We start from the raw sequence: 57,671 nt of genomic DNA, 5'->3' as shown, positions 1-57,671 counted from the left end.
CATATTGTGTATTTACTGTGGGCTTACTTTGTACTTACTATGCATTCCAGTACTCAATGTCCTATGTACTCCTATATACTCATATCCCCTGAGTACACTAACGAGCTTTGGGCCAGTTACCATGAGAATATTACAGCTGTCTGACCAACACATTCCCGTCTCATCAATATCCGTATTACGCCTGCATCCTTTAACAACATCAGCCTATCGACCACGTAACTATAGACAATACCCCCGTAGCCTTCTCAGGTCTACAGGGGCATGATCTGCTAGGTACCGCCTTTGATGCTACATGGTAGTTCCTGGGTCACGATTCGCAGGTTCCTTAGTTACGAATAGAATAAGCAAAATGATACAAGCTACTGATATTAGCGTTCACATTCACGCCGCCGCTCTCAAAGCGGATCGGTATAATATCGTAGTAGTGCGTGCTGAGGCTGCCATTATAGTACACGGAATATCCAGCCGCAGCAGGAATTCTCATAGTAGCCTGGAAATTCCCCAGACTGTCTGTATTCGCCGTTGTAGACACTACAGTATTATTGATTCTTACAGTCACCTTCACCGTAACCTGGGCGTTGGCTACTGGATTACCACTAGCATCAAAGGCTTTTCCTGTAAAGGTAGTGTTGCCTTTAACACGGTACATATTGCCTGAGCCATAGTTAATAAAGCCACTCTCTTCACTGCTGACGCCAGTAATATTCACACGATACACATCAGCACTTTGGTAGCTAACGCTAAGTGTGTATGGTGTTGTGGAATCAAATTTTTGCGGTGCAGTTACCATAATGTAGTAATCACCTGCTGGCAGTGTCCCCGTAATGTTCGAGTTCTGATCAAAGACACCCAGATTGGCCAGGTTGCTTCCATAGAGATAAAGTTTGTAGTCCCCGTATGGAGAGGTATTCCCGAATTTAATCATGATTGGGCTTCCGGCGCCTGTGATCGTTATTTTGCTCCAATCCTCATCCAAAAAGTTATCAATCGTTTGACTGCTGGTAAACGGCGCGGATCCACGATCCTTGGCGAACCATGGATTGTCATCCGGCTCACTGCTGTCATAGCTATCAGAAGCTATTACTGACAGGGTAAAAGGATTCGTCGCATCAAAGCCTACATTGGATTGTACAAGAATGACATAATACCCTGGTGTAGCTACATAGCTCAGTTGTTCATAAATTCCGGCGTCCTTCAAAGAATAAGCTACGAAGGAGAGTTCACCTGTAGCAGGATCTTCTTTGTACAGGGCCAGACTATAGTCTACGGATGTAGAAGCCGGTGGGTCCATACGCACGGTAAGCTTGTTTGTCTTGTCCACGTATGTATAATACCAGCGATTCTGCCCTTCTTCTGTAACTAATCCTTGCAGCTGATAGCCTGGTGGAATCTGAATGGCGCCACCGATCGTCGTATTATCCGGCGTCTCGTATGTAGCCGCTGTAACGGAGGTCTCTGCTCTTAATTGTGTAGCTACAGCTTGCTCATCCAATCCCTCTGCTACCAAAGAGTTAACATCTACAGTTTCACTCGTCAACTCGTTGTTTTGGGAATAAGAGAATAATGAATTAGCCTGCACATCTTGGGGCAGAGCTTCATATGCCGATTGTTGGTCATATTCCTTGGCAGAGAGCGCCTGTGGATCGATGTTAAGCTCAACCTGCTGTAGCTCCTCCTCGTCTCCCGCAGCAGATGCTGCATAGCCTGGAGTAACATTTACACTAACGGTCAGTACTAATAGAGCACTGAGAAAGACTGCCAGTTTTTTCAACATTTCAAACTCTCCTTTTCCTGAATTTACTAGTTTAATATAAAACCATCCTCTCTCTTTGTCAATTATTGTATCTAATAATAAATGGTGGATGACAAACATTATTTTTCTTAGCCCAGACAAAAAAGGCTGTACACAGGATACCTGCATACAACCTCGTCTACCACCTCTGTATTCTCACTTCTGCTCTTCGGCAATCTCGGCACGAGCCGACCTGCCCAAGCTCTTATATACCAATTCGTAGGAATGATCAATCATCGCTTTCAGTTCATCATCAGAGATAGAGACCCCGTCCACCCGTACTGTATTCCAGTGCTTCTTGTTCAGATGATAGCCTGGCTGAATCGCTTCGTTCTGCTCTCGCAAATTCTCGGCAATGACCGGATCGCACTTGAGTGAAATATGGAGCACATTGTTGTCCATCGTTAACAATGCGAACATTTTCCCTCCTACCTTCATCACTAACGGACTTGGGCCAAACGGATAATCGCGAACTGCCCCCAGCTTGTCTTCACAATAATCTATCCATATTTCCATCCTTTTGGCTCCTCCCATCAAGGTTATTTCCCTATCATAGCACGGTCTCGAATCTCATAGACACTAGCTAGATCTCCATTCGACGCTTAAGTACACTGCTGTTGTCAATGTACAAGACATACTAATCATACAAGGAGCTGACAGCCCACGGGCAGCATGTTAGCACAGGCGCAGATGTTATGTGAGATCCAAGGAAATCTTCTTCAAAAAAAGACACACCCCTTTGTAAGTAAGAGATGTGCCACATTTCCAGAATTTGATTTTCCTTAATCATTTAATAGTTCAAATACTTAATTACTCAATTGCTTAATTGCTTAATCGCTGAAATACTGCATTCTCTACCTCTATTAGTTGCTCAGCTTCATCGTATATTCTTCTTCAGGAGTACAGCGAACGCTTGGGCTCCTGTCTTCGTCAGATGCACACCGTCTTTGATGAAATAATCATCATGCCCCGCACTTGCACTGTACCAGTCGATCAGCTCTACATTATCATATTTTGTAGCTGCCTTGTTCAGCGCTCGGTTAACATTACGCTCCCAAGGTCGGGGTACCCGAACCGTTACAAGATATACCTTCTCTGTCGCTTTCAAGCTATCCAGCACTTCATAGAGGTCCTTCGAATTAAAGGAACCATTAGTGCCAAGCTCCAGAACGACGTGCTTGCCCAGTTGCTGATTGTCCTGAAGTGCCTTGATGATATCTGCAGCCTGCCACATCTGCCTGCCAATATGGCCGTCGACGTATACCCGCTCCAGACTATCTTCCAGGTAAGGCTCAGCATCCAGAATGACGGAATCACCAATGATTGTATACAGGTAATCCTTCGGTGCTGCGTTCTCCGCCGCCATAGCAGGTATTGACTCCGCTCCCGCGTCTGTCGCTGTCGTAGGGTCAGAGGAAGCTGATGAATTTCCGTCCACAGGAGCTGGTTCTCCAGATGCGTCTGATTGAGCTTGAACATGAGATTGCGATGAGGACAATGATGATGCCCCTGCTCCCTTGCTACCAGCATCTCCTGCCACTGGCTGGTTCGGAGCTTGCAGACTCTTGTCTGGTTTGTTGCCTCCCTCTGTACCATCTGCTGGCGACTGTACCGTAGCTGTATCCCCTGCCGAAGCACCACCCTGCCCCTGCTGATGATTGGAATGGGCAGAAGTCGGGGATAGCATCTCCGTCACGCTCAACGACAGAATTCCCATCGTGAGCAGCAGAGCAGCGCGCCGCCACCATACATGTCGAACCCCTCGCCGATACCGCCCCGGATTCCAGAAGCGGGACCAGGACAGGCCAAAGCCATTATAGCGGATCGGATTCTCAATGTACTTCAGTGACAGTGAGGATAAGAGCAACGTAGCCGTGAACTGCATGAGCATCCGGAGCGGATGTACACCGCCAGTCTCAACGAGTGGACTAGTCAGTACAATCACGGGATAGTGCCACAAATACATCCCATAAGAGCGTTGTCCCATCCAACGCAGCGGCAAGGAGCCGACTAGTCTGGCCAGAATGGAGGATGGATGTGCTAACACCGCTATAAGTACAGCTGCTGCTAGCGCTTGCACGGCCATACCACCACGATATAGAGCTTCATCATATTCTCCGCTGCTGAGCATCATCCAGACCAGCAAAGCCAAGGCCGCCACACCTGTGAGATCCAATACCGTTCGTTCCCCTAGAGATAATGAGGAGGACAGCTTGCGACTCGGCCAGATGACTGCCAGTGCTGCTCCGATGAGCAAGGCAAATGCTCGGGTATCTGTCCCATAGTACACTCGGGAAGGGTCAACATCAGGGTTATACAGGATGGCCATGGCTGTAATAGATACTACCGCTGCTCCGAGCATAGCTGCGATAAGCAGCCATTTTTTCCGGAACAGAGCGATCGCAAGCATCAGCAGAATAGGCCACAGCACATAAAATTGCTCCTCCACCGCTAGTGACCAAAAATGCCCAAAGGGCGATGGCGGACCAAAGCTCTCAAAATAAGACACCTGGTGAACAATATTGTACCAATTACTTATGTATAATAACCCCGCGATCACATCACCGCGTAATGCGCTCAGACGAGTCGGGTCCGTAAATAACAGCCAGATCAGAACTGCAAGCATCATCGTCAACATCGCAGGCGATAGCCTTCTTGCACGACGCAACCAAAATTCCTTCAATGAAATATATCCGTTATCCTGCCACTCCTTCAGCAGCAGATCTGTAATGAGGTAGCCTGACAGCACGAAAAAAATACCGACACCTAACAGTCCGCCTGGGATGCTATCGATCCCTAGATGGTAAGCGATAACCGCCAGCACGGACAGCGCGCGCAGACCATCCAGCCCGTTCATGTGCCTTGTGGATTTTGTTAATGGCGACATGCCTGTGCCCCCTCAGCCATAGAGGTCGCCCTTGCTTCTAACGGGAGGGCCTTGAAAGCGCAATTAAATCTGGTTGATTTTGACATGATGTACGTACCTTTCGTTGTTCGTTTTCCAGCGTGTGGTGCCTGGAAATTTTCTCATGATAAGATGATTTCTTCAAGATGTAGATTTATGATTAATTGTATTAATTTGTATGAGGTTGCAAGTGAGCAAGCATAACAAACTCCATCATTAGATTGTACTACATTTACAGAGCAACTCTCCACTCCGTGAATTATACGCCTGTTACCCCAGCAAAAAATGACAGTAGTGGTTACAAAGGAATGAATACATGTAACCTTTGCTCCCCAAACCAGCTACTTCAGATCTTCGTCAGAAAACGTATGATCTTACGATGGATCCAATTCAAGAATCCACATCATATTCCCAAGCTAACCGCTAAACATTTAAAAATAAAGAAAATACTTCAGCAACACGCACTCCTTCTACAGTCTCAGCAGATACCCAGCTTACAGGATAGGTCACAACTACACCTGGCTACACCGGCACAGGCTTCGACGCGGCAACAGGTAACTATACCGTACCGAATACAGGAAGATATTCATTCAAAGTTATGATCAGCTATCAGGCAACAGTGGCTCTTGCATTAAGTCTGGGCGCCGGGGTCAACCCAACCTTTATATTAAGAAGGACTTCTCCCACCACTACCGATCTGGTTACTGGACTTCTCCCTATTCTTAATGTCAATGTAACTTTACTCAACTTGAGAGCGGTTCTTGGCAGTGCCACAGTGACACTTACAGGAGATTTCCAGCTGACTGCAGGCGATGTCATTGGCGTCTTCTATGTATCAAGCGGTCTTACATTGAGCCTTGATCTTGGAGGGACAGCAGCCTCTATGACGAATTGGTCTGTTCATGGGCTTACCTAGAGAACTGGCAAGGAACATGCTCAGAAATAGCTACATGATTGCATCCCCCAGCTTAATCTCCTGTATGCACAACGTAGCATCCCGTACTACAACTGATTTTTGTATAGAACTTCCCATACCGTGAAAAACAATAAGAGCCCGGCACGATACCGAGCTCAAGCTCCTTGTCTCATCTAACTAATTCATATGAACTATGGTTGGGTTCGCGGCAAAAGGCCGAAGACCAGCTCACCTGTCTGGTGGAGGGTTATTTTCTCCCAGCTAGTGTAGGAGGTCTTGGTAGGATCATAGGAGTAGTCGCCCGATTCGTCAAAGTTAGTCCAGTTACTCTTATGAACTCGAAGCTGAATGTCCCCCGTAGAGCCACCAGCAGGAATTACACCCGCCCCCTCCTTGAAACCAAGCTCAATATAAGTATCGGCGTTCGTGCTATCCAGACTACCAACCGTCACTGTCATATGCTGTGCACCCAATTGAGCCCAGTCGATAAATGTGAGCAGATCCGCATCCCCATCACGCGTCAAATAATACCGCAGCTTCAGATCCTTCAATTCCACCGGTGAGCTGCCCGTATTATGAATGTTCAGATACGGCTTGATCTGATTATCTGTGGCACTGGTATCACCCACCCGATAATGTACCTCCAGATTCCCCACAGGCACATAGGTCTCTTGCGGAGTAGCCTGGACGACCACAGAGGCTGGGCTGGCTCCCGCACTGTTCACTGCCAACACTTTATAATAGTAGGTAGTCCCGTTAGATAATCCTTCATCTACATATGATGTCCCCGTCACCTCTGCTGCGAGATCCTCGTAGGGACCTTCACTTGTCAATGCCCGCTGGACCGTATAGGAGGCTGCCCCGAAGGATGAACCCCAACTAAGCGAGATTTGACCATCCCCAGCAGTGGCCACAACACGGGTTGGTGCCGCTGGAACTGTAACCTCTCCGCCATCGGCAGGTACGGGTTCATACCCAGGCGTGGTATAGATAGAATTAAGCTTGGAGGTTGCCAAGGTTCCATTGGGACCGTTCACGACCGCTTGTCCCCAATCCGTAAGAGCCCCCGCAGGTCCACGGTTAAGATCCAGATAGTCTACACCACCGCTATTGCCATACCAGGACCAGGCAAGCCAGCCTACGCTCTTCTCCTGCCCATAGCTCATAATGGTGGCCTCATCCACATCACCGTCTGTATGCTTATGCCCGAATTCTCCGATGATGACAGGCACGCCAATCGCAAGCGCATTGTCGATATTGTTCTTAACCATCTGCGCATTGCCACCCGCGTACTCATACATATGAATGGAGAAAATGAGATTACTTAGAGGATCAGAAGCGAATACTTCCTCCCCTTTGGTGAAAATGGAATTCGGATATTGTCCCCAGCCTGCCGAATCAACGACCAACGTATTCTTAATGCCTGCTGCACGCAGGTAAGGGATTACTTCCTGGTAGCCTGTGGCCCATAGACTCGAATCCCAAGAGCCATACCACTCATTGGCAATATTGACGATGACCCGGTCCTCCCTGCCGATCAAAGCCTCCTTGATACGAACCCAGTAATCCGCAGCTTTACGAAGCTCAGCAACACTATCTGACCCTGTGGCATCATGGACCTCCAGCATCACCGTAAGCTTGTACTGATCGCATAATGCCAGAATACGCTCGACATCAGCAATCGAATCCTCCGTCCATCGGCTGCCGTTGGACAGAACAATTCTTACGGTGTTCGAGCCAGTAGCAGCAATGGCTGGAATCGCAGCCTCAAGGTCATTTTTGAACCAGGTATGGGAGTGATTGACTCCCCGCATGATGAAGGGCTTGCCTGTCGCATCCATCAGTTTGGTACCGCTTACATAAAATCCTTTGACAGAAGCCTCGGCTGCCTGAGCCTGTTCGGGGGTGAACAAGGTCAAGCACAACATAGCGGACAGTACTAGTAACAATCCCTTGTGAGCAGAACGCGTGAATCTTTTCATTTTCCAATTCCTCCTTCTACGGATAGGTTGGATTTCGCATGCTTCACCCTACCCTTTCGCTCACGACAGACAAAAGATGATTCTGCACAATAAAGCCGAGCTATATTGGGAGCCGATGCAACATGCTTATTTCAAATATATCACATGACAAATGGAAAAATATATATATTTTATGTTCCATTTTCTAATTATGTCCCAACCTACTCTTGGTTAAAGTTCCTACATCCTGTGCTGCACTATGTAAAAATATAACATCAAGAAAGTACAAAAAATCTGTGATTCGATGACGTGTACTTCGAGCTGCCCGCCGAGTCAGAGTTACTGGAGTAGCACACGCTAAATGGTCACTAGGAGGATCGCTATCATGCCATGATCTCATCAAAAAAACCTCTCTCCATGTCGGAAGGACACGGATGAGAGGCCTTTGGAATCATTTAAGGTGCAGTCACAGCCGATGCCTGACTGAGTGCAATCGCCTGCTCCAGATCATGCAGAATATCCTGAATATTCTCCGTGCCAATCGACAGACGGATCAGCTCCGGGTTCACCCCGGCAGCACGCTGCTCATCCTCTGACAGTTGCTGATGCGTAGTGCTGGCAGGGTGGATGATCAAGGATTTGGAGTCGCCCACATTCGCCAAATGAGAGAACAGCTTCACACTCTCGATCAGCTTGCGCCCTGCCGCAAGTCCGCCTTTGATTCCGAAGGTAAGGATGGCCCCCTGACCCTTCGGTAAATATTTCTGTGCCAGCTCGTAGGAAGTATGGCTAGGCAAGCCTGCATAGCTTACCCACAGCACATCCTCGTGCTTCTCCAAATACTCCGCCACAGCCAGAGCATTGCTGCTATGTCTTTCGACACGTAGATGCAACGTCTCCAGGCCCTGCAGCAGCAGCCAGGAGTTGAACGGGGAGATAGGTGCCCCGAGATCCCGCATCAGCTGGACGCGTGCCTTGATAATATATGCAATCGGGCCAACGGCCTCTGTGTATACTACTCCATGATAGCTAGGGTCTGGCTCCGTCAGACCTGGGAATTTGCCACTAGCCTTCCAGTCGAAGGTGCCTCCATCCACAATGACTCCGCCAATAGAGGTACCGTGTCCGCCAATGAACTTGGTGGCTGAATGCACTACAATGTCGGCTCCATGCTCAATCGGACGCAGCAGGTAGGGACTCGGAAATGTGTTATCCACGATTAACGGTATTCCATGCTCATGAGCGATCGCAGCGACAGCTTCAATGTCAAGGACGTTGCCCTGCGGATTGCCGATCGTCTCGGCGAACAGCGCTTTAGTCTTATCCGTAATGGCGGCGCGGAAATTCTCCGGATCATTGGAGTCCACGAATTTGACCTGTAACCCTAGCTTGGGCAAGGTCGTCGAGAACAGATTATAGGTCCCCCCATACAGGCTCGCTGAGGATACGATCTCATCGCCCGCCCCTGCAATATTCAGCAAGGAGAAGGTGATGGCCGCCTGCCCTGAGGCTGTTGCCAGAGCCGCAGCTCCGCCCTCCAGAGCAGCAATGCGCTGTTCGAATACATCCGTAGTCGGATTCATTAATCGGCTGTAGATATTGCCGAACTCCTTCAAGCCGAACAGATTAGCCGCATGCTCCGTATCCCGAAATCCGTATGACGTGGTCTGATACAGTGGAACTGCACGAGCTCCAGTTACAGGATCAATCTCCTGACCTGCATGGATCGCCAGTGTCTCGAAGGCAAATTCGCGCTCACTTGACATAGTAATGCATCCTCCCTTGTTAGCTTCACATGACTTTCATTGTATCGTGCCAAAGAATGCTTGATTAACAGTAGATCGGTGGATTGCTTACCTCATTCTCTCACAGGAATTGCCATTTGAAAAGATCTATTTCCGATTTTTCCGATGTGAAATAAAATATTTTCTAGAAAAAGCGAATATCGCCCAATGTTCGACGATACTCACTTGGACTTATGCCTGCCCATCTCTTGAATTGGCGGCTGAAATGAGCCAGACTTGAATACCCCAGCAATGCGGCAATATCCGATAGGCTCAAGTCCGGCTGGTGAATTAACTGCTTCGCTTCATGAAGCTTGAGCTCGGATAGATACTGACGCGGGGAGATCCCGTATACCTTCTGAAAAATCTCCAGTGCATACCCGGAGCTGATATTCAGAGAGCTCGCAATATCCTCAATCCGCACACCTTGATTGCTTAGGCCACCCTTCTTCATATTCTCATGACTGAAGCAGGACTTGATCGCCTCAGCGATCTGGGCTGCATAGCGAGCTGCCAGCGGGGGTACAGCCTCCTGTAGACGTGACGAGCTCTTCTCAGCCAGAATACTCAGGATCTCGAATAGAATCGCCTGACTACGAAACAGGGCTGCCGTTGTGTAATCCTCCTCCTGCTGCAAGAGGCCCACCCACTTCATCAGTTGCTCCCGCAGCTGCATATTGTGCTCTGTATCCCGCTCGAATAACAGCTGCGCATGCTGACTCATCTCCTGCCGGAATAAGGCATCATCCACGTTGAAGTGGGCAATGAAATACGTTAATCCCTGCTCAGCACGACATTCATTGGTATGCTTGACTCCGGGGGGAATGAGCAGAATATCACCCTCCTGCAGCTCATACTGCACATGCTCCAGTCTGGTGCTCTGCGCTCCGGCGAGAATCAGGACAATCTCGAAGGCGAGATGGGATTCCAGCGGCACGCGCCAGCCTGTCTGCACAGTCTGCATGTGGGCTCCGAATAGCTTGACATTCCAGTCCGTGGCTGGAAGCCAGCGCGCATCCGATGACAAATATGAACGGTATTCCTTAGGGATAATCACGAAGCCTTCACCACCTTGGATTTGGGCAAATTTTGCTTGGAACCGAGTATCTTCATTGACAGCATGCACTGCTATACTGAACATATTAAAGCGCTATCTTGCGTTATATTATCATGGCAAATGAGGAGGAAATCAACATGTCACCTAGCGTTCAAGGTTTTTATAGCACACCAGACAGCAAATGGAAAGCGCTATCACACTCTTCCGTCGAAATAAGTCCGAATTTGCGGTTAACCGATGAGTCTCACCAGATTGTCGAAGGGTTCGGTGGATGCTTCAATGAGCTGGGATATATGGCCCTTGCCCATCTGAACGAGGAGCAGCGTAAGCAGGTCTTTCATTCCCTTTTCCATCCCGAGGGTGAGCATAAATTCACGATCTGTCGCCTGCCCATTGGCGCAAGTGACTATGCAGAGCAATGGTACAGCCACAACGAGGTTGATGGAGATACCGCGATGGAGCACTTCTCCATCGAGCGTGATTTCAAGTACCTGATTCCATATATCAAGGAAGCTCTCTCTTACAATCCAGACCTGAAGCTGTTCGCCTCTCCTTGGAGTCCGCCAACCTGGATGAAGACGCCGAAGGCGTACAACTACGGCACACTGCGCTGGGAGAAGGACATTCTGGAAGCCTACGCCCTGTATTTCGTCAAATTCGTACAGGCCTATCAGGAGGCGGGGATTACCATTCACCAGATTCATGTGCAAAATGAAGTCATCGCAGACCAGAAGTTCCCGTCCTGCAAATGGACTGGCGAAGAGCTGCGCGAGTTCATTGCCGATTACCTCGGCCCAGCCTTTGAGCGCCATGGACTGGATACTGAAATCTGGCTCGGCACGATCAACGCCCCCGATCCTTGGGAGGAGCTGATCAAGAAGGAGTCGAATGATTTTGACGAATACGCAGGTCTTGTACTCAGTGATCCTAAGGCCTATTCCTATATTAAAGGCGTTGGCTACCAATGGGCTGGCAAGAACGCCATTCAGCGTACTGTAGCCAGCTACCCTGAGCTTCGTTATATGCAGACAGAGAATGAATGCGGCGATGGCAACAATACGTGGCTATATGCCAAATATGTGTACAATCTATATCAGCATTATTTCACCAACGGCGTGAATGCCTATATCTATTGGAACATGCTACTTGAGCCAAAGGGACGCAGCACATGGGGCTGGGAGCAAAATTCCATGATTACCGTGGACCCGGCAGATGCTTCGGTCACCCTCAATCCCGAATATTACGTTATGAAGCATTTTGCCTATGCTGTCGCACCTGGGGCACGTAGAGAGGGCTTGGCGGGTGCATGGAGTGGCAAGGCCGTCGCCTTCCGCAATCCGGATGAGAGTCTTGTGATTGTCGTCAACAATCCATATCAGGAGCGCCGCAGCCTGAATCTTGCCTATGGAGAGCAGGCGCTCGGTTTTGAGCTGGAGCCTGAATCCTTCAATACGATTATCATTAATCCCTGAGGGATTAGTATTAGCCCTGATTCGGGTCCTTGAGGCATGAAGACCATTCTGCAGCATGCTTTGTCAGACCACGACGCACCGCTGCTAGCAGCAAAAAGAAACTGCCCTGTCCTCCAAGATTTCTTACCTTCTTGGACAGACAGAGCAGTTTTTTTGTATGAGGAAGATAAGGATTGCTGGGCTGCTGTGTTGAACCTAGATACTCTGTCACACACGCAAATATCTGGCTCAAAGGCTTGCCGCGATGGCCTGCTTACAATGTAGGCTCAGATGACATAGCTCCAGTCATTTGAGAAGCGACTGAGGAACTGGCGGGTACGCTCCTGCTGTGGTCGTACAAATATTTCTTCGGGCGTGCCCTCCTCTACGATGAAGCCGCCGTCCATGAATACGACATGATTGGCTACCTCTCGGGCAAAGCCCATCTCATGAGTCACGATAATCATCGTAATTCCACGCTCCGCGATCGCCCGAATCACTGTCAGCACCTCTCCTACCAGCTCGGGGTCGAGTGCCGAGGTGGGCTCATCGAACAGGATGACCTCGGGATTAAGCGCCAGTGCCCTGGCAATACCTACCCGTTGCTGTTGTCCGCCAGATAGCATGCTGGGATAGGCATCAAACTTCGATGAGAGCCCGACCTGCTCCAGAATCTGGGCTGCATATGCACGGGCCTCGGCCTTGGGTCTTTTTTGCGCCACAATCAAGCCCTCGGTTACATTGTCCAACACTGTCTTATGCTTGAACAGATTGTATTGCTGGAAGACCATTGCCGTCTTGCGGCGTAGCTTGAGAATATCGGCACGACGCGCATGGCGGCAATCCACCGACAGGTCTTCTACCTGCACTTGTCCCTCATCCGCATGCTCCAGAAAATTCACGCAGCGCAGTAGGGTGGTCTTGCCAGAACCGCTTGGTCCAAGTATGGCTACGACATCCCCCTTCTCTACCTTAAGGTCAATGCCTTGCAGCACCTTATGATTCCCGTAGGATTTATGAATATTGGTTAATTGAATCATGAGACTCCTCCCTTGCTATACAAGGCTACCCTGCGTTCAAGCAGTGCCGTCAGCCGCTCAACAATCACCGTCAGGGCCCAGTAGATCACCGCCGCCGCGATGAAGGCCTCCAGGAATTTGAGACTCACCGAGGCTACAACATCCGCTTTGCCGAGGATATCCATCTGCGACACGGTAAAGGCCAGCGTAGACCCATGTAGAAAGCCTATGAACATGCTGCACAGATTCGGCAATACGGCTCCGATGGCCTGTGGCAGGATAATGCGGTACATGGCTTGCGGAGCACTCATTCCTACCGCCTGCGCCGCCTCCATTTGCCCCGGATCGACAGCCAGGATACCGGACCGGATCATCTCCGACATATAGGCGCCAGCCGTCAAGGAGAAGGCCAGAATCACGAAGACCAGAATCGGTACGGAAGCCGATGTGATCCCCCAGCCATAATGCTGGGAGAGCTTATCAATAATCATGGGCACCCCGTAATAGATCAGGAACAGGTGCAGCAGCATCGGCGTCCCGCGTATAAATGATACGTAGAAGGAGCTAAGCGGGTAAAGCACAGGTACTTGATACAACCGGATAAACGCCGTGAGTAGCCCAATCCCGAACCCGAAGATGAGCGGCACCACCGTGATGACGAGAGTGAGCGGCAGCGCCTCCAGAATTTTAAAAAATGAACTGACAATAAATCCGTAATCCAGCGTCATGATCTCACCCCGATTCCCTTCAAGCCCTTCTTCAGCCCACTTGTAACGAATGCCCTCCGCTTCCCGGCCTGCAGAGGCCGTAACTGATGGCGCTGGAGTCTGCCTTCGGCAGCTGCAATAATTCTCTCCAGCACAAGCACAATGACGTAGTACACGATAGCAAGGCTGATGTATACTTCCAGCGCATGGGAGGTAGCGGAGATGAGGGTCTGCCCCCGCCCCACCATATCCATGACACCTACGGAGAAGGCCAGCGAGGTGTCTTTAAGCGAACCAATCAACGTATTCGCCATATTAGGAAAAGCCACCACTAATGCTTGCGGTGCCACGATTCGCCGGAACGACTGGAATGCGGTCAGCCCGGAAGCATAGGCCGCCTCCGTCTGTCCCTTGTCCACGCTGCGTACGGCACCTCTGTAGATCTCCGCGAACGAGGCTGCATCGCTCAGTGCATAGGTCACGATGACAAAGAGCATCGGATCTGCTCGCGACAGATCCACCCCCAGGGGTCGCATCAGCTCTGGCAGCCCATAATAGATCAGGAACAGCTTAATCAGAATCGGCGTTCCTCTCATGAAGGAGATATACACCGTCGCGAACTGGCTCAGCAGCGGAATCCGATACAGACGCACTACTGCAAGGAGCAATCCAAGCACCAATCCCAACGAGATGGAGCCCGCCAGCACAATGAGCGTAATATGCAAATATCGCAGCAGCTCTGGCAGGAAAACCAGGACCAGTGACAGATCAAATGCTTTTCCCATACTTCACCGTTCCTCCTCCCGCGATCACGCTATTCCTCAACCGTATAATCTGCCCCCAGCCACTCTGTGCTCAGCCTGGAGAGCGTTCCATCCGCCTTGATTTCCTTCAGAGCCTCGTCGACCTTCGCCTTCAGCTCTTCATTATCCTTATTAAGAATGAAATAGACCTTGGAATTCGATAAAGCGTCTCCTACGGTCTTCAACTGCGCATCGACCACCTTGTTCTGATAATCAATGGCAAATGGCGTGCTGATCGTCGCATCTACACGTCCCGTCTTGATCTGGGTGATTGTGTCCTCACCAGCTCCCGAATAGACAATATCAATGGCATTGCCATTGGCTGCATTCCATTTTTCCGCCAGGACAGCTGCATTACTCGTCGCGCCGACAATCAGCTTCTTCCCCTTCAGATCATCAATCGACTTTACATCATTGTTGGACTGGCTAACCACGACCTTGTTCGGAAAAATATTATAGGCCTCATCATTGAACAGGAATTTGGCCTGACGCTCCTCATTCACTTCCATCTGGTGCGCAATCAAGTCAATTTTGTTGGTCTCCAGGCTGAGCAGCAGATTCTTGAATTCCATTGTACTGAATTCGAACTCATAATCAGGCAGACGCTTGTCGATTTCACGAATCAGCTCGACGTCGTAGCCTGTCAGCTTGCCGTTCTCATCAATAAAGCAGACGTTAGGGAATTGTGTGCCCGTACCCACGATAATCTTCTTAACCTGCTCCGTACCGGAACCAGCTGCCCCCGAAGAGCTTGCCTCGGTACCTTGACCAGTGATGGAGCTGCACCCGGCAAGGGCAATGATCGTGATCATCAATGCAGCTGCCTTGATCATCCGCTTGAATCTGGTGTGCTTTACTGTCATATGGATTCCCCCTATGTGCCGCGCAGCGGTCTTTAATGTATGCCCGACTACCTCTGTGATGAATAAATTATAATTATTCACATTTGTAAAGTCGGGTTTATGTTTTTCACAGAATATCATCTCGTACTCCTGATCGGCAATGGCTAACTAATAGGAGTTCTTGATGGTGTTATAGATTTTCTTTATTTTACAATCTACAATATTGACCCTTGCCCTCAGAGCTACCCGCAGACTAGTGTGAAAAAGCCGTCGGAATCATCCATGCATGAATCCGGCGGCCCCTCTCGTTTATCAGATAACACACGAACAGCTACACTCATGCTCATAATCGCTTATGGCTTACAGATGCCCATGCCTGTCTCTATACCAAAGGATGCTAGGTAGTATGAACATGTGCACATCATGCCACATCATGAGTACATTGTGCGTACATCATGAGTACATCGTGAGTACATGCGCACATCGTGCGTACATCATGCCTTACGTGAATCGGAGCGATGATTCAGCTCATCCAGCGCTCGCTCCGCAACAGCTGCCAGATAGCAAGCTGCAAGAGGCAGAGCCTCTTCATCGACCTCAAATGATGGATGATGCCATTCATGCGGACCCGACGTGCCAAGGAATGCGAATAAGCCTGGAGTCTCCCTCTGATAGAGTGCAAAATCCTCCCCAGCCGGAGAAGGAACAGCTGTAATGACCTCTAACCCCGCTATCTGAGCAGCCTGTTCAGCAGTCTTCACCCAAGCAGCCGCATTCGTCACTGCTGGCGGCCCCTCGATCCAGCGCACAGAAGCTGTGGTGTCAAATGCCGCGGCTACCCCGGCTACAATCTGATCGACCCGAGTGCGTACCCGCTGACGAACTCCTTCATCAAATGTACGCACCGTACCGTCCAGCACCGCCTTATCAGAAATGACATTCCAGGTCACTCCACTGTGCAGACGCGTCACACTGACGACTGCACTCTCCTGCGCCCCTACATTCCGGCTGACCACAGACTGCAAAGCAGTAATGATATGTGCCGCGACAACGATCGGGTCCAATCCCGCCTCCGGGACGGCAGCGTGCGTGCCACGCCCCTCCACTTCAATGACGAACCCGTCTGCAGCGGCCATTAAGGCTCCTTCCTTGATGCCAATCACACCTGTCGGCAGATCGGGCTTGTTGTGCAGACCGAAGACAGCCTCTACCTGCTCCAATGCACCACTGCGAATGACCAGTCTGGCTCCCTTCGCATTCTCCTCCGAAGGCTGGAAGAGCAGCCGCACAGTCCCCTGTAGCTCTGACTCCCTGCGCTTCAAGAGAATACCCGCACCGATCAGAGCTGCCGTGTGAAAGTCATGGCCGCACGCATGCATTTTACCAGGGATCTTGGAAGGATAATGATGCGTACTAGCTTCCTGCACGGGTAGGGCATCTATATCAGCACGCAGTGCGACTATCGGACCTGCCCCACTTCCTACCTCCGCCACAAGCCCTGTCGGGAGCTCGAATTGATCTGCAACACGAATCCCCTCCTCGCCCAGCCAGTCACGAATGGCAGCAGTCGTCTCATATTCCTCCATAGCCAGCTCTGGATATTGATGCAAATGCCTATAGAACGTCCTGAGCCTCTCGCTACCTGCCGAATCTCTTCCAGTATGGCGCTGTTCTGCTGCCTTCACATCATTACTCATATCACTTGCTCCTCAAATGACCGCAATGCATGACTCAGCAGTTCAAAGGTACGGATGCGATGGGCGAACACTCGTGTAGCTGTCGTCACGACCAACTCATCTACAGACAGCTTGGCGTGCAGCTCCCGAAGCCGTTGCTCGACCACCTCCCGCGTCCCTCGGATCACGTTCGGCTCCAGCACCTCGATGCGGTAGGCCTCAGCCGATTGGCGCCCATATTCCTCGGCCTGCTCGATAGATGCCACCGTCAGCGTTTTCCCGCTCTCCAGATGAATTTTCACCAGCATATGTTCGCCAGCCAAAGCTTCCGCTTCGGCCTCACTATCGGCTACGATCACGGACAGCGCCAGGACAACATAAGGCTTGTGCCCGTGAAAGGCATCAGCGTCGATGTGTGCTTCTGAATGAGCAATTGTGGGTGATTCTGTATGCGATTGAGCATGTACGTATTGTTGAGCAGGTGTATGGGATTGAATATGAGTATCTTCCTGAGTTTCTGTATGCGATTGAGCAAGCGTGCGTTGCTGAGATTGTATATGAGATGCCTCCTGGGATGTCGCCTCGAATGACGCCCGATATTGGCGGAACGCCTCTTCAGCCACCGTGACATCCCCGTTAATGAATAGGGAGAATACATAGGGCAGGCCCAGCCTCCCAGCCATCCGTGCACTATCCACACTCGCTCCCAGTACGAACAACTCAGGTGGCGAGGTGACCACAGGTGTAGCACGCAAGCCGTGCAAGGGATGCTCGCCAGGTAGCTCATCCTGCAGGAAATGGCGCAGCTCCACAAGCTTATCCTCCAGCGATGGGGCTACGCCAGCATTATTGGACACTCCTGTCCCTCCATGATCTGTGGCGGCCTCTATGCTCCCTCCCCCTCCTTGCTGCAACGCACGTGTAGAACGAGGCAGTCCGCCGGGAGCTCGCCCGATGCCCAGATCAATGCGATCAGGCCCCAGAGCTGCCAGCACATTAAAATTCTCTGCTACCTTATAAGGGCTGTAATGCTGCAGCATGACACCACCAGAGCCCAGGCGAATGGTGTTCGTCTTCGCGAGTAGATGGGAGATCAGCACCTCCGGCGAGGAGCCCACTACGTTGGCAGAGTCGTGATGCTCCGATACCCAGAATCGGTGATATCCGAGCTGTTCCGCCCGCTGGGCGAGCTCGATCGTATGCTGAAATGCCTGCGTAGCACTCTCCCCCTCGTAGATCGGGCTTTGATCCAATATGCTAAGACGAATGGCCATGTAGCTCTCCTCCTGAACCTCTATATTTTCTATAAATGTCGAAGCAGCTCCCCAAATGTATCCGCAAAGGGAGAATGCTCCTCCTTCAAGGTCACTACGCTAATTTGCAGCGACACCCCGGCAACCTCCGGAACATGAATTGGGATCAAGCTTCGCTCATGAACTTCCTTTCTCACAGACAATCCTGGCAGGAAGGTAATACCTGCCCCTTGAAGCACCAGCTTCTTCGCTGTCTCTGAGTTATCCACCTGATAGGTGATATCTGCCGGGTGCTCCAATGCGTCGAAGGCACGGTGAATTCGCATCCAGTCCAGAGAACCGCATTCGAAGAAGACAAGCGTCTCGCCGTGCAAGGCCTCCAGACTAACCTGGCCCAGCCTCGCGAATGGATGATCTTCATAGACATACAACTGAATAGGGTCTTCATAGAACGCAACGGTACGGATAGAAGGATGCATCACCTTACGCACAAAGGCGAGATCAATCTCCTTGGCTAGCAATCTGTTCACGAGCTGATCCGTAGGAGCCGTCGTCAGCTTGATGCTGACCTCTGGATAGGCCTCCTTGATCTTGGGCAGGAAGTCGGGAATTACATAATTCGATACAGATACCGTACTCCCCAGACGCAGGGTCTCCAGTAATTCCTGACGCCGCTGTAAGGAATGCCGTCCCTTTTGAAGCACCTGTAAAATCTGCTGCGCGTAAGGAAGGAACTTTCTGCCTTCATCCGTCAGCACGATTTGCTTGCCCATACGATTGAACAGCTTGCAGCCCAGCTCTCGTTCCAGAGTCTGGATACGTGCCGTTACCGACGGTTGAGACAGGAACAGAATTTCGGCTGCTTTGTTGAAGCTGCCATAATGATGGATATAGACGAATGCCTCAATGTTCTCGATATTCATATGCCGCCTCCGCACAGGCGTCTTATAGACACCTTTAAATACAACATAACCAATTAACTTACTTGGTTTTTTGTATCATAATGCGGACTTACGCTGCTGTCAACCAATGGATAATCTCCTAATGGCTTATTCTCTCTTCGAATCCCTAAGAAATGGCAGGCTGAGTAGTAGGCAAAGTCTCTGTAAGCTCCTGTAGGGAGCGCTCCAGTCGTTCAATAATTTCTGCTGACAGGGAGAAGCCTCCTTGCTCTAGACGAGTAATTCCCTGATCGACTGCATAGACGCCTCCCAGCAGCTGTCTCGCCCCCAGCGCGGACAGCACAGGCTTCAACGCATAATCAATGGCTAGCAGATGAGCTATTGAGCCGCCAATGACAAGCGGAAGCACAGGCTTTCCTCGTAATCCCTCCTGTGGAATCAGGTCCAAAAACAACTTCAGTACACCGGAATAAGCCGCTTTATATACTGGAGTCGCCACGATTACGGCATCAGCTGCCTGCACGCTTGCTAATGCCTGCTTGACCGCTATGCTGTTAAAGTCGGCATAGACCAAGGCCTCAGCTGGCAGAGCCGATACCTGAATGACCTCCACAGACAGTCCAGCTCTCTCCAGCACTTCCGCGCTGTAGCTGGTCAGCCCGGTAAGTCGTGAGCTCACCGAGGGTGCGCCCGCAATGATTACTACATGTGGCATATCATGACCTCCTGATCCGTTGAGGGAATAGGGTAGAATTCTTTCTTCCCCTTATACTTGACTGATCGCTTTATACATGACTGTTGCTTTACACTTGACTGGTCGCTGCTGTAGCTGGTGCATCCACGGATGCCGTGGACGACTTATAATATGCTGCATACTGATTGACCGGAATCGGCAGCCCCAGATTCCCTCGCAGCGTGTCCGCCTCATATTCCGTGCGGAAGAGTCCACGTTGCTGCAGGATCGGTACAACTTGCTCCACAAAATCAGCAAAGCTGGAAGGCACACCGCCTGCCACAATGAAGCCATCTGCTGCCCCGGCCTCGAACCAGGCTTGCAGCTTATCAGCAATCTGCTCCGGAGTGCCAATGAAGCCCGTCCGTGGTGTCGCTTCCCGCAATGCCACCTCGCGCAGCGTCAGCTTCTGCTCCTGTGCCTCCCGCTTGATTCGATCCGTCGTACTTCGGAAGCTGTTTCCGCCTAATTCTCCGATCTCCGGGAACGGCTCATCCAGCGCATATTGTCCAAAATCATGATGCTCGAAATACCGGCCCAGATAATCCAGCGCATTCTGGATCGTGACCAGCTTCGCCAGCTCCCAGTATTTTTGCTCGGCCTCTTGCTCCGTCTCCCCTACGATGACGCTGATCCCTGGCAGAATTACAATATCCTCCGGTGATCTTCCAAAGGCCACCGCACGCTGCTTGACATCCTGATAATAATCCCGGGCTGACTCAAGAGTCTCATGGTTCGTGAATACTGCATCTGCATGCTTCGCGGCCAGAGTCTTACCATCCTCCGAGGCCCCGGCTTGGAAGATGACTGGCTGACCTTGACGAGAACGAGCGATATTCAGTGGTCCTTTGACCGAGAAGAACTCACCTTGATGGTTGAGCGTGTGCAGCTTCTCTGGATCAAAAAATACACCTGTCTCCTTATTACGTACAAAGGCATCATCCTCCCACGAATCCCACAGTCCCTTGGTCACCTGCAGATATTCATCTGCAATCCGGTAACGCAGCGGATGCTCGGGATGCTGTCCCTTGCTGAAGTTCAGGGCAGAGCCCTCTAGTGGGGAGGTCACGACATTCCATCCGGCACGACCATCGCTCAGCTGATCCAATGAGGCGAATTGACGAGCCACCGTGAATGGTTCGCTATACGTCGTGGACAACGTGCCGACAAGACCAATTCGCGAGGTCACGCCACCAAGGGCGGATAGAACGGTAATCGGCTCGAAGCGATTGAGAAAGTGTGGAAGAGATTTCTCCGTAATATAGAGCCCATCTGCCACGAAGAGAAAATCGAATTTACCTTCTTCAGCCTTGAGCGCTTGCTCCTTATAGAAGCTGAAGCTAACACTCGCATCTGGCTGGGCATCAGGATGTCTCCATCCTGCCATATTACCGCCCACCCCATGCAGAATAGCCCCCAACTTGATCGATTTGCGTTGACTCATGAATCATCTCCACCTTTCGCATACTTTCGCTTAATGTACCTTGGGCAACGAACGGCCTACACTTGCTCTTGTATATGGCCTCCTATCGGCCACACACCCCGTACTACAGCATTGTTTATGCCTGGCTATATATGAATCCTGGTTGATTTTCGGTAAGCTTGCACCTTGACCAGATCAAATGTGAGTGTAGAGCGGCTGCAAACGGGGAGCTGTCGACCATTGTTAAGATTACTGTTCTAATGAACGAATTTGAAAAGCTGATGAACAGCAAGCTTAAAGATGGGCACTTCGTTTCTCTAGGGCTTCCCCTCTTTCCGCTTACGACTAAGCTCCCAGGATCATTCAACCTAAATCAAATTCAGTCAAGGCACTAATGGAGCGAATGAACTGTCAGAGCCAGAGGCTATATCTCACGAGGCCAATCCGCCGAATTACGAGACGACCTCTTCCCCGGCGGCAGCCAGCAGCTTCTCCAGCTTGGCCAGATCAGGCTCCAGCAAAGCCTCATAGACTCCGCCTCTGCCTACCTCCACCACAGGCACGTGGCGAATGCCATACTTCAATTCCAGCACGTCGCGCAAAATGTCGTTGCCTGATACTTCAATATTTTGATAAGGCTGATTCTTGGACTCCAGATAAGACTTCACTTCTCCGCAAAAATGGCAGCCTTCCTTACTCCAAAGGACAATAGTAGTGGATGATGGCATCAGAATAACCTCCCAATCATGGTATATGGATAGAATAGAACGAGTGTCTATACTTCATAATACCTACCTGTTAAATAGGAATTATGATGTTAAATGTACTCCCTCCCCTTCTCAACGTCAATTCGGACTCCAATAGATTATGACTATTCACAGATAGAACAATTCAATCTGGAGCCGCACGCAATTCCTTAATATTAAGAAAACTTAATTAAATTAGCGCAAGCATCCATCCGATATAATCTCTAAATTGTGGTTATTCAAAAGGGGATATGCCGATGCCATTTAAAAATTCACGCTTCGTTCATGCATTTCTCACCTTCACTTCGCTCCGACAGACAGCTGGCCGTATTGTGTTATCCTCTTTACTCGTCGTGATCGTCTGTGTGTCCGTTCTGTCCGTCACGTTCTATGTGCCGACCTCGAAGGAGACCATCAACCGATTGCAACACGAAATGGAGATGAATACGAAGCTGCTGGCAGAGCAAGTTGACAGTCAGCTCTCGGATAAACGTACCATCCTGCAAATACTAGCCGAGGATGGTGCAGAGTACGGGGAAGAGCATGAGCTGCATCTTAACAACATTAATCGCTCGCAGCAGCTTCACCCTGAATTCACATCCATGATCTACTCCCTTGATCCGACAGGGAAGTCTGCATTCGATTTCACAGGTAAAGAGGTTGACGTGTCTGGGCGTAGCTATATCAAGGATATTCAGGCAGGCCAGTCGTTTGTATCTGATCCAGTACTGTCCAAGGTGGATAATCAGATCATTGTTGTAATTGGAGCACCACTAATGAAGGATGGACAAGCCTTCGGTTTCTATCTGGCCTCGTATCCAATCGGCTCTGTGGTAGAGAAACTGAGCTCCTTCACACATGGCGAGACAGGGCAAGCGATCATGACAACCTCTGACGGTACATTTATTTATTTTGCGGACGAGTCCTATATTATGAACAAGAAAATCTCGGATCTGGGCAACCCCGCTCTTGAAGAGGCATTCGCCGATGCTGTGCAAAATGGCGCTAACTCGGTAAGCTTCAATCAAGACGGGACCAACCAGCTATCATATATCGTGAAGACAGACTTGAATTGGCTTGTTGTCACCAATCTGGAGGAAAGTGAATTTCTACAACCCATTAGAGCCATGCTCATGCTTGTGCTTCTCGTCGGAACAGGTATGATTATTGCGGCCCTCATCCTGAACGTTCTTATTGCACTGAAGATTGTCTATCCGATTCGTCAGTTGACACAAGGTATTGACAAGCTGGCACAAGGCGACCTTACACATCGCATCCCGGTCAAAGGAAATAACGATATTAGCACTGCACTTCATGCCTATAACACGGCTAGTGAGAGAATGCGCGAATTAATGCAGGATGTGAGCGGCCTAAGCGGGCAGCTGAGCAGCTCTGCCCACCAGCTTGCGTCAGGAGCTGACCAAGGCTCACAGGCAGCACAAAATATTTCGGAGGCTATTGTCATCGTTGCCGAGAGCTCAGACCAGCAGACCGCAAGTGTTCAGGACGGTAGCTATGCCGCCGAGAATATAGCCCTGCAGATCAACGGTATTGCTGTACATAGCACTGATGCAGCGAAGATCGCTACAGCAGCATCTACTCTGGCAACTGACGGCCATACGGCCATGGATCAGCTGAACGGAAAGATGAGCGAGATGGAGCACGGAATTAGTGAACTATCGGGCACGATTCAAGATCTGAGCACGCTATCCTCCAAAATTGAGGAGGTCGTCAGCGGTATTAGTCTTATCGCCCGTCAGACCAACATTCTCTCTCTGAATGCTGCTATTGAAGCTTCACGGTCCGGGGAAGCCGGACGGGGCTTTGCTGTCGTCGCCGATGAAATCCGCAAGCTTGCCGGACAGTCGATGGCTTCGGCGGAGCAGATCGCTGGCATCATCGGCAGCATACAAGGGGAGATCCAGCGAACCATGCAGGCCTCCGAGCTCACCGTTGCCCAGGCCCTTCAGGGCAGACAAGCTGGTGAAGCGGCCAGTGAGCTGTTCACCCGGATTCGCTCTTCAATAGGACAGGTAGCCGACAGCATTCACAGCGTATCGGCAGCAGCGGATGAGATTGCATCAGGTACTGGCAGCCTTGTCGATTCCATTCGCCATATTGCCAAATCAGCCAACGAGACCGCAGCGGAATCACAAAACGTCTCGGCAGCAGCACAGCAGCAGATGGCGTCCATGGAAGAGATTGCTTCCTCCTCGGCAGAGCTGGCCAGCATGGCCGAAAGACTGCGCACGCAGATTGCACAGTTTAAGCTGTAAAGCGAATCACCCCTAGTAATAGAGCAGGCTTTATAGGCTGGCTTTTTAGAGCAGAATTTGCAGGACAGAGAAGCAGCCTTGCAAGTTGTTCTTGAAGAACAGATATGCGACCTTCATGGGTCGTTACGGATCGCAGACGAACTCCTTGTTTCGAAAGAAGCAGGGGAGCTCGTCTGTTTTTTATCACAAGCCATCCCTTTCCCCTTACGTGATCAACAAAAAGGCCTGTAGAGCAGCTCCTCGCGGAACCTTGTCTACAGGCCGACTGGAGGAGCATGCCTCCGACGACTGACTCTATGAATCTTCTTTATCATCTCTCCATGGCCATCAGCTCAGCAGTATTCTTTGTTGCGTCACACCTCACACCTGTACCTTCTGAACCGCTTCATTCATCTCCTGCGTGCGCTCCTGCAACTCCTCTGCCGTCTGGGCAACCTTCTGGAAGATGACCTGTTGCTCATTCGTCAGCTGATAGATTTCATTGGACTTATCGGAGACATCTGCCGCAATTCGGAATATAGAGTCCACCGAGGCAGCGGCCTCTTCCGTGCTGGCTGTAATCTCCTCGACCGAGGCCGATACCGACTGTACGCGACCAGCCACCAGCTCGAAGACGTCAACGACATGAACAAATGCCTGCTCTGCTTCTCTTGAGGACATAACTCCCTCACGAATCTCTTGTCCAGCTACCTCCATCTGTGAACCGATCTGGTTCGATTCTCGCTGAATGCCGTGCAGCAGCTCCGAGATCGTATGAACAGAGATGCTGGAAGCCTCCGCCAGCTTCCTTACCTCTTCAGCAACCACCGCGAAGCCCTTGCCATGTTCTCCTGCACGAGCCGCCTCAATCGAAGCGTTCAGAGCAAGCAGCTTCGTCTGACTGGCGAATTCCTCCAGCGTATTCAACGCGCCGCCAATCTGCTGCGAGTAGCCCTGAAGCCCTCCTGCCATCACTGTTACCTCCTGAGCCACGGTAGCAATTCGCTCAACCTGCGCTCTCAGTTGCGCCATTCCCTGCTTGCCAGACTGAGCTGAAGTCAATGCTCCGGTAGCTGCATCCGCTACAGAGGAGGCGGACTCGGAGATCAGCACGATGCCTTTGGAGATCTCCTCCATGACCTGTGCACTGTCCTCTGCCCCTTGCCTTTGGGTATGAGCACCTTGCCGAATATGTTCTACAGCTTGGTCTACGGTGCGACTCATCTGCAGCATGGCCTCGGCATTACGGTTGAACTGGTGAGCAGAGCTCATCAACGTATCTGCTGTAGCTGTCACACCAGCAATCATTTGCACCAGCATCTGATTCAGATTCCCTGACATATAGATCATCGCCTTGAAGGTACTGCCGATCTCATCCTGACTTTTCAACGGATAACGGGTCAAGATGTGATTGGCCTCGGACAGCTCACCCTTGGCCATACGATCCACGCTTCGCTTCAATACCTGTAGTGGGCGCAGCCCCTTATGTACGAACCACAGCACAATGATAATTCCAGCAATCGTAATGATAGTCAATCCGATATAAAATGGAATACTGGAGCGAATAATGCCCTCCTCAATCTCATCCAGACTGGATACTGAGGTGTCGATGCCAAGCACACCAATCATTGTGCCCGAAGCATCCACGATCGGTGCATAGGAGGAGATATAGTCCCCATATTCGGGATTGCGAATAATGGATGAGCTTGCGGTCTGACCCTGCTGCAGCTCCAGCACGGCCTCCTCCGGAATATCCGTCACTTCATTCATCGGTGAAGCCAATGCCTCATCACGCATACCATCCACCATGATCAGGGGCTCACTTCCGTCAAGCACGACAAAATACACATACATAGCCCCGATTCGTTCACGAAAATCATCCAGCTCATCCCGGATCTGGAGTGATGTGTTATTCTCCTGCCGATCTCTGGCTACCTCAGCATAGAGCTTCGTATCCATCTGGGAGGCGTAGCTCTGGGCGATCTGTATATTGTAGCGGGTAATCGCTTCCTGGGCAGCCTCCTTCATAATCATTAGCTGCAGCAGTAAGCTTCCTGTAGAGATGATGACCATCATCAACGTAACTATCGTACCGATGCGAACTACTAAATTCTGCCTGAACAACCTCATTCGACCACACGCTTCCTCTCGCTACATCCACGTCTTTTTTGCCCAAGAGATCGTTAACACCCGACCGCCGTCTCCATTTGGTTCTTTTCTACCAGGAATGTACCTGACAATCTTAAATGTACATATCTCAAAGCTTAATGATATTATCGGCAATTCCCGATGCTTATTGCACTCTTTGCAGGCAGGATATTCACTTATTTTATGGGCTTGGCTGTAGAGCAAACCTTCATGTTACGATCAGATTATTGCATTTGTACTGTCCATACGACGAAGCATGTTCATTTAATTATTAATAGCGGATACTTTGGTAGAGAATGAGCCAGTGCTGCAATAAAGAGCCTAGAGCAGCTCCACAAAAAAGCAGGAGAGAGATCCCTAAAGAATCTCCCTCCTGTTATGAAAAATATATTTTTACCTTACGGTTTCCTTACTGTTGCCTTACAGTTATACAGCGGCATCCTTCTTCTTGAACCCGATCAGATTCAAGGCGAATACAAATAGTGGAATCCCCGTAATCAGCCCCCACATCCCGAAGAAATGCTCCGACATCACCAGCACAATGAATGTGTAGAAGATCGGAACACTGACCTTCTTGGACATTAGCTTCGGATTCAGGAAATACGCCTCCAGCATATGAATGAACACGATCAGAATCAGCAGATACGCTACGTAATGGAGCCCTCCAAGACTGTAGGCAATAAGACTAAGTGGCGCCATGGAGAGCACGACTCCAGCGACTGGAATTAAGCCTGCTGCGAAGATGACTACAGCCAGCCCCAGCAGATTCGGGAAGCCCATCAGCCACAGCACGGCGGTAGTAATCGTACAATTAATCAGAGAGATAGCCACCTGTGCCTCCAGCACCTTGCCGAACGTGCTCAGGAACAGTCTGCCTAGCTCCCCCGCCTCGCGGAAGAACCAGCTGAAGCGGCTTTCCTGGAAGGAGGCTGTGAAGCGGCCAATGTATTTCGTGTCCAGCAGGAAGAACAGGCTTAGTACAATCGCTAGCACGAGTTGGGTACCCAGATGACTGGTCTTCAGCAGGAACTCCATACCTGGGGTGATCAGACTCTCCAGATGAATACCCTGCATGAATGTGACGAGGAGCTGGCTCCATTCATTTTCATGCGGATTGTGGAAGGCCTCTTGGATCATAAGGTACAGCTCATTGACCTGGGTCGATACGAGCGGCACCATTCGATATACACCCCAAGCTACAACCGAGAGCAGAAGAACATAGAGTGAGATGACGATCAGAGCCGGTGGAAGCCGTACAATGCTGGATAATCGCTTCGTGACAGCCCTATACAGACTTCCAATCAAGATGATCAGAATCAATGTGAGCAGCAGGACGTTCATCATACTTTTCAGGGAGACTACAAGCAGACCAAGCACAACTAGTACACTGATCCGCCGGAATGAAGCATGGTTCAATACTTCTTTTATGTTCAATATCATTACTCCTCTATTATGGCATCATTTGCCGCTCTTCCACCGTATCGCTTCTGCGGATGATTTCACACGTAATATATCACAATTTGACGAAATATTTCAGTTTTTCTTGTTTGGTGTCTGCCCTACTCAACTGTTTCACTGGCTACGGATCTGACACATCCGAGTTAGCATGTGTTCCCCCGCCAATTTCATCCAGCAGCAAGCATGTCGAATTTATGTAAATTTTGTAATAAAAAATTGATTTTCCTATGTATAAAGTATCACTATCTTTCATCGCTATGCAATTCCAATGCCAAATATGTAAAGTTTTTAGGTCATTAGCACGATATATTAATCATTGATCTCTAACAAGTGATGTAGGAGGGACTTCTAAAATGAAATTGAAAAGTAAGTTAATGATATTGTTTTCACTAACCGTAGTCCTTGCTGCCTCGAGTCAGCAGATTGATGCTGTATCCTCAGCCACCAAGGATCTGGATGCGAACGCAGGCCGAATCGCGGATGTGATCTCGGGCGTGGCCTCCATGTCGGAGCAGAGTGCTGCTTCTACTGAAGAGGTCGCATCGTCCACTCAGGAGCAATTCAATTATATTACCAGCATTACAGAACGCTCCAAGGAACTGACTGAGCATGCAGATATGCTGCTACAAGAGGTCAATAAGTTCAAAATTTGATTTTGCTAACTAACTTGTCATAGATTAAGTCATAGTTGTCCTGGTATGGAATCCGTAGCTTATCGCCAAAAAAGCCCCTGATCTCCAGCGAAAATTCGTTGGCATCCGGGGCTTCTTCTATTATAGTCTCGCGCTGCAATACATTGTATGCATGCTTTCTGTCCTATACGATTGAAGCTTCAAGCTTAATTCGTCTCCCACCTTATGTGGTTACGAGTTCTTTGACTTCATCATATTCATCGTTAATATCCCCGACAATCTCCTCCAGGATATCTTCCAACGTCACCATACCAATCATGACATTGGCTTCATCTGTCACGAGTGCCATATGCACACCCGTCTGCTGCATCTTGATCAATACATTACGGATTGGCAAGGTACTCTTGAACTTGGGAATATGATGAATGAATCGGTCCATGTCGTACTCCCGTCCTGCTGCTACGCTGGTCAGAATCTCCTTCGTGTTCAGGAAGCCGAGAATGGAGTTCCGATCCTGATTACTTGTCACCGGATAGCGGGTATACTCCTGCTGATTGACGACCTTCACCATATCCTCCAGAGACATGGACTGGTCCAGCGTCACCATATCCTTGCGAGGAATCATAATTTCCTTCAGAATCCGTTCGTCAAAGGCAAAGATGTTCTTCAGATAGCCCATCTCCGTCTGATTGATCTCACCCAGCTCATAGCTCTGGTTCACAATCAGCTTGAGCTCTTCTTCGGAGTGCACCGTCTCGTGACCCGCTGGTTTGACTCCAAACAGCTTCAGCAACACACGCGCAGAGTTGTTCAATGCGGTAATGAACGGATACATAATTTTGCCGAACCAATATAGAGGTCCTGCAAGAAGAAGTGTCATCTTCTCAGCATATTGAATAGCCAGCGTCTTCGGAGCCAATTCCCCAATCACGACGTGCAAGAACGTAATGAGCGACAGGGCAATAGCATAGGACAGCACAGTAGACAGTGCCGCAGGTACATTAAACGCCTCAAACACAGGATGTAGCATCTTCTCCACGGTAGGCTCACCCAACGCCCCCAGCACGAGTGCCGTTATGGTGATACCCAATTGACAGGCAGACAAGGAGTAATCCAGATCATGAGCTACCTTCTTGGCTACAATCGCCCGCTTATTTCCCTCTGCAATCAATTGATCCAATCTGGACATCCGGACCTTCAGCACGGCGAATTCCGCACCGACGAAGAACGCCGTCAAACCAATAAATATCGCTACCAGCACCAAATTCAATATTATAATTCCGTCCAATGTATCCCTCCTGTGAGGGACTCACCTCCATAGGTTATGAATAGTTGTTACAATCAATCGTTATGCCAACGGTTCCGTTATGTCCATCATTCGGAACGTTGCAGAATCACGCTCTTGATCTGATGATTATCCATCTCTGCTACCGTCCAGACATGTTGCTCCTGCTCAATGACGTCTCCAGTGTTGACGTTCATCGACTTTTGATACTGAATCCACCCACCGATGGTCGTAATATCCTCGTTGCGTTCGAATAGAAGACCCAGCTGACGCTCAATATCGTCCAACAGCACACGTCCATTAATGACGTATTGATCGTCTGCAGTCTGCTGAATATCAGCTCGCTCATCCGCATCGAATTCATCACGGATCTCACCGACGATCTCCTCCAGCACATCCTCCATGCTCAGGATCCCGGACGTACCGCCATACTCGTCAATGACTACAGCCATATGCACACGATGCTGCTGCATCTTGATCATGGCCTCCTGTACGGGAGTCACCTCGGATACATAAGGCAGATCACGTGCGAATTCCTCAAGACTGTATTCAGTGCCCTCTACCATCTTCGGAAGCATCTTCTTCACGTTCACCACACCGATAATTCGGTCCTTGTCACCAGCTTCGATGACAGGGTAACGGGTGTAATTATATTCATCCAGGATCGGGATAATATCCTCATACGTCATATCCTTATCCAGCGTGATAAGATCTATCCGCGGAACCATGATGTCTCTGGCGACACGCTCATCGAAGGAGAACACATTATCCAGATATGATAGCTTTGTCTTGTTGATCGCTCCACCCTCATAGCTCTGATTCATGATAATACGGAGCTCCTCCTCGGAGTACCCCTCTTCATGACCAGCCGGCTTCACACCGAAGCTACGCAGAATAACGCGAGAAGAACCATTAAGCGCCCAGATGAATGGGTACATGATTTTACCGAACCAATACAAGGGACCTGCAAGCAGCAAGGTCGTCTTCTCGGAGAACTGGATCGCAAGCGTCTTCGGAGCCATCTCTCCGACAACCACATGCAGGAACGTAACAAGTATAAAGGCAATGGCATAAGAAGCGATGGAAGATGCTGCACCCGATACGTTCAAGGCACTGAACACGGGGTAGAGAAGGCTTTCTACAGCAGGCTTACCAAGTGCACCAAGTCCCAAGGCGGTGACGGTAATACCTAACTGACACGCAGACAGATAGTAGTCCAGATCTCCCGCTACTTTTTTGGCTACGATAGCCTTCTTATTACCTTCTGCAATGATCTGGTCAATCCGGGACATCCTTATTTTGACTACGGCAAATTCAGATGCAACAAAAAATGCGGTTAACAGCAATAAAATAACCAGCAAGACTAAGTTCGTCAGGGTGATTATGTCCAATGATTACCCTCGTAAGAGGGATTCACCTCCAAAATATTTACAGCACGCAGAAGGCCCTTCGCTACAAGCGTTGGCTCCTGTCGAGCTATCTATTGTTATATTAGAATGTCAATGTACGTGCCACGGCATACGCTCACCGATACACTTCGGTCCGTAAGACGCGATAATTCATAAAATACTGCTCGGGCCACTCCACAATGAATAGGCCAGACAGCCATTCGTTCCATATGCTCACCTTACTGATGAACACGAGCTCATAAGTAACTTGAATAACTTACGCTTCAATAACTCACGCTTCGCTTCCGTCCGGATATGAAGGCGGAATACGTGAGAAGAGCATAACGAATTACAATCGCCAAACAACGAGTATACAGTAACGCCTTCCCATCTGAGTCCACCTCCCTTCCCGCGATTTATTTATTGACAAAGATTATACCACATCTTATCTTCAACCATCCAGTCGCACGTTATGGTTTTGGGGAGATGCACTTTGTAGTCCAACAGCTATCTAGGTTGAAGCCACGCTGATGCGATGCTGGAACCTCCACAAAATCATTTACCCCCGCATTGCATTTTTATATCGTATTCAAAAAAAAGAGTGCGAAGACCACTTTGGCCCCCACACTCCGCTATAACCACATTTGCTCTGGAATCCTAGTGTCAGGTAGACGAGTTATGCCGCATTGGATTTCTCCTTTTGCTTACTTCCGGAGAGGAACCAGCCCGCGACTGCGATGATGATCAGAACCGCATAGAAGGTGAGCTTCCAGGCCGTCGACTCAGCAAAATCATGCGGAATCACATGTACCGCGGGGTGAGCCAGCGTGTGAACTCCCAGTTTGACACCGACCCAACCGACAATGAAGAATGCAGCGATCTCAAGCGCTGGACGGCTCTCCAGGAGCTTCACGAAGAACGTGGCTGCAAAACGCATAATGATCAGACCAATGAAGCCACCGAGGAAAATAACGATGAAATGTCCACCGTCCATGCCACCAATGTTTGGCAGATTGGTCGTTGGGAGTGCAACAGCCAGCGCCACAGCAGCCAGAATGGAGTCGATGGCGAAGGCAATATCCGCTATCTCTACCTTAAGCACCGTCGTCCAGAAGCCACTCTGCTTCTGTTCCTTTTTCTCACGCTTGGCGGCAGCTTCCTCACCTTTTCTCACAATAAGCTTACGGGCGATATGATTCGCCGCAATGAACAACAGGTAGAGCGCCCCCAGTGCCTGCACTTGCCACACGTCCACTAGGAACGAGATCGCGAACAGGGATGCAAAACGGAAGACAAAGGCTCCAGCAAGGCCATAGAACAATGCCCTCTTACGCTCTTTCTCCGGTAGATGCTTGACCATAATCGCCAGCACCAGCGCATTGTCCGCGGCGAGTAGACCCTCCAGTGCCACCAGCACTAACAATACCCAACCATACTCCAACAACAATCCCAAATCCATAATCCATCCTCCTTCGACATCATGTGTATTTAGTTTTGCCCAAAAGAAAAGAGACCTTTGCCTTGAATGGCAAAGGTCTCGCTAACAATGCTGTCGGTGCAGTGCCAATAGAACCGGAGGCCGTAACCCGGCACTCGTAATGACGACTCTATTGTAAAAGCTACTCCCCTTCTGGAGTGGTCCTTCTTATTCAATTGAACAACCTATATGGAGTTAGTACGAGAGACAAACATCGTGGTTTCAAAAACGATTATGCTGCTTGCGATGTTTGCTTTTCCTTGTCTTTGCCCCCGGAGAGGAACCAGCCCGTCACTGCGATGATGACCAGCACAATGTAGAAGGTCAGCTTCCAGCCTGTCGACTCGGCAAAGTCGTGCGGAATGACACCAATTGCAGGGTGAGCCAGGGTATGAACAGCAAGCTTTACTCCAACCCAGCCGACAATGAAGAACGCAGCCACTTCAAGTGCAGGACGGCTCTCCAGCAGCTTCACGAAGAGGGACGCGGCAAATCGCATAATGACCAGACCAATGAAGCCACCCAGGAAGATGACAATGAAATGTCCACCATCCATGCCACCGATATGTGGCAGATTTGTCTTTGGCAAAGCAACAGCCAGGGCTACTGCGGCCAGAATGGAGTCAACAGCGAAAGCAATATCGGCAACCTCTACTTTAAGTACAGTTACCCAGAAGCCGCTCTGCTTCGGCTGCTTGCCCTCTTCCTTGGCAGCGGAGTCCTCGCCCTGCTTCACAATGAGCTTACGTACGATATGATTCGCGGCGATGAACAACAGGTAGAGCGCACCAATCGCTTGTACTTGCCATACATCCACCAGGAAAGAGATGACGAACAAGGATAAGAACCGGAAAATGAAAGCCCCAAACAATCCATAGAATAAAGCCTTTTTACGTTCCTTCTCTGGCAAGTGCTTAACCATGATAGCCAGCACGAGCGCGTTATCCGCTGCCAGGAGTCCTTCCAGTGCTACCAGCACCAATAACACCCAACCATACTCTAACAACATTCCTAAATCCATGCCCATCCTCCTTTGATATCAATGCATCTATGACTAAATTTGCCCAAAAGAAAAGAGACCTTTGCCTTGGGTAGGCAAAGGTCTCGCTAACAATGCTGTATCTGCATTGCCAATAAAGCCGGAGGCTCAAAATGAGCACTCGTAATGACGACTTTTACTGTAAAAGCTACTCCCCTTTTAGGGTTGTCTAGCATATATCATTGGTGTGTCCATCCGTCTATGAAGATAGTACGGTAGACATGACACTAAGTTTCATTTACCAGATATTGCGCCCTAGATATGCAAAATATGAACCTTAAAGTTATTATAAGGAAAGTAATAGGCTCTTACAATCTTTTTTTTCTCTTGTCTATCAGGCTAGGTAGCATCTTTCCCAACATACGGTTCAACATGCACATGTACATCGGAGATATCATGCTCGACCTTCAATTGGTTCTCTACATGAGTGGAGATATCATGAGCCTCCGTTAAATCCAGATCAGCCTTCACATACAAAATTATATCTACATTGGTATTGCTGCCGTAGGATCTGGCCCTGATCGTCTTCACACCCTGTACCCCTGCCACCGTCAACACGGTATCTCTATAGGAATCGATCTTTTCCTCATCGTATCCGTCTGTTAGATGATGAGTTGCATCACGGAAAATATCCCATGCTGTCTTACAAATTATTAAGCCTACGAGTACAGCTGTTAACGGATCCAGCCAAGGCAAGCCAAACTGTGAACCCACAATTCCGATGACGGTACCAATACTTACCCATGCATCCGAGATATTATCCTTCGCAGCAGCCATGAGTGCCTGACTGCGTATCTTCTCAGCAAGCTTCTTATTGTATCTATAGACGAAATACATAACAACCGCACATATGATTCCGGTATAAGCTGCCACAGGATCAGGGGATTCCTGTCGTCCCGCAAAGATCGAGCCTACTGCTCCGTACAATACCTGCAGACCCACGGCCATCATTATAAAAGATGCTACCAGAGATGCAATTCCCTCTGCCTTCCAGTGACCATATGTATGATCTCGATCCGCAGGACGCTGAGATAGTCTAAGTCCAATCAATACTGCTATAGATGCAATGATATCGGTCGCGTTATTCAAGCCATCTGCCTTCAATGCTTCTGAATCTGCAGCATAGCCAATGAAGAGCTTGAAAAAAGACAGGATAATATAAGCGACGATGCTTATAATCGCCCCTTTTTCGCCCATCCTCAGATTATCGTATTTCAACTGTTCCAACTCGTTAATCCTCCCCAGCCAATAACTTGAACATGTCACTTATGTTATCAAGCGAGAATCGTGTGGGTCTAGAGAAACGTTTTGTCTACGAGCCTACTATATTTCGGGTACCAAAAATAATGACATAGGGTAAATACTTTTTACTTCATTCAACATTTGCGTCTACGTGCAACTAAAGGGAGAACAGCTAAAGCTTAAATATCCTCCGAAGCCAACGTAGAAGCCTTTCGTTGTTTTATTGATACCAACCATAAATGTAACTTATTTAGTTACACATTTTTATTGACACCAAGATTAATTGTAACTATTATAGTTACATAAAGTGTCGAACTAACATTTTTGATAAGAAAGGAAGAATTTCTAGTATGTTAAGTAGCAAAAAAACCTTAGGAATGATTGTAATTGCTTGTTTGATCCTAGTACTGAGTGCGTGTTCAGGAGGATCAGCTGCACCGAATGCCTCAAGTGAAAATACAGCCAGTACAGGCACAGTAGCTGGGAGCACTGTCAGTGAAGGAACTCAAGCACCCCAAGCAACAGAGCTTAAGATCACTACCTATAATCCGGGAGATCAGGGCATCTTTGCTGTTACCTCTAGCCTCATTGAAGGCCCGAGTGAAATACTGCTCGTCGATGCACAGTTTCAGAAAAATGATGCCGAGACTCTGGTCAAGCTGATCCGCGATACGGGTAAGAAACTGACAACGGTGTACATCAGTCACCAAGACCCTGATTACTATTTTGGCTTATCAGCTATTCGCGAAGCCTTCCCGGACGTAAGCATTGTTGCGACCCCGGCTACCGTAGAGGGAATCAAAAGCACGATTCAAATCAAAAATGATTACTGGAATCCGATTCTGAAAGATAATGCACCCATCGCTCAGATTGTACCCGCGGCTCTTGAGGGGGATACTCTGACTGTCGATGGTGAACAGATTCAGATTATTGGCCTAGATGGATCCGACCCATCCCACACCGTTCTTTGGGTTCCATCGACAAAGACCATTTTGGGTGGTGTACCCATTTATGAGAATCAACATGTATGGATGGCTGACAACCAGACCAAAGAGAGCCGTGATCACTGGCGTGAGCTGTTGGACCGCATCACTGCTTTGAACCCCGAACGTGTAATTCCTGGTCATTATCTGGGCAAGAGCACTGAGGATATATCAGCTGTAGCCTTCACCCGTGATTATATGGCTAAGTTTGAAGCTGCGGCGGAGCAGGCCAAAGACTCTGCCGAGTTGATTGCAGCAATGCAGAAGGAATACCCCGACTTCGAGAACACTGGCGACCTGGAGACGAGCGCCCAGGTAATCAAAGGCGAGATTTCTTGGCCTTAAGCGTAGTGAAACAACCAAAAGACTCCTACCGCAGAATTAATTCTCACGGGTAGGAGTCTTTTTTACATGAGTCTAGCTTCGTTACAGCCCCCTCATTCACTCATCACGCATGTCCAGCTTACAACGGTCTGTTATGCAAAGGCTTGTCTCCTTGGTGAACTCGATGACGCTGATGAATCAACCGCTCCTTCATTACACCTGGAGTACAATCATAAGCCTTTCGGAATACACGAATGAAATAGTTGGTCTCCATCCCGAGATGCAAGGCTATATCCTGAACTGGCAGCTCCGGGTCCTCGGTAATCATCTGAACAGCCCGCTGTAGCCTTAGATTCTGCAAATACTGATGTGGAGATGTACCGTATTCCTGCTGAAACAAGCGTTGAAAATGCTGGACGGAATAGCCGACTGCAGCCGCCAAATTATGCACCAGCAACGGTTCTGTAAAATGCTCGTTGATCAGCTGTATTGCCTTCTGCATCGCTTCATTACGTACCTCGTGCCCCGCAGGGCGCCCAATGGATTGCTCGCCATCCGAGGCAGATTTCACTAACAGCAGCAGTCGATAGAGCTGTACTGACAGCTCCTGCGCTAACTGATTCCCATGTTGATCAGCTGTCTGATTATTGACCATGCGCCATATGTCCTCGATGATTCCCCAACAGGATTCAAACGCCCCGGGGTCCAATCGACGGACCTCTGAGGGTAACAAATTCAAGGTTTGAAGTATTTCCAAGGCTTGGCTACCTCCGACCCCAACGAAGCCCATATGCCATCGCTCGTGAGATAACGGAAAATATTCATGACCGCGTTCAGATGGGAAAAAATAAGCCATTCCTGGCTCTAATATGGTCTCCGAGCCGGTTTTCATATCCCGAAACAACCCTTGGCCACTACGGACCATGAATAGCTGCGCCACCGGGAACCCGGTAGGCCGCACATGATGGTATTGATTGTGTCGGCCGACTGAATAAGGATATAACGGAAATGCCATCGAATCACGTGGCATTTCAATTAAGGAGAAAGGAAGCACACAATCACCTCATGTTCATTTTGTCCTACCGATTCGAGTCATTAATCCTAACGATATTTATGGCGTATCTTTTAGTATATTAAGCGTATAACAATACCAGTGCAAGATTCGAGTTAAAAAGGTGTATCCGAGAATAATCTCATCCTTACAACAATCCCCAACCGAAAGGACATACTTATTATGACACTCAAACATCCCGCAATTAGCAGCAAGGCGCCATACATGCTGCACGGCGCCGACTATAATCCGGAACAATGGCTGAAATACCCTGAGGTGCTCGAAGAAGATATCCGTTTGATGAAGCTGGCTGGCTGCAATGTCATGTCCGTAGGCATCTTCTCTTGGGTTTCCCTGGAGCCAGAGGAAGGCGTGTTCCAATTTGAGTGGCTGGATGAATTGCTGGAACGCTTCACAGCTAACGGCATTTATGCATTTCTGGCTACCCCAAGCGGTGCACGTCCAGCATGGATGTCCCAGAAATACCCGGAGGTGCTGCGAGTCGAGCGTAACCGTGTACGCAATCTGCACGGCTTCCGGCACAATCACTGCTACACCTCGCCAGTATACCGCGAGAAGACCAAGATTATAAATACTAAGCTGGCTGAGCGCTATGCGGACCACCCTGCCGTGATCGGCTGGCATATCTCGAATGAATTCGGCGGCGAATGCCACTGCGATCTTTGTCAGGCGGAATTCAGAGTATGGCTGAAGAAGAGATACGACAACAATCTCGATACAGTCAATCATGCCTGGTGGGCCACTTTCTGGAGCCACACGTTCACTTCCTGGGAGCAGATTGAGTCCCCAGCACCGCATGGTGAAACTCAGGTACACGGATTGAATCTGGATTGGCGGCGTTTTGTAAGCGATCAGACGATCAACTTCTGCCAGCATGAGATGGACACGGTCCGTAGCTTCAACCCGGAGCTACCAATAACGACTAATATGCACAATATTGATGGAATCGACTACCGTGAGATGGCCAAGATTCTGGACGTTGTCTCTTGGGATGCATACCCAAGCTGGCACTTTACGGACGACGGTGATGATGTTCATCTAGCAGCATGGACTGGCTTCCATCACGACATGTTCCGTAGCTTTAAGAACAAGCCATTCCTGCTGATGGAAAGTACACCCTCCCTGACGAATTGGCAATCCGTTAGCAAGATGAAGCGTCCAGGTATGCATAAGCTATCCTCATTGCAAGCGATTGCCCACGGCTCGGATTCGGTGCAGTACTTCCAATGGCGAAAGAGTCGCGGCTCCAGCGAGAAATTTCACGGTGCAGTTGTCGACCATGCTGGTCATGAGCATACACGTGTATTTAGCGATGTCGCTGAAGTAGGCAAGGTGCTTGCTGGACTGAACGAGGTCGTGGGTACCTCCACTCCGGCCGAGGTTGCTATCCTGTTCGACTGGGACAACCGTTGGGCGGTTAAGGATGCTCAGGGTATCCGCAACTCCGGGCTGAAATACGAGGAAACCGTTATACAGCATTACCGCGGCTTGTGGGAGCAAGGTATTCCTGTTGATGTTATCGGCTCTAGCGATGAGCTGGCCTCTTACAAGCTGGTTATCGCACCTATGCTCTATCTGATTAGCGAAGAGAATGGGCGTAATATCGAACAGTATGTTGAGAACGGTGGCACATTCCTTGCCACATATTGGTCAGGTGTCGTCAACGAGACTGATCTGTGCCATCTCGGTGGATTCCCCGGACCACTGCGCCGTACACTCGGCATCTGGGCTGAAGAAACGGAAGGACTGCATAGCCGTGATACGAATGGTCTCATCCTCGAAGCAGGTAATGAACTGAACCTGGCTGGCGATTATGACGCTCATGAGATTGCCGAGCTGATCCATCTGGAGGGAGCCAAGACTCTGGGTACCTATCGGAACGATTTCTACGCGGGACGTCCTGCACTGACCGTGAATCGCTTGGGCGAAGGTAGAGCATATCACCTGGCAACTCGGGTAAAGGAGCAGGCCTTCTACACGGAACTGTACAGAGCCATTACAAGGGACATCGGCATCCAGCCAGTGCTTGACTGTGAGCTACCGGTGGGCATCACTGCCCAAGTGCGTACAGATGGGGAACAGGAATATGTATTTGTACAGAACTTCAGTGGTAAGGCTCAGGCGATCGAACTGGACGGACGCAGCTACCTCAACATGGAGACAGGCGAGCCAGCGGCATCTTCTCTTGAATTGCCAGTCAACGGCTTGGCTATATTGAAACGCAGCGTCTTACACTCTTAATTGATCTAGAATTTGAAATATAGGAGTGCAACTACATGAGTAACAAAGAAAAAATGCACAATGAAAGCCTATATCTACCTAACGACGAACAAATAGTCCAAGAGCAAACGCTCTGTCTAGAACGACTTTATGATTTCAACATGACGAGACCGTTGGAATATGAGAAGCGGGCTGCCTTACTCAAAGAAATGTTCGCCGAGCTCGGAGAAGGATGCTATATTGAACCACCACTGCATTCCAATTGGGGGGGCAGACATGTCCATTTCGGCAAAAAAATATATGCCAACTTCAATCTAACCCTCGTGGATGATACACATATCTATGTGGGCGATTACACCATGTTTGGTCCAAATGTAACGATCGCCACAGCAGGGCATCCTATTTTACCTGAACTGCGTGAACAAGCGTATCAATACAACGCCGTGGTAACTATCGGCAAAAATTGTTGGATAGGCGCCGGTGCCGTCATACTGCCCGGGATTACGATTGGCGATAATACCGTGATTGGAGCCGGAAGTATTGTCACTAAAGACATTCCAGCAAATGTAGTAGCTGTGGGTAACCCATGCAAAGTGCTCCGTGAAATTAACGAGCATGATAAGAAGTATTATTTTAGGAATCTTGAGATTGGCGATGAGTTGAACACTTAAGTATAAATAATACGTTCGGCCAAATCACAAAATAGAGCCGACACCCTAATAACCGCAGCGGCTAACCAAAGCAAAGAAGCCTTCCTAGCTACCAATTCAATAGCCGGGAAGGCTTCTTTCCGTTGTTATAGAAGCCCGAGGACTCTATCTCAATAAGCAATGCCTACACGTGACTTAATATACTTGCTATCCACCAGTTGCTTGTAAGCGAACTCCGCTGTATCCGTAACAGATATCTCCGCTCCACCTTCAGGCAGGACATCACGCTCTACACGATACTTCCCGAGCCTTTCTCCATCAGGCAAGTACGTTGGACATACAATAGTCCATTCCAGAGACGAGTCCTTTAGCAAGTTATACACTTGATGATGCTCGATGGCTGCCCGGTTCGACTTCCGCTTGGATTCACTGGATTGATACCGCAGTAGATGGGGAGAGATTCTACTTTGTAAGATACTGGCGGTTCCAATGGTTATAATACGTTGAATCTTCTCGTTATACATGGCTTCAATAATCAGGGGCATGCTGGCTGATAACGTTGTAGTACCATCTGTATTTAGTGCGCTAATGACTACATCCATCCCATGCATTGCATGTGTGATATCCTCTACATGCAGGGCATTCCCTTGAATAACAGTTAAATGTTCATGATCCATGTGAATTTTGTCTGGAGACCGAGCTAATACAGTTACATGATGTCCATCATCAAGAGCATGCTGCAAGATATGGGCCCCGACTCGTCCAGTTGCACCAAACATCAAAATATTCATGAGAGAGAGCCTCCTCTTATACATCGCATAAATCTATCTATGAAATTAACATTCAGCCTCATCCACCTTCAATTAAGCATACAATAATGATAACCCAAGGCCAACTCACGCAAGGCAATCAGGTTGCCTATTTTAAAAAACGAGCCTAAGGCCTGATCCACCTTGCACATTAATGGTTGAGATGACAGAAATTCCGCTCTCCAAGATGCGAATAACATCCTCATATCTTCTGCTTGGTCCAGTTTGCATTGCATGGACTTCTACGTGATAGATCATGTCAGAATGATATTACCATATTCTTCTGAAATGATTGCAGATAGTGTAAATACACATCCTGTAATGATCCGTAAAATTATGGGGATGTTAAAAAAATCGGGATTGGTGCATGTAATATTCAAGCGAAGCCAAACCCGGATTGTCCTGTTGGCAGGAACCTTCAATCAACAATTGAACCTATTTTTTCATTGGCACAAAGAGCATTGGAAAAAGTACTTGAACATGTCACTTTAGAGGACATTGTCGCCGATTTAGATAAGGAACAGAATGCACCTGAATAGCTGTACGTCTCCAGCTCCAGTACGGGTATTCTTACGTTCGATCGCCTTCTGAATGAAAGAAAACCAAGAGGATGAGCTCGCTTGAGCCCATCCTCTTGTACGTTATTACAATGTTGCTCTTACTTCTTTGGCTGCTTGGACAAGGTTCTTCAAGCTGGCCCACGTTTCATTGACACCACGAGTTTTAAGTCCGCAGTCCGGGTTAACCCATAGCTTGGAGACCTCGATCTTATCCAACATACGATCCAGTCCTTGTTTAAGCTCTTCTACGCTTGGAATCCGAGGCGAATGGATATCATACACGCCTGGGCCGACTTCAGTGCGGAAGCCGCACTCGTTAATTGCGTCGATAATTGCCAAGTCTGAGCGCGATGCTTCGAATGTAATGACATCGGCGTCCATCGCATCGATGTCACGAATGATATCGTTGAACTGGCTGTAGCACATATGTGTATGAATTTGCGTTTCGGCTTTGACGCCGCTATGCACGAGTCTGAAGGCAGGAATCGCCCAGCTCAAGTATTCGCTCTGCCAGTCGGAATGTCGCAACGGAAGCTTCTCTCTTAAAGCGGCTTCGTCGATCTGGATAATCTCGATTCCATTGGCTTCGAGATCAAGTACTTCGTCACGAATCGCAAGGCCAATCTGAAGGGCGCTTTCTTTCAGACTGATATCTTCGCGAGGGAACGACCAGTTCAGGATCGTTACCGGACCCGTCAGCATGCCTTTGACCGGCTTGTTGGTACGGCTCTTCGCGAACGTCGAGTATTCTACAGTAATTGACTTGCTACGACTAATGTCACCCCATACAACCGGCGGCTTTACACAGCGTGTTCCGTAAGACTGTACCCAAGCGTTCTCAGTGAAGATAAAGCCATCCAAGCATTCCCCAAAGTATTCGACCATGTCGTTGCGCTCGTATTCACCATGCACAATCACATCGATTCCAATTTCCTCCTGCTGCGCAATGCACTCCGCGATGCGGTCAAAGTTGAATTGCTTATACTGCTGCTCGGTGATGTTACCTTTCTTGAAGGCTGCGCGGTTCGCGCGGACGTCAGCCGTCTGAGGGAACGAACCAATCGTCGTCGTAGGTAACGGCGGTAGATTGAATTTGGCTTTCTGAAGCGTTTCCCGCTTGGCGAAGGCAGGAAGTCTTGTGAAGTCGGTGTCAGTCAACTCTGCTACTCTCTTCTGTACCGAGTTGTCATTCGTGAGTCGCGATGCACGGAACAGCTTCTCATTCTCTGTATAATAAGTCGAAGCTTCCGGACTCTCTTGCTCCAAGATCGACTTGAGTTCTGCAAGCTCGCACAGCTTTTCTTCCGCGAACGCGAAGTATTGCTTATTCGTCGCCGTCAGTTTTGTTTCGTGCTTAATCGTGTAGGGGACATGAAGCAGCGAGCAGGACGTGCCGAGCACGACTTGGTTTGCATGCTTGCTAATCTCTTGAACGAGAGCAATTGTTTGCTTATATTGGTTTTTCCAGATGTTCTTACCGTTGATTACACCGGCAAAAAGCACCTTGTCATTTATGAAACCATGCTTGCGCACGAGGTTCAAAGACTGCTTGCCCTCGACAAAGTCGATGCCAATCCCGTCGAACGGCAGACCTTGAAGTACCTGATAGCAGTCGCGAACGTCTCCAAAATACGTTTGTGTGACAACTTTTACGTCGCCTTTGGCGGACAGGATACCGCTATATAGCTCCGTAAAAAGCTCGATATCCTCCGAAGTCAAATCCGTTACTAATGCAGGCTCATCAAGTTGGAACCATGCTGCGCCAAGAGTGTTCAATTGGTTCAGAACAGCAGTATAAGCTTCGACAACCGCAGGCACGAACTCCTTCACTTGCTTCGAGCCTGTGAACCTTGCAAGCTTGAGCAGGGTGAATGCTCCGATCAGCACAGGCTTGGTTGCGATGCCAAGCTGTTTTGCTTCCGTAAATTCGTCGAACAGCTTCGTGCCGGCCAAATGGATGCTTGTCGTATCGTCGATTTCGGGCACCATATAGTGATAGTTCGTGTTGAACCATTTTTTCATCGCCAGCGCTTTAACGTCGCCTTTGTCGCCTTGATAGCCTCTCGCCATTGCGAAATACGTCTCTAACGGGCTTAATCCGAGTTCCTGGTATCTTTGCGGAACGATCCCAAGCAAGCAAGCCGTGTCGAGCAGTCCGTCGTAGAAGGAAAAATCGTTGGAGGCAATGAAATCGACGCCGTTCTCCTGTTGAAGCTTCCAGTTTGCGTATCTAAGCTGAGCCGCCGTTTGTTGCAGCTCTTCAACTGGAAGTACACCTTTGAAGTATTTTTCGGATGCGAATTTTAGCTCTCTGAGCGCGCCGACTCGTGGATAACCGATAATGGATGTTTTCAATTGTAACAGCTCCTTGCTTAAATGTTGGCTTTAGTATAGAGCGTGGAAGCTGCTATCGGGAAACACCAAAAAACTATACCCAGGTATAGCTTTTTTCTATGACCCAAACGAAAAGCGTATCAAATCAATATATTATGAAAGGCCCACCAGCCCAGTTAACACTCACGTCGGAGCGGAAATAATAGCCTACGGTTGTTATAGGTAATGCATACACAGCTCCTCATGCCTTAGCTGATATTTTTTCAATCATTAAAATAAAATGTGAATATTACAATGCAAAAAAGGGTGCCACCCCAATTCAGAGTAGCACCTCTATCTTCATTTAGCTCTTCATTTTCTTCTTGCTACCATACATCCATAGACTAACAACAGTGAGAACAGCTCCAGCACCCACCATTGCTCCTTGAATAGCGTCCTTCACTCCAGAACCTTCTCCACTTATGGCTGATGCTAACAGTAGAACAACTACTCCTGCGCTCAATAACTTATACGATTTCGTATTCAAATGGTTAATCACCAAGATCGGATACCCTGAGGATCATGTTTTAATTGGTTGAATAAGTAATGAAATTGATTAAGGAGGATATTTGACTTTAGGTTGCTTATCTCGGCTTAATCCATTCACTTTGCACAATCTTCAAATATTGCGCTTCACCATTCTGAACGATTTTAAAAAGACCGCTGTTAAAATCTGTATTCAGTTCACGGAAGAATACACCCTTCATCGCTTCTTCTCCGATGGGCTCTTCCGTAAGGACATATCGATCGCCTTGTTTAATCAAATATGCGGTAAAACCTTGCTCATGAGATTGTTCCAGCAACTCTGGATATCGCTGGACCGCAACCATATGAAGGTCAATTGGACCCAACAGCTTCATCAGATCATTAATAAAATTGCCCTGGGTAATCTCTTGCCATATCGTTTGAATAGATTGCCCCATTACAATCTGTGTGATATTTCTTTCACGGGCAGTTTCAGCAATCACCTCAGCCGCTTTTTTTCCATTGGACTTACGGATTATAAATTGTCCCCCAGCCTCCTCCACCTGATTCTGCCACCCAGAAAGGTAATGCTGCTTCTCCTGGTTATACTCATTCTCTGTGGATGAATCTACCGTTAGTACTGTCAGCGGGGCTTGCAGCAACCCAGCTAACTGGCTTCCTCTTTGGATCAAGTACTCGCTATCACTGACCTCTCAGGTAAACCGTACTCGCAGTATCAGCAAATCACTTCTGTACCGATAACTTCCTATTTCTAATATTGGTCGTGGAACATCAACTTTTTATAATTATAAGGGTTCCGCAACGAGGGGGTCAAAATCCATAACATAAAACAAAGAAACCTTGATTCAACAAATTCGAATCAAGGTTTCTTTGACACAGGCTAACAATTTTGCTTATCATTTACGCTCTACCTTGTATCCTTTATCCTGCAGCAGCTTCACGATGCCGTGTTCACCAGGATAGTGAGCCGCGCCAACGACGATGAAATACTCCTCATTATTGCCGTTTTTCAGATAACCATCGATCTTATTGGCCATCTCAATATTACGATCTACTAGCAACGCTTTGTTGTACTCTTCGTCCTCGGCGAGACTATTCGTAAGCTCTAGCAATTGCTCGTCATTTCCCGTCTTCCACATCTCGGCCATCTGTCCCACCGTCTCATCCAGCACATCGAAATTATCCAGCGCAATATTCAGGTTCTTCTCCTGCAGCTCCTTGGACAGACCGTCGAACATCCCGAGCTGCGATTCGTACGTCTCCAGCTCCAGCACCGGCATGCTGCGTTCAATCGCCTTCTGGATGAAATACAGATCAACTCCAGCCGACGCCTCGTAGCCTGCCTTCGCCGATTTCAAGGTACTCAGTGTGGTCTCTACCACCCATGGCTTAAATGCGTCCAAAGCATTGGGCTGCATGCCGTTGTCCGTCAGGATCTTCTCCAGCTTGGCATAGGTGTCACTGGATATATGTTCCTTCAATGTCGTGCCATCCTGATACATACCGATTTGCAGAATCTGCTGCTGCTTCTCCTCATCCAACGCTTTGCTGATATCAATCTCGACCCCTAGATAGTCCGCCTCTGCAAAGGCCTCCTCGAACTCCTTGCGTAGCGGATAGAAGCTGTCATCAGCAATGTGCATCGAGCCTACCAGATAGACCGTGTTACCGTTGCTCTCCACTTCCCATAGAAAGCCTCGTCCTTCTGTCTGAGCTGGTTCTGATGATGTATCATCCACAGGAAGCTCAGGCTCGGCCACTGCTCCACGGGACACCAGCAGTACAGTGCCGGACTCTGCATTCCAGCGAACTTCATACCCGACTGCTTCCCCGATGATACGAATCGGTGCATAGGTCACGCCATTTATTTGCTTGAGCTTGCTCTTCAGTGTAATGGTCTTGCCATTCACTATAGCCTGGATGGTATCATCATCGGCGGCGGTCAGCTTCACATTCAGGGCATCCAATGTTGTGCGTAGGGGTACGAATGTTGTACCTTGATCATTCATCGGTGCCCCAGCATTGAATTGCACTGCTTGGTCGTTCACCTTGACAGCAGGCTGCTGTGGAGCAGCCCAGGCAGGCATGGCTGTAACGAGCAATCCGGCGGATAATGTAAGAGATAAGAGCATTCGTTTCCAATTTTTCATGTTCAGTGTCTCTCCTTGTTGTGTTTTGGTATGGAGGGGTACTCACACGTATTGAGCTAGCTCTAGATTTTGTAGGCCTTCATTGCCTTGCGCAGCTCTTTCCAACTCGGACGCTTGCCATACATCAACACACCCGTCCGATAGATCTTCGCGGACAACCAGCCAAAGCCCAGAATGGATATGACCAGGATGAGAAGCGACAGCCATATCTCCCATAGTGCAGCCCGCTCTAATCCAATCCGCAGCAGCATGACTGTAGGTGACGTGAACGGTACGAACGAGCTGACCTTCACCAGCATCGTATCCGAAGTGAAGATGTTGAAGATACCGATGTAAAATGCAGCCAGTGCCAGCATGGTGATCGGCATCACCGCTTGCCCCAGATCCTCCGTCCGGCTAACGATGGAGCCCACCGCAGCGAACAACACCGCATACAGGAAGTAGCCGAGAATATAGAAGATCAGCCCATAGACCAGCACCTGTACATTCAGCTCTGCAAGACTGAGGCCTGCATCCGCCAGAATGACGTGGTTGTGCGGTAGCAGCAGATTTCCTCCTACTACAAGAGCAAATACCAGAATTTGTAGCATGCCAATCATGAATATACCGATAATCTTGCCGAACATCTGGGTCAGTGGCGATACACTGGTGATCAGAATCTCCATAATCCGCGAGCTCTTCTCTGCCGTTACCTCAGAGGCAATCATGTTGCCTGTCATCATGGCGGAGGTGAAGAAGAGAATCATCAGAACATAGACTAGCGCATAATTGATCGGAGATAGATTCTCACCTGCGTTATCGTCCGCTCCATTGCCACCTTCTGCCTCTACACTGATCGTACGGCTGTCGATCTGTACGGGAGTGCTAATCTCCTGCACCTGCTGCTCACTTAGTGTCGTCCCCGCAATCAGCTTCGTCTTGGCGGACTGAAGTCCAGCTTGAAGCAGTGCGATCACATCTGGTGAAGGAGCATCGCCCTTCGCGACATACTCGACAGTAGGGAACTCTCCAGCAGCCGATGTCAGCTCCACATAGCCTGTAATCGTGTCATTTTGCAGGGCAGACTGCAGTGCTTCATCTGTCGTGCTGTCATATCGTATCCAGCTTAGCGGTGTGACGGATTGCAGCTGAGTATACTGCTCTAACGCTTCGGCCACAGTCGCATCCTGCTGCTGGACAATCAAGCCGATCGACATTTGCTCCTTCATGGGAGAAGAGGCCTTATCCTCCCCTTTGAAGAGGGTAATCAGATAAGGGATATTCATCCCGATCGTAATGAGCAAGGCTAATACCAGTGTAGTGATAAGGAATGACTTGGTCTTTGCCTTCTGGCGAAATGTGAACCCGATGACCGTACCTATTCTATTCATGCGATTCACCAACCTCCCGGATGAATATTTCGTTCAGCGTTGGTTCCTTAATCTCAAAATGCTCAATATTAGACTCTGCTATCGCTTTATTCAGCACCAGCCTGGCGGCATCCTCATGCTCCATATGCAGCATCCAGCCGCGCTCCAGCTTCTCTACATGGCTAATGCCTGGTATTGATTCCAGCCCCTCAAGCTCTGTCGAGGTCACCAGACGCAGTCGCTCCCGCGGATAACTGGACTTAATCTCTCTGACACTGCCTTGTACGACTGTGTTTGATTTATGCAAAATGGTAATGTTGCGGCAAAGCTCCTCCACATGCTCCATACGGTGTGTAGAGAACAGAATGGCAGCTCCTTCATCACGCAGCTCCTTCACGGTCTCCTTGAGCAGCTCCACATTCACGGGATCGAGTCCACTGAATGCCTCATCCAATACCAGAATAGATGGACGATGAACGACGGCAGCGATGAAGCCCATCTTCTGCTGATTCCCCTTGGACAGCTCCTCGATCCGCTTATCATAGTATTCAGGTACCGCGAAGCGATCCAGCCAATACCGCAGGCTCTGATCCGCATCCTTGGCAGACATGCCCCTTAGCCTGGCCAGGTAAGTGATCTGCTCACTTACTTTGACCTTCGGATACAGCCCCCGCTCCTCTGGAAGATAGCCCATACCATGCTGCATTTGCAGACTGAACGGCTTACCATGATACATAATGCTTCCTTCATCGGGATAGATCAGTCCAAGCACCATCCGCATCGTCGTCGTCTTGCCCGCACCATTGCCTCCAAGCAGGCCATAGATCTCTCCTGCCTCCACCTGCAGACGAATGCCATTTACCGCCGTCTGTTCTCCATAGTGCTTCACCACATCCTGCAGCTCCAGTACGTTCATGCTCAGATCACTCCTTTATCCATAAGAATGTCTTCGGGCACCTGCCCATCCATCCAATACGTCATCAGCTCATCAAGCTCCAGTGCCCGGGAACGCAAAATGCGAATCCCTGCTTCCTCCAGCATCTCTGCTACGGCTGGCGCCTTCATCGTTACCACACGCTGCAGCATGCCTTCCTGCGTATGCTCCACGACGCCCGGCAGATCGCCAGCATCCTCCTTGCTTCCCTCGAACCAAATTTCCTTGCCTGTCTCCAGCAACCGATCTTTCTCGGCTACGCCAAGCATTTGCCCTTTATCCATCAATGCCACATAATCCGCGAGGCGTCTGACCTCATCAATGATATGGCTGGATAAAATGATAGTGGTACGCTCATTGCGCATACAGTCCTTCAATTCATCAATCATGATCTTCCACGAGAACGGGTCCAGACCTGACGACGGCTCATCCAGTAGCAGCAGTCTAGGGTGCGGAGCGAGAGCAGCGGCGAGCTCGAATTTGCGACGCTCTCCCTTCGAGACCTTGGACAGTCTCTTGTCCCAAGGTGCCTGGAAGCGATCCATCAGCTCCTGGAACCGCAGTTCATCCCAGCCCGTATACCATTGGGCCCGAAAAGCAGCTGCCTGCCTTGCCGTCAATCGATCCTCATCCCGGGTAAAATGCTCAGGCATGTAGCCGATCCACTGCCTGACATCGGCAGGAAGCTCATGCTCGTAGGATTGTCCGCACCAGTGAATCTCACCTGCATCCTGTCTGATTATCCGAGTCAACATGTGCAGCAGCGTGCTTTTACCAGAACCGTTATGCCCTACCAAAGCGAGAATATGCCCCAGTGGCAAGGAGAAGCTCAGCGGTCCGATTTCTGTCACGCCTCTTCGCTTGTGAACATTCTTCATCTCAATCATGGTCTTCTCCATTGTGTCATTTCTCCTTTACAGTCCCGTATTTCCTGCGCACAATATCATCGAATAGCTGCCTAAGCTCTTCCTCCTGGCACTGTACCGAGATGCCGATATCGACGGCCTGCTCCAGCGCAGTAGTTACCGCGTTCGTCTTGTAGCTGCTCTTGAGATCGTCGCCTACTCTGGCTACGAAGGTTCCCGTCCCTTGCCGGGTACGAAGCAGACCCTCCTGTTCAAGATCCTGATATACCCTCCGCACTGTAATTACACTGCAATTCAACGATGATGCAAATTCGCGAATGGAAGGCAACAGCGTACCTTCATCAATCTGACCTGCAATAATCAAGGACCGTAATTGGTTCTTAATCTGGGCATATAACGGCTCTGTACTGTTCTCATCAATTTGCACCGGTATATTCACCTATCTTCCTCCCCCCTGTTCCATGTCCATGCTCCCAATCCGCTTCAAGCCAGATCACGCCGAAGCAATGAACGAAGCGTCAGACGGGCGGAGGTCCACACGCTTGCAATAGCTCCAATTAGCAGCACCCACAGCAGAGGGGACGCCAATGTAAAGTCACGACTGATCCTGGTTACCCAACTCACGACACTGGAGCCCATCATGCTGACAACAATAACTAATATGACGATCGGTATCCCGGCAATCAACGAGTTCCAGAAGTACTTCTTCCCGCTTGAGGTCATCTCCATGAAGATATAGATACAGTGCACGATGATTCCATAAGCGCCCCAGGTCAAGGCGAAGGTCAGGAAAAACGCAATGGAGAAATTCGATTGCAAATCACCGGCGAGTACGAATAGACAACTAAAGTACACGAGACCATTCATCCCAAAGGCAACGAACATCTGCTGAATGCGACTCATAACAACAATCCGTGATGGAATCGGCAGCGTTCGGTAGTAAGCCAGCATCGTCGTGTAGGAATCCTCCTGCAGATACATGAAGCTTCGCCGGTTGAACAGAAATCCGAGAAACGGAAGTAGAAACAGGATCAGAAAATCCATTATTGGACTTAGCGCAACGTCTTCTCCATTGAACTGTATAGCCATCACCATGGAGGTAGTAAAGCCTAGATACAACGAGAACAGGATTGACATGGGAATGGTCCAGCGCCCCATCGTCATTTCTCTTACCGTAATTAACCACGCTCGCTTCATATCCATCATGCTATCTTCATCCTTTCTACGAGAAAAATCAGATTTACACCTTCCACCCGCAACAGATACTTGGCAATTGGGCTATTGATGTTAAGGTGTGGTAGTTACTAGCATTACTTAAATGTTATTAGTGTGCTCACTGTGATTAGTGTGATTAGTGTGTATATATTTATACACAGTATATAAACACCCACTCCCCAAGTCAACCCTTTTGTATGCCTAATCTCACACCACCAAGCCCTATGACCCTGAAAATTCCTATTCTAGCATGGTATCACAGCTACTCAAATTTCCTCCTAAATGCTTATGCGCTTCATGACTTTCGTCGATAAAATGATTAACCCGTACAACCTTCATTACTGCATACGCTCTTTGTGCATGTTTATAAAATGATAAAGGAGACCTTCACCATGTTCCTCAAAAACGCAAGCTCCAAGCCATCACAGACAGCTACATCACTTCAGCAGGTGCTTGACCAGGTGAAGCAATTGTCCGCTTCATTGGATTCAGGTCAACTAGGGGCGCGCTTGTCCACGGATGAGGCTGCACCTGCTATTGCCCAAGAGCTAGCCCAGGAGATCAATCAGATCGTAGACAAGCTGACCGGCAGAGTCGAGACAAGTACGCAGGTGCTTGAGCTATACAGACATTCTGCCATTTCCGGGTTCTGTGAGATTACTGTTGTCGATGGTGATCCACTGCACCGGGACAATCGCGTTCTGCCTTCCCCAGAATTCGTAAGATTATTTCAGATGGATCATACCCATGATATGCCTAAATCTCTTCATTCGTGGACAGATGTATTCCATCAGGAAGACCAGCCGCTGATTCGTAATTCCCTCACACAGCACGCCGCTGAACGGAATCAGCAGCCACTAGAGCTGGAAGGCCGCGTACATACCAAAGGTGATCAGTACCGCTGGTATCGTACCATTTGCAAATTCCTGTATAACGAACAAGGAATCCCCTACACGCTATTATCACTAATCATCGACATTCATGAACAGAAGGTAGAAGCCGATGAGCTGCAAGCTCTGATTACCAGATATGATCTCATCAACCGTGCCCTGGTGGAGGCCCCTTGGGATATGACTGTCGTAGCCGGCGATGTGGTCAACCCGAACAACGAGTTCTGGTGGTCGCCTCAGTTCCGAAAGACGCTTGGCTTTCAGGATGAGAGCGACTTCCCCAACATCTTTAGCAGCTGGAGCAGTCGACTTCACCCCGAGGATGCCCAGCGGACAGTGGATGCTTTTGCAGCGCATATGAATGATTATTCGGGACGGACACCATACGATCTGGACTATCGTCTGCAGCTCAAGAACGGAGAATACCGATGGTTCCATGCCGGCGGGGAGACCGTGCGTGATAGCAAGGGCGTGCCTCTGCGGGTAGCCGGTACGATCCGGGATGTCACTCATGAGAAGAACAAGGAAGAAGTCGTACAGGCCATGACACTGAAGACCCAGCAGCTATTTGATGCCATTAACGAAATGATCCGGGGCATCAACTCCATCACCGAGCAGGCTCAAGATCTGGTCAATGCACAGGAGCAATCGGCAGAAGCCGCTTTGCAAGTGAAGAACAGTGCGGAAGAGACCAAGAATATTACCGCCTTCATTCGCGAGATCGCCAGCCAGACGAATCTCCTCGGCTTGAACGCAGCCATTGAGGCTGCACGGGCAGGCGAGCTGGGATTAGGCTTTGGCGTCGTAGCCGGGGAAGTTCGGAAGCTGGCGGATCACAGCTCAGAGGCTACAGTGAATATTGAGGGTAGCATGCAGGACATGAAGAATTTGATCGATCAAATTCTGGACCACATCGGTAAGATGTCCTTCCTCACTCAGAATCAGGCGGCACTGACACAGCAAGTCAATGCCTCCATGGATGAGATTAACCGGATGTCGCAGGAGCTGGTCAACTTTTCACGTAATCTGTAGTCTATGACAATACGAAGGCCTCTTCTCCTGTCATGCAGGAGTCAGAGGCCTTTTTGAATGGAGCTACCAATAGTATTTAGCTACCAGATCTGGAGACACGGATTACTAATTTTTCGCAAAATACCGAAGTGGAGAATGACCCTACTACTTATATGAGGGTATTATAGTTCCTGGTGACTGCTGATCCGTACTACTCACTGAGAATGAGCGGCCCCTCTTTCGTCACAGCAATCGTATGCTCATATTGAGCTCCCCAGCTTCCATCAGCTGAACTGATCGTCCAGCCATCGTCACCCCATAATACAGCACCACTAGAGCCGAGCATGAACACAGGCTCAATCGTGAACACCATACCCTCGCATAGCTTCATCCCTGTACCCGGTCTTCCGAAATGAAGCACCTCCGGCGGCTCATGCATCTGTCTGCCAATTCCATGTCCAACGAGGGATTTGACGATTCCCACTCTACCCTGCCTTGCTGTTTGCTCTACCTCATAGCCAATATCACCCAGCGTGAAGCCGATGTGCGCTTTCTGGATGCCTTTCATAAGTGCCTTATGTGTCGTGTGCAGCAGGCGGGCCACTGGCTTATTGACCGTCCCCACCTGATAAGTCCAGCCCCGGTCGGCTAGCCAACCATCCTTGTTCACCACAATATCAATGGTTGCAATATCCCCTGGTTCAAGTGGCGTGCTGTTGGGAAAGCCATGACAGACAACATCATTGACCGAGGCGCATGTAGCGTAAGGGAAACCTTTATAACCCTTCTGCTCCGGGGTGGCTCCACGCCTGTATAGGAACTCCTCCACCCGATTGTCAATCTCTGCTGTTGTAATCCCAGGTAACATCCAGCGTGCAATCTGATCATGGCATGCCGCCAGAATCCTGCCCGCCTCCCGCATATATCCGATCTCTTCCGGGGTGCGTATGCGTATGGTCATGAGCCCTCTCTCCTCCCTATGTCTTGTTCACTCAGCTTTCTCTATCCTGACAATCGTCACGCCTATAGAGTCATACCTATTCCATTGTATGAAGCTGTATGCGAACTCGCGCATGCTGTTCCTGTGAATGCCAGAAGAAGCAGGTGTTAGCAACGTCAAAAAGCCGCCCGAATTACAACAACACATGCTGTACATGCTGCTGTAGTCGGACGGCTTATACCGTAATCTAGTAATCAAATATTACGTGTGTTTCTGACACCTAAACATCCTGTTTCAGCTATTACACGGCTATTACACTATTCCAGAAGATACTCTTCCAGAGCACACTGTTCCAGACGAGCTATTGCCCCTTACCCTACTGAACGACTCAGGCAGGCTTCGGTGTATCGACTCCGTTCAAGACAAGGTGCATATGAATCTCTGCCTTCAGAGAGTCTGATACTGCGCAATACTTCTCTTTGCCCATCTCGATCGCCTTCCATACCCGATAATCCGGGATATCGCCATCGACATGGAACGTAAGATCAATCGCGGTGAAGCCTGTAGGATTCTCTTCCTTCCGCTTGCCTTCAGCTACAATATCAATGCGCTCAATGGATGGGAGAAAACGGTCCAGAATCATCGTGATATCGATTCCCATGCATCCGCCGAGCCCGGCCAGCAGCAGTTCCATCGGTGTCATTCCTTTGCCATCCCCACCATATTTGGCTGTGGCATCCATGCCTACGCTATATCCTGACGGTCCTTCGGAGGTGAAGGCTCGTTTTCCTTCCCAGGTTGTTGTAACTTTCATGTTTATCCTTCTTTCCGCTGTAAATTTGTGTACCTATATAGGTCGCTAATCGCTCCAATTGTCTATATATCTCACTAAAACTCCGTAATCTGTCGTAAAAAACGCTTCGTCCGCTCTTCCCGCGGAGACTCGAAGAATGCCTGTGGTGCAGCCTCCTCCACGATGAATCCATCCGCCATGAAGATGACCTTGTCTGCGACCTCACGGGCGAACTTCATCTCATGAGAGACTACGAGCATCGTCATCCCTTCACGGGCCAGCTCGCGCATGACACTGAGCACCTCACCTACCAGCTCCGGGTCCAGCGCTGATGTAGGCTCATCGAACAGCATCATGGCTGGCTCCATTGCGAGCGAACGGGCAATCGCGACACGCTGCTGTTGTCCTCCCGACAATCTGGAGGGATACGCATCCTGCTTGTCCTTCAGCCCTACTCGATCTAGCAGACGCTGGCCGATGGGAATGGCTTTATTGCGATCCATTTTTTTGACGGTGACAAGCCCTTCAATGACATTCCCCAGTGCAGTCATGTGGGGGTACAGGTTGAATTGCTGGAACACCATACCTGTCTGCTTGCGAATCTCACGAATCGCCTGCTGCTTCTGACGAACAGGAGCCGTTGCTGCTACCTGGATGCCATTCACCTCGAAGGCTCCTCCGGATATTTCCTCCAGGCCATTAAGACATCGTAGCAGCGTACTCTTTCCTGACCCACTCGGCCCGAGCAGCACGACAATCTCCCCGGCCTTCACATGCAGATCAATGCCCTTCAGAACCTCGTTATGTTGAAAATGCTTCGTTAAGCCTTTAGTTGTAATCATATGCACTCACTCCATTGAATTTCAGTGGTCCTGCATCTCAATAAGCTCGCGCCAGTCTATGCTCCACACGCTCCAGCAGGAATGACAGCCCTGTGCTCATGAGCCAGTAGATGATACCTATAGCGATATAATACGGCATGAATACGAACGTCTGCGATTGCAGCAGCTGGGCCTGACGTAGCAGCTCGCTGACTGTAATGACCGAGACCAGCGAGGTCTCCTTCAGCATGCCGATGAAGGTGTTGCCCATCGGTGGAATCGCTATGCGAGCAGCTTGCGGAAGCACTACCCGACGCATCGCCTGTGAGGGAGTCATTCCCGTGGCAAGCGCTGCTTCCATCTGTCCATTCGGCACAGATAGAATCGCTCCACGGAACGTCTCAGATAGATAAGCACCTGCATTCACGCTAAGCGCAATATAAGCTGCCGTCAGCGAGCCAAGCGTTACACCATAATCGACTAGACCGTAATAAATGATACAGATCTGTACCAGCAAAGGTGTCCCCCGTATGATCGACACGTAAGCCCGCGCCAGCCAGCGAATGAAGCGATTGCCCTTCAGCCGTGCCACTGCTGTAACCAGCCCGATCAACAGACCGAAGGTCATGGACACGACCGTTAACAAGAGCGTATAATAGGCGCCTTCCAATAGGAATGGCAAGCCGTTCAATACCATTTGCAGCATGTAAATTTCTCCTTCCCGAAGACGATAGTCGGGATCTCCCGTATATATCGTCACAGCATGAGGCCATTCATGAACGATCCATGAACAGCCTCAGCAGCACACCATGTGTTGTTATTGGGCAGGCGGCGCCTCGCCGAACCATTTCTTGAAGATCGTCTCATACGTTCCATCACTCTTCATATCCGCAAGCGCCTTGTTGATCGCATCTCGCAGCTCAGGGTTCTCCTTGCGCAGTGCAATTCCTGCCTGATCTGATTTGATGGGCTCGCCAACCGCCTTAATCTTGAATCCATTTTGATCTACAAGCGGCTTCAGCGCATACAGGTTATTGATCGTGGCATCAATCCGGCCTACGTCAAGGTCCTTGAGGGAGGTAATTACATCGTTATAGGTCTTGATTTCAAAAGGACCATACTTTGGCAATACTTCATTGCGCAGGTAGGATTCATCGTTGGTGCCCAGTCCGACGCCGATCGTCTTTCCTTTGAAATCCTCCAGCTTGGTAATATCGTTATTGCTGCTGTTCACGATAATCTTGACGCTATTTGTGATATAGCCATCTGAGAAGTCGATCTGCTGCTTCCGCTCATCGGTGATCGTCACTTGGCTGGCCACCACATCGAATTTGCTTGTCTGCAGGCTAGGAATTAGCCCGGAGAACTCCTGAGTTGTGAACTCGGCCTCTACACCCAGACGCTTCGCAACCTCCTTGGCAATATCAGGATCGAAGCCATCTACTTCATTCTGATTGTTCAGGAATGTGTAGGGTGGATAGGTTCCCATCGTCCCTACTTTCAGCACACCAGCACTCTTGATGTTCTCCAGCAGATCCCCTCCAGCCGTCTCTGTACCTGGAGCCTCAGTGTTACCATTAGTGCCACTATCCGCTGCCGGGTTGTTGGTCGTGCTGCATGCACTCAGGATTAGTGTGAGTACTGCGAGTAATGTAATTGTCCATTGCCAGCTCTTGCGTGAGTTCGTCTTCATCTTCATTCTCTCCTTATTCTTGGTCCCGGGACTTGCCCAGCAATCCGTAAAATTCAAAATTAGCTGCTTCCGCGGCGAGTCGCTCAGCCGTAGCTGAAGCAATTGACTGATGTAATTCCTCCGAGCCGAACAGCCAACGGGAAATGAGACCTTCAATCAAGCCCATCAGCAGTGCCGCACGCAGCTCTACATCAAGGCTAGGTGGCAGCATTCCCAGCTCCATCGCACGTTCGATATTTCGGCGAAATGCCTGTTCCATCGCCTGTCTTACTTCAACAATGTGCTGACGCACCGTCTCTTCGACACCGTTCCCCTTAAGCAGCAGCTCCATCAAATAGCGATTGTCCGCTGCGAACATGAATAGAGAGCAGAACAGCGTCTCTGAGGCTCTGACCATATCCGGTATATCCCCTGGCTGCTGTCGGTAGCCCTGATGAATGACATCCAATAGAGCAACACGTCCGGTCTCGATAATCTCCAGAGCCAATGCCTCTTTGCTCTTGAAATGCCAATAAAAGGTTCCCTGAGCTACACCGGCCTCGCGAACAATGTCGGATACCTTAGTCATATGATAGCCATTTGTGGCGAATTTCTTTAATGCAATTTGCAGAATTTGAGCGCGTCGATCATCTGGTGCG

Annotated in this window: 48 protein-coding genes and 1 pseudogene (1 of these 49 running past the window's edge); 9 read left to right on the top strand and 40 right to left on the bottom strand. The window is 49.4% G+C overall.

Annotated features, from left to right (window positions below; genetic code table 11):
• Nucleotides 1–325: 325 nt before the first annotated feature.
• The 3 genes from K331_RS0112510 to K331_RS0112500 form a co-directional block, all read right to left on the bottom strand.
• Complete coding sequence (locus tag K331_RS0112510; protein WP_028590557.1) at nt 326–1,774, bottom strand: Ig-like domain-containing protein; 1,449 nt, start codon at nt 1,772–1,774, stop codon at nt 326–328.
• A gap of 174 nt (nt 1,775–1,948) precedes the next feature.
• Complete coding sequence (locus K331_RS0112505) at nt 1,949–2,308, bottom strand: MmcQ/YjbR family DNA-binding protein (protein ID WP_036634800.1); 360 nt, start codon at nt 2,306–2,308, stop codon at nt 1,949–1,951.
• A 361-nt stretch (nt 2,309–2,669) separates the two neighbouring features.
• A complete protein-coding gene (locus K331_RS0112500; protein ID WP_028590555.1) occupies nt 2,670–4,679 on the bottom strand; it encodes an acyltransferase family protein in 2,010 nt (669 codons plus the stop codon).
• Between the two features lie 616 nt (nt 4,680–5,295).
• Between K331_RS0112500 and K331_RS29450 the strand changes: the two genes are divergently transcribed.
• The gene (locus tag K331_RS29450; protein ID WP_028590554.1) at nt 5,296–5,613 is read left to right on the top strand and encodes a hypothetical protein; all 318 of its coding nucleotides are present in this window, start codon (nt 5,296–5,298) and stop codon (nt 5,611–5,613) included.
• 191 nt (nt 5,614–5,804) lie between these two features.
• On the opposite strand, the gene K331_RS0112490 is transcribed toward K331_RS29450, so the two are convergent.
• From K331_RS0112490 to K331_RS0112480, 3 genes are all read right to left on the bottom strand, one after another.
• Entirely contained in the window at nt 5,805–7,595 is a 1,791-nt protein-coding gene (locus tag K331_RS0112490) for a cellulase family glycosylhydrolase (RefSeq protein ID WP_028590553.1), read from the bottom strand.
• Nucleotides 7,596–8,029: 434 nt separating this feature from the next.
• On the bottom strand, nt 8,030–9,340 hold the full coding sequence (locus K331_RS0112485; RefSeq protein WP_028590552.1) for a homocysteine synthase: 1,311 nt from the start codon (nt 9,338–9,340) through the stop codon (nt 8,030–8,032).
• Between the two features lie 163 nt (nt 9,341–9,503).
• On the bottom strand, nt 9,504–10,499 hold the full coding sequence (locus K331_RS0112480) for an AraC family transcriptional regulator (RefSeq protein WP_318842588.1): 996 nt from the start codon (nt 10,497–10,499) through the stop codon (nt 9,504–9,506).
• Nucleotides 10,500–10,552: 53 nt separating this feature from the next.
• Here K331_RS0112480 and K331_RS0112475 point away from each other — a divergent pair, with 53 nt between their 5' ends.
• Nucleotides 10,553–11,887: a glycoside hydrolase family 30 protein gene (locus K331_RS0112475; RefSeq protein ID WP_028590550.1), complete on the top strand. Its 1,335-nt coding sequence runs from the start codon at nt 10,553–10,555 to the stop codon at nt 11,885–11,887.
• Between the two features lie 266 nt (nt 11,888–12,153).
• Here K331_RS0112475 and K331_RS0112470 read toward each other — a convergent pair whose 3' ends face one another.
• The 10 genes from K331_RS0112470 to K331_RS0112425 form a co-directional block, all read right to left on the bottom strand.
• A complete protein-coding gene (locus K331_RS0112470; protein WP_028590549.1) occupies nt 12,154–12,906 on the bottom strand; it encodes an amino acid ABC transporter ATP-binding protein in 753 nt (250 codons plus the stop codon).
• Entirely contained in the window at nt 12,903–13,613 is a 711-nt protein-coding gene (locus tag K331_RS0112465) for an amino acid ABC transporter permease (protein ID WP_028590548.1), read from the bottom strand. Before K331_RS0112465 ends, K331_RS0112470 begins: the two co-directional genes overlap by 4 nt.
• Nucleotides 13,610–14,377: an amino acid ABC transporter permease gene (locus tag K331_RS0112460; RefSeq protein ID WP_028590547.1), complete on the bottom strand. Its 768-nt coding sequence runs from the start codon at nt 14,375–14,377 to the stop codon at nt 13,610–13,612. Before K331_RS0112460 ends, K331_RS0112465 begins: the two co-directional genes overlap by 4 nt.
• Nucleotides 14,378–14,406: 29 nt before the next feature.
• The gene (locus tag K331_RS0112455) at nt 14,407–15,258 is read right to left on the bottom strand and encodes a transporter substrate-binding domain-containing protein (protein ID WP_404821482.1); all 852 of its coding nucleotides are present in this window, start codon (nt 15,256–15,258) and stop codon (nt 14,407–14,409) included.
• Nucleotides 15,259–15,731: 473 nt separating this feature from the next.
• Entirely contained in the window at nt 15,732–16,934 is a 1,203-nt protein-coding gene (locus K331_RS0112450) for an amidohydrolase (RefSeq protein WP_028590545.1), read from the bottom strand.
• Nucleotides 16,931–18,187 (bottom strand): LLM class flavin-dependent oxidoreductase, encoded by a 1,257-nt coding sequence (locus K331_RS0112445; protein WP_028590544.1) that lies wholly within the window; start codon nt 18,185–18,187, stop codon nt 16,931–16,933. Before K331_RS0112445 ends, K331_RS0112450 begins: the two co-directional genes overlap by 4 nt.
• A 29-nt stretch (nt 18,188–18,216) precedes the next feature.
• The gene (locus K331_RS0112440) at nt 18,217–19,089 is read right to left on the bottom strand and encodes a LysR family transcriptional regulator (RefSeq protein ID WP_028590543.1); all 873 of its coding nucleotides are present in this window, start codon (nt 19,087–19,089) and stop codon (nt 18,217–18,219) included.
• Nucleotides 19,090–19,234: 145 nt separating this feature from the next.
• A complete protein-coding gene (ssuE, locus tag K331_RS0112435) occupies nt 19,235–19,783 on the bottom strand; it encodes an NADPH-dependent FMN reductase (protein ID WP_028590542.1) in 549 nt (182 codons plus the stop codon).
• An 88-nt stretch (nt 19,784–19,871) separates the two neighbouring features.
• Nucleotides 19,872–21,245, bottom strand: a complete 1,374-nt coding sequence (locus K331_RS0112430) for an LLM class flavin-dependent oxidoreductase (RefSeq protein ID WP_028590541.1) — start codon at nt 21,243–21,245, stop codon at nt 19,872–19,874.
• A gap of 431 nt (nt 21,246–21,676) precedes the next feature.
• Nucleotides 21,677–21,952, bottom strand: coding sequence for a glutaredoxin family protein (locus K331_RS0112425; protein WP_028590540.1), 276 nt, complete (start codon nt 21,950–21,952; stop codon nt 21,677–21,679).
• Nucleotides 21,953–22,227: 275 nt separating this feature from the next.
• Between K331_RS0112425 and K331_RS0112420 the strand changes: the two genes are divergently transcribed.
• Nucleotides 22,228–24,246: a methyl-accepting chemotaxis protein gene (locus tag K331_RS0112420; RefSeq protein ID WP_028590539.1), complete on the top strand. Its 2,019-nt coding sequence runs from the start codon at nt 22,228–22,230 to the stop codon at nt 24,244–24,246.
• Between the two features lie 360 nt (nt 24,247–24,606).
• On the opposite strand, the gene K331_RS0112415 is transcribed toward K331_RS0112420, so the two are convergent.
• Together K331_RS0112415 and K331_RS0112410 are read right to left on the bottom strand one after the other, a co-directional pair.
• Nucleotides 24,607–26,355: a methyl-accepting chemotaxis protein gene (locus K331_RS0112415; protein ID WP_028590538.1), complete on the bottom strand. Its 1,749-nt coding sequence runs from the start codon at nt 26,353–26,355 to the stop codon at nt 24,607–24,609.
• A gap of 444 nt (nt 26,356–26,799) precedes the next feature.
• Entirely contained in the window at nt 26,800–27,813 is a 1,014-nt protein-coding gene (locus K331_RS0112410; protein WP_036634797.1) for an AI-2E family transporter, read from the bottom strand.
• A 371-nt stretch (nt 27,814–28,184) separates the two neighbouring features.
• Between K331_RS0112410 and K331_RS0112405 the strand changes: the two genes are divergently transcribed.
• The gene (locus tag K331_RS0112405; protein ID WP_028590536.1) at nt 28,185–28,484 is read left to right on the top strand and encodes a hypothetical protein; all 300 of its coding nucleotides are present in this window, start codon (nt 28,185–28,187) and stop codon (nt 28,482–28,484) included.
• Nucleotides 28,485–28,686: 202 nt separating this feature from the next.
• Here the strand turns inward: K331_RS0112405 and K331_RS0112400 are convergent, their stop codons facing one another.
• From K331_RS0112400 to K331_RS0112380, 5 genes are all read right to left on the bottom strand, one after another.
• Nucleotides 28,687–29,751, bottom strand: a complete 1,065-nt coding sequence (locus tag K331_RS0112400) for a hemolysin family protein (RefSeq protein ID WP_028590535.1) — start codon at nt 29,749–29,751, stop codon at nt 28,687–28,689.
• Between the two features lie 86 nt (nt 29,752–29,837).
• Nucleotides 29,838–31,139 carry a hemolysin family protein gene (locus K331_RS0112395; protein WP_028590534.1) on the bottom strand — a complete coding sequence of 434 codons (1,302 nt, stop codon included), beginning with the start codon at nt 31,137–31,139 and terminating at the stop codon, nt 29,838–29,840.
• A 673-nt stretch (nt 31,140–31,812) separates the two neighbouring features.
• On the bottom strand, nt 31,813–32,595 hold the full coding sequence (locus K331_RS0112390; protein WP_028590533.1) for a TerC family protein: 783 nt from the start codon (nt 32,593–32,595) through the stop codon (nt 31,813–31,815).
• Nucleotides 32,596–32,845: 250 nt separating this feature from the next.
• The gene (locus K331_RS0112385) at nt 32,846–33,634 is read right to left on the bottom strand and encodes a TerC family protein (protein ID WP_028590532.1); all 789 of its coding nucleotides are present in this window, start codon (nt 33,632–33,634) and stop codon (nt 32,846–32,848) included.
• A gap of 357 nt (nt 33,635–33,991) precedes the next feature.
• Nucleotides 33,992–34,879, bottom strand: a complete 888-nt coding sequence (locus K331_RS0112380) for a cation diffusion facilitator family transporter (protein WP_028590531.1) — start codon at nt 34,877–34,879, stop codon at nt 33,992–33,994.
• Between the two features lie 365 nt (nt 34,880–35,244).
• Here K331_RS0112380 and K331_RS0112375 point away from each other — a divergent pair, with 365 nt between their 5' ends.
• A complete protein-coding gene (locus K331_RS0112375) occupies nt 35,245–36,222 on the top strand; it encodes an MBL fold metallo-hydrolase (RefSeq protein ID WP_028590530.1) in 978 nt (325 codons plus the stop codon).
• A 118-nt stretch (nt 36,223–36,340) separates the two neighbouring features.
• Here the strand turns inward: K331_RS0112375 and K331_RS0112370 are convergent, their stop codons facing one another.
• Nucleotides 36,341–37,255, bottom strand: coding sequence for a helix-turn-helix domain-containing protein (locus K331_RS0112370; RefSeq protein ID WP_028590529.1), 915 nt, complete (start codon nt 37,253–37,255; stop codon nt 36,341–36,343).
• A 180-nt stretch (nt 37,256–37,435) separates the two neighbouring features.
• Between K331_RS0112370 and K331_RS0112365 the strand changes: the two genes are divergently transcribed.
• Together K331_RS0112365 and K331_RS0112360 are read left to right on the top strand one after the other, a co-directional pair.
• Nucleotides 37,436–39,514 (top strand): beta-galactosidase, encoded by a 2,079-nt coding sequence (locus K331_RS0112365; protein WP_028590528.1) that lies wholly within the window; start codon nt 37,436–37,438, stop codon nt 39,512–39,514.
• A gap of 35 nt (nt 39,515–39,549) precedes the next feature.
• Complete coding sequence (locus K331_RS0112360) at nt 39,550–40,164, top strand: sugar O-acetyltransferase (protein ID WP_028590527.1); 615 nt, start codon at nt 39,550–39,552, stop codon at nt 40,162–40,164.
• A gap of 149 nt (nt 40,165–40,313) precedes the next feature.
• Here K331_RS0112360 and K331_RS0112355 read toward each other — a convergent pair whose 3' ends face one another.
• Together K331_RS0112355 and K331_RS31900 are read right to left on the bottom strand one after the other, a co-directional pair.
• The gene (locus K331_RS0112355; RefSeq protein WP_028590526.1) at nt 40,314–40,934 is read right to left on the bottom strand and encodes an NAD(P)-dependent oxidoreductase; all 621 of its coding nucleotides are present in this window, start codon (nt 40,932–40,934) and stop codon (nt 40,314–40,316) included.
• Nucleotides 40,935–41,066: 132 nt separating this feature from the next.
• Nucleotides 41,067–41,183, bottom strand: a complete 117-nt coding sequence (locus K331_RS31900; RefSeq protein ID WP_169718338.1) for a hypothetical protein — start codon at nt 41,181–41,183, stop codon at nt 41,067–41,069.
• A gap of 3 nt (nt 41,184–41,186) precedes the next feature.
• Here K331_RS31900 and K331_RS31460 point away from each other — a divergent pair.
• Nucleotides 41,187–41,491 (top strand): annotated as a pseudogene (locus tag K331_RS31460) (hypothetical protein).
• A gap of 105 nt (nt 41,492–41,596) precedes the next feature.
• Here K331_RS31460 and metE read toward each other — a convergent pair.
• From metE to K331_RS0112310, 8 genes are all read right to left on the bottom strand, one after another.
• Nucleotides 41,597–43,867: a 5-methyltetrahydropteroyltriglutamate--homocysteine S-methyltransferase gene (gene metE, locus K331_RS0112350; protein WP_028590525.1), complete on the bottom strand. Its 2,271-nt coding sequence runs from the start codon at nt 43,865–43,867 to the stop codon at nt 41,597–41,599.
• Nucleotides 43,868–44,469: 602 nt separating this feature from the next.
• Nucleotides 44,470–45,042 (bottom strand): adenine nucleotide alpha hydrolase family protein, encoded by a 573-nt coding sequence (locus K331_RS29440; protein ID WP_156897653.1) that lies wholly within the window; start codon nt 45,040–45,042, stop codon nt 44,470–44,472.
• A gap of 225 nt (nt 45,043–45,267) precedes the next feature.
• Entirely contained in the window at nt 45,268–46,521 is a 1,254-nt protein-coding gene (locus tag K331_RS0112335) for a TraB/GumN family protein (RefSeq protein ID WP_028590524.1), read from the bottom strand.
• A 62-nt stretch (nt 46,522–46,583) separates the two neighbouring features.
• Nucleotides 46,584–47,891: an ABC transporter permease gene (locus K331_RS0112330; protein WP_028590523.1), complete on the bottom strand. Its 1,308-nt coding sequence runs from the start codon at nt 47,889–47,891 to the stop codon at nt 46,584–46,586.
• Nucleotides 47,884–48,786 carry an ABC transporter ATP-binding protein gene (locus tag K331_RS0112325; RefSeq protein ID WP_018887071.1) on the bottom strand — a complete coding sequence of 301 codons (903 nt, stop codon included), beginning with the start codon at nt 48,784–48,786 and terminating at the stop codon, nt 47,884–47,886. The genes K331_RS0112330 and K331_RS0112325 overlap by 8 nt, the downstream gene beginning before the upstream one ends.
• A gap of 2 nt (nt 48,787–48,788) precedes the next feature.
• Complete coding sequence (locus tag K331_RS0112320) at nt 48,789–49,703, bottom strand: ABC transporter ATP-binding protein (protein ID WP_028590522.1); 915 nt, start codon at nt 49,701–49,703, stop codon at nt 48,789–48,791.
• 4 nt (nt 49,704–49,707) lie between these two features.
• Nucleotides 49,708–50,109, bottom strand: a complete 402-nt coding sequence (locus tag K331_RS0112315; RefSeq protein WP_018887073.1) for a GntR family transcriptional regulator — start codon at nt 50,107–50,109, stop codon at nt 49,708–49,710.
• 44 nt (nt 50,110–50,153) lie between these two features.
• Nucleotides 50,154–50,876 (bottom strand): hypothetical protein, encoded by a 723-nt coding sequence (locus K331_RS0112310; RefSeq protein ID WP_018887074.1) that lies wholly within the window; start codon nt 50,874–50,876, stop codon nt 50,154–50,156.
• A gap of 401 nt (nt 50,877–51,277) precedes the next feature.
• On the opposite strand from K331_RS0112310, the gene K331_RS0112305 reads away from it, so the two are divergent.
• The gene (locus K331_RS0112305) at nt 51,278–52,807 is read left to right on the top strand and encodes a methyl-accepting chemotaxis protein (RefSeq protein ID WP_028590521.1); all 1,530 of its coding nucleotides are present in this window, start codon (nt 51,278–51,280) and stop codon (nt 52,805–52,807) included.
• 190 nt (nt 52,808–52,997) lie between these two features.
• Here K331_RS0112305 and map read toward each other — a convergent pair whose 3' ends face one another.
• The 6 genes from map to K331_RS0112275 form a co-directional block, all read right to left on the bottom strand.
• The gene (map, locus tag K331_RS0112300; protein WP_028590520.1) at nt 52,998–53,747 is read right to left on the bottom strand and encodes a type I methionyl aminopeptidase; all 750 of its coding nucleotides are present in this window, start codon (nt 53,745–53,747) and stop codon (nt 52,998–53,000) included.
• A gap of 367 nt (nt 53,748–54,114) precedes the next feature.
• Nucleotides 54,115–54,540, bottom strand: a complete 426-nt coding sequence (locus K331_RS0112295; protein ID WP_018887077.1) for an OsmC family protein — start codon at nt 54,538–54,540, stop codon at nt 54,115–54,117.
• A 74-nt stretch (nt 54,541–54,614) separates the two neighbouring features.
• On the bottom strand, nt 54,615–55,361 hold the full coding sequence (locus tag K331_RS0112290) for an amino acid ABC transporter ATP-binding protein (RefSeq protein ID WP_028590519.1): 747 nt from the start codon (nt 55,359–55,361) through the stop codon (nt 54,615–54,617).
• A gap of 37 nt (nt 55,362–55,398) precedes the next feature.
• Nucleotides 55,399–56,046, bottom strand: coding sequence for an amino acid ABC transporter permease (locus K331_RS0112285; protein ID WP_018887079.1), 648 nt, complete (start codon nt 56,044–56,046; stop codon nt 55,399–55,401).
• A gap of 111 nt (nt 56,047–56,157) precedes the next feature.
• The gene (locus tag K331_RS0112280) at nt 56,158–57,033 is read right to left on the bottom strand and encodes a substrate-binding periplasmic protein (RefSeq protein WP_028590518.1); all 876 of its coding nucleotides are present in this window, start codon (nt 57,031–57,033) and stop codon (nt 56,158–56,160) included.
• 13 nt (nt 57,034–57,046) lie between these two features.
• On the bottom strand, nt 57,047–57,671 hold the 3' portion of the coding sequence (locus K331_RS0112275; protein ID WP_028590517.1) for a TetR/AcrR family transcriptional regulator. The gene runs 20 nt beyond the window's last position; 625 of the gene's 645 nt are visible here — the last part of the coding sequence; its start codon lies off the right edge, out of view; its stop codon occupies nt 57,047–57,049.

Source organism: Paenibacillus massiliensis subsp. panacisoli DSM 21345 (assembly GCF_000426545.1).
GTDB lineage: Bacteria > Bacillota > Bacilli > Paenibacillales > Paenibacillaceae > Paenibacillus > Paenibacillus panacisoli.
Note: the sequence above shows the minus strand (reverse complement) of the source record. Positions and strands in the feature narration are given on the sequence as shown.

Bases quoted from the DNA above. Each gene is read 5' to 3' on its own strand.
- K331_RS0112430 (WP_028590541.1), bottom strand. From the start codon at position 21,245: ATGAGTCAACGCAAATCGATCAAGTTGGGGGCTATTCTGCATGGGGTG.
- K331_RS0112280 (WP_028590518.1), bottom strand. From the start codon at position 57,033: ATGAAGACGAACTCACGCAAGAGCTGGCAATGGACAATTACATTACTC.
- K331_RS0112390 (WP_028590533.1), bottom strand. From the start codon at position 32,595: ATGGATTTGGGATTGTTGTTGGAGTATGGTTGGGTATTGTTAGTGCTG.
- K331_RS0112375 (WP_028590530.1), top strand. From the start codon at position 35,245: ATGTTAAGTAGCAAAAAAACCTTAGGAATGATTGTAATTGCTTGTTTG.
- K331_RS0112490 (WP_028590553.1), bottom strand. From the start codon at position 7,595: ATGAAAAGATTCACGCGTTCTGCTCACAAGGGATTGTTACTAGTACTG.
- map (WP_028590520.1), bottom strand. From the start codon at position 53,747: ATGACCATACGCATACGCACCCCGGAAGAGATCGGATATATGCGGGAG.
- K331_RS0112285 (WP_018887079.1), bottom strand. From the start codon at position 56,046: ATGCTGCAAATGGTATTGAACGGCTTGCCATTCCTATTGGAAGGCGCC.
- K331_RS0112480 (WP_318842588.1), bottom strand. From the start codon at position 10,499: ATGTTCAGTATAGCAGTGCATGCTGTCAATGAAGATACTCGGTTCCAA.
- K331_RS0112485 (WP_028590552.1), bottom strand. From the start codon at position 9,340: ATGTCAAGTGAGCGCGAATTTGCCTTCGAGACACTGGCGATCCATGCA.
- K331_RS0112455 (WP_404821482.1), bottom strand. From the start codon at position 15,258: ATGACAGTAAAGCACACCAGATTCAAGCGGATGATCAAGGCAGCTGCA.
- K331_RS0112365 (WP_028590528.1), top strand. From the start codon at position 37,436: ATGACACTCAAACATCCCGCAATTAGCAGCAAGGCGCCATACATGCTG.
- K331_RS0112445 (WP_028590544.1), bottom strand. From the start codon at position 18,187: ATGGCCATTCGTCTTAGCATATTGGATCAAAGCCCGATCTACGAGGGG.
- K331_RS0112470 (WP_028590549.1), bottom strand. From the start codon at position 12,906: ATGATTCAATTAACCAATATTCATAAATCCTACGGGAATCATAAGGTG.
- K331_RS0112405 (WP_028590536.1), top strand. From the start codon at position 28,185: ATGAAATTGAAAAGTAAGTTAATGATATTGTTTTCACTAACCGTAGTC.
- K331_RS0112500 (WP_028590555.1), bottom strand. From the start codon at position 4,679: ATGTCGCCATTAACAAAATCCACAAGGCACATGAACGGGCTGGATGGT.
- K331_RS0112420 (WP_028590539.1), top strand. From the start codon at position 22,228: ATGCCATTTAAAAATTCACGCTTCGTTCATGCATTTCTCACCTTCACT.
- K331_RS0112330 (WP_028590523.1), bottom strand. From the start codon at position 47,891: ATGAATAGAATAGGTACGGTCATCGGGTTCACATTTCGCCAGAAGGCA.
- K331_RS0112410 (WP_036634797.1), bottom strand. From the start codon at position 27,813: ATGATATTGAACATAAAAGAAGTATTGAACCATGCTTCATTCCGGCGG.
- K331_RS0112510 (WP_028590557.1), bottom strand. From the start codon at position 1,774: ATGTTGAAAAAACTGGCAGTCTTTCTCAGTGCTCTATTAGTACTGACC.
- K331_RS0112305 (WP_028590521.1), top strand. From the start codon at position 51,278: ATGTTCCTCAAAAACGCAAGCTCCAAGCCATCACAGACAGCTACATCA.
- K331_RS0112450 (WP_028590545.1), bottom strand. From the start codon at position 16,934: ATGAGTAATGATGTGAAGGCAGCAGAACAGCGCCATACTGGAAGAGAT.
- K331_RS0112385 (WP_028590532.1), bottom strand. From the start codon at position 33,634: ATGGATTTAGGAATGTTGTTAGAGTATGGTTGGGTGTTATTGGTGCTG.
- K331_RS0112310 (WP_018887074.1), bottom strand. From the start codon at position 50,876: ATGATGGATATGAAGCGAGCGTGGTTAATTACGGTAAGAGAAATGACG.
- K331_RS0112505 (WP_036634800.1), bottom strand. From the start codon at position 2,308: ATGGAAATATGGATAGATTATTGTGAAGACAAGCTGGGGGCAGTTCGC.
- K331_RS0112290 (WP_028590519.1), bottom strand. From the start codon at position 55,361: ATGATTACAACTAAAGGCTTAACGAAGCATTTTCAACATAACGAGGTT.
- K331_RS0112440 (WP_028590543.1), bottom strand. From the start codon at position 19,089: ATGAATATCGAGAACATTGAGGCATTCGTCTATATCCATCATTATGGC.
- K331_RS0112325 (WP_018887071.1), bottom strand. From the start codon at position 48,786: ATGAACGTACTGGAGCTGCAGGATGTGGTGAAGCACTATGGAGAACAG.
- ssuE (WP_028590542.1), bottom strand. From the start codon at position 19,783: ATGCCACATGTAGTAATCATTGCGGGCGCACCCTCGGTGAGCTCACGA.
- K331_RS0112335 (WP_028590524.1), bottom strand. From the start codon at position 46,521: ATGAAAAATTGGAAACGAATGCTCTTATCTCTTACATTATCCGCCGGA.
- K331_RS0112360 (WP_028590527.1), top strand. From the start codon at position 39,550: ATGAGTAACAAAGAAAAAATGCACAATGAAAGCCTATATCTACCTAAC.
- K331_RS0112320 (WP_028590522.1), bottom strand. From the start codon at position 49,703: ATGGAGAAGACCATGATTGAGATGAAGAATGTTCACAAGCGAAGAGGC.
- K331_RS31900 (WP_169718338.1), bottom strand. From the start codon at position 41,183: ATGCAAACTGGACCAAGCAGAAGATATGAGGATGTTATTCGCATCTTG.
- K331_RS0112415 (WP_028590538.1), bottom strand. From the start codon at position 26,355: ATGAGGTTGTTCAGGCAGAATTTAGTAGTTCGCATCGGTACGATAGTT.
- K331_RS0112465 (WP_028590548.1), bottom strand. From the start codon at position 13,613: ATGACGCTGGATTACGGATTTATTGTCAGTTCATTTTTTAAAATTCTG.
- K331_RS0112355 (WP_028590526.1), bottom strand. From the start codon at position 40,934: ATGAATATTTTGATGTTTGGTGCAACTGGACGAGTCGGGGCCCATATC.
- K331_RS0112425 (WP_028590540.1), bottom strand. From the start codon at position 21,952: ATGCCATCATCCACTACTATTGTCCTTTGGAGTAAGGAAGGCTGCCAT.
- K331_RS0112295 (WP_018887077.1), bottom strand. From the start codon at position 54,540: ATGAAAGTTACAACAACCTGGGAAGGAAAACGAGCCTTCACCTCCGAA.
- K331_RS29450 (WP_028590554.1), top strand. From the start codon at position 5,296: ATGATCAGCTATCAGGCAACAGTGGCTCTTGCATTAAGTCTGGGCGCC.
- K331_RS0112475 (WP_028590550.1), top strand. From the start codon at position 10,553: ATGTCACCTAGCGTTCAAGGTTTTTATAGCACACCAGACAGCAAATGG.
- K331_RS0112460 (WP_028590547.1), bottom strand. From the start codon at position 14,377: ATGGGAAAAGCATTTGATCTGTCACTGGTCCTGGTTTTCCTGCCAGAG.